The sequence below is a fragment of the Roseomonas mucosa ATCC BAA-692 genome, from assembly GCF_000622225.1.
In the GTDB taxonomy this organism is placed as follows: Bacteria; Pseudomonadota; Alphaproteobacteria; order Acetobacterales; family Acetobacteraceae; genus Roseomonas; species Roseomonas mucosa.
On sequence record NZ_JHWD01000019.1, the window covers coordinates 1 to 57,235 of the forward strand.

46 protein-coding genes and 1 tRNA gene (1 of these 47 cut by a window edge) are annotated in these 57,235 nt (G+C 70.9%); 28 read left to right on the plus strand and 19 right to left on the minus strand.

Features of this window, described 5'->3' with window-relative positions:
* Positions 1-288: 288 nt before the first annotated feature.
* Both BT98_RS0115895 and BT98_RS0115900 read right to left on the minus strand, forming a co-directional pair.
* Positions 289-1,104: a siderophore-interacting protein gene (locus tag BT98_RS0115895; RefSeq protein WP_026033388.1), complete on the minus strand. Its 816-nt coding sequence runs from the start codon at positions 1,102-1,104 to the stop codon at positions 289-291.
* 23 nt (positions 1,105-1,127) lie between these two features.
* Positions 1,128-1,745, minus strand: coding sequence for a PadR family transcriptional regulator (locus BT98_RS0115900; protein ID WP_019462159.1), 618 nt, complete (start codon positions 1,743-1,745; stop codon positions 1,128-1,130).
* 226 nt (positions 1,746-1,971) lie between these two features.
* Here BT98_RS0115900 and lepA point away from each other — a divergent pair, with 226 nt between their 5' ends.
* The 3 genes from lepA (at position 1,972) to BT98_RS0115915 (ending at position 5,559) form a co-directional block, all read left to right on the plus strand.
* Positions 1,972-3,777, plus strand: a complete 1,806-nt coding sequence (gene lepA / locus BT98_RS0115905; protein WP_019462158.1) for a translation elongation factor 4 — start codon at positions 1,972-1,974, stop codon at positions 3,775-3,777.
* Between the two features lie 245 nt (positions 3,778-4,022).
* The gene (locus BT98_RS0115910) at positions 4,023-4,994 is read left to right on the plus strand and encodes a tripartite tricarboxylate transporter substrate-binding protein (protein WP_019462157.1); all 972 of its coding nucleotides are present in this window, start codon (positions 4,023-4,025) and stop codon (positions 4,992-4,994) included.
* 205 nt (positions 4,995-5,199) lie between these two features.
* Positions 5,200-5,559 (plus strand): response regulator, encoded by a 360-nt coding sequence (locus BT98_RS0115915; RefSeq protein ID WP_019462156.1) that lies wholly within the window; start codon positions 5,200-5,202, stop codon positions 5,557-5,559.
* Positions 5,560-5,934: 375 nt separating this feature from the next.
* On the opposite strand, the gene hemH is transcribed toward BT98_RS0115915, so the two are convergent.
* The 3 genes from hemH to BT98_RS0115930 all read right to left on the minus strand — a co-directional run bounded on the left by hemH (position 5,935) and on the right by BT98_RS0115930 (position 9,765).
* The gene (gene hemH / locus BT98_RS0115920; protein WP_019462155.1) at positions 5,935-7,026 is read right to left on the minus strand and encodes a ferrochelatase; all 1,092 of its coding nucleotides are present in this window, start codon (positions 7,024-7,026) and stop codon (positions 5,935-5,937) included.
* Positions 7,023-8,081, minus strand: a complete 1,059-nt coding sequence (hemC, locus tag BT98_RS0115925; protein WP_027297279.1) for a hydroxymethylbilane synthase — start codon at positions 8,079-8,081, stop codon at positions 7,023-7,025. The genes hemH and hemC overlap by 4 nt, the downstream gene beginning before the upstream one ends.
* Positions 8,082-8,241: 160 nt before the next feature.
* Positions 8,242-9,765 (minus strand): catalase, encoded by a 1,524-nt coding sequence (locus tag BT98_RS0115930; protein ID WP_019462153.1) that lies wholly within the window; start codon positions 9,763-9,765, stop codon positions 8,242-8,244.
* A 123-nt stretch (positions 9,766-9,888) separates the two neighbouring features.
* On the opposite strand from BT98_RS0115930, the gene BT98_RS0115935 reads away from it, so the two are divergent.
* Positions 9,889-10,836, plus strand: coding sequence for a LysR substrate-binding domain-containing protein (locus tag BT98_RS0115935; protein ID WP_019462152.1), 948 nt, complete (start codon positions 9,889-9,891; stop codon positions 10,834-10,836).
* A 393-nt stretch (positions 10,837-11,229) separates the two neighbouring features.
* Here the strand turns inward: BT98_RS0115935 and BT98_RS0115940 are convergent, their stop codons facing one another.
* Positions 11,230-12,222, minus strand: coding sequence for a Bug family tripartite tricarboxylate transporter substrate binding protein (locus BT98_RS0115940; protein WP_019462208.1), 993 nt, complete (start codon positions 12,220-12,222; stop codon positions 11,230-11,232).
* A 494-nt stretch (positions 12,223-12,716) separates the two neighbouring features.
* Between BT98_RS0115940 and BT98_RS24680 the strand changes: the two genes are divergently transcribed.
* Positions 12,717-14,342, plus strand: coding sequence for a GGDEF domain-containing protein (locus BT98_RS24680; RefSeq protein WP_019462207.1), 1,626 nt, complete (start codon positions 12,717-12,719; stop codon positions 14,340-14,342).
* On the opposite strand, the gene kdgD is transcribed toward BT98_RS24680, so the two are convergent.
* Both kdgD and BT98_RS0115955 read right to left on the minus strand, forming a co-directional pair.
* Positions 14,275-15,198, minus strand: a complete 924-nt coding sequence (gene kdgD / locus BT98_RS0115950; protein ID WP_019462206.1) for a 5-dehydro-4-deoxyglucarate dehydratase — start codon at positions 15,196-15,198, stop codon at positions 14,275-14,277. The genes BT98_RS24680 and kdgD overlap by 68 nt on opposite strands.
* 87 nt (positions 15,199-15,285) lie before the next feature.
* On the minus strand, positions 15,286-16,128 hold the full coding sequence (locus BT98_RS0115955) for a FadR/GntR family transcriptional regulator (RefSeq protein ID WP_115359203.1): 843 nt from the start codon (positions 16,126-16,128) through the stop codon (positions 15,286-15,288).
* A gap of 266 nt (positions 16,129-16,394) precedes the next feature.
* On the opposite strand from BT98_RS0115955, the gene BT98_RS0115960 reads away from it, so the two are divergent.
* From BT98_RS0115960 to fbaA, 3 genes are all read left to right on the plus strand, one after another.
* Positions 16,395-16,748, plus strand: a complete 354-nt coding sequence (locus BT98_RS0115960; protein ID WP_139341666.1) for a hypothetical protein — start codon at positions 16,395-16,397, stop codon at positions 16,746-16,748.
* A 32-nt stretch (positions 16,749-16,780) separates the two neighbouring features.
* A complete protein-coding gene (locus BT98_RS0115965) occupies positions 16,781-17,434 on the plus strand; it encodes a hypothetical protein (protein WP_026033396.1) in 654 nt (217 codons plus the stop codon).
* 266 nt (positions 17,435-17,700) lie between these two features.
* Positions 17,701-18,798, plus strand: a complete 1,098-nt coding sequence (fbaA, locus tag BT98_RS0115970) for a class II fructose-bisphosphate aldolase (RefSeq protein WP_019462203.1) — start codon at positions 17,701-17,703, stop codon at positions 18,796-18,798.
* Between the two features lie 272 nt (positions 18,799-19,070).
* On the opposite strand, the gene BT98_RS0115975 is transcribed toward fbaA, so the two are convergent.
* Positions 19,071-20,327 (minus strand): extracellular catalytic domain type 1 short-chain-length polyhydroxyalkanoate depolymerase, encoded by a 1,257-nt coding sequence (locus tag BT98_RS0115975; protein ID WP_026033395.1) that lies wholly within the window; start codon positions 20,325-20,327, stop codon positions 19,071-19,073.
* A 93-nt stretch (positions 20,328-20,420) separates the two neighbouring features.
* Positions 20,421-20,843, minus strand: coding sequence for a hypothetical protein (locus BT98_RS0115980; protein WP_019462201.1), 423 nt, complete (start codon positions 20,841-20,843; stop codon positions 20,421-20,423).
* A gap of 108 nt (positions 20,844-20,951) precedes the next feature.
* Between BT98_RS0115980 and BT98_RS0115985 the strand changes: the two genes are divergently transcribed.
* The 3 genes from BT98_RS0115985 (at position 20,952) to BT98_RS0115995 (ending at position 26,055) form a co-directional block, all read left to right on the plus strand.
* Entirely contained in the window at positions 20,952-22,796 is a 1,845-nt protein-coding gene (locus BT98_RS0115985; RefSeq protein WP_239371176.1) for a S9 family peptidase, read from the plus strand.
* 114 nt (positions 22,797-22,910) lie between these two features.
* Positions 22,911-24,485, plus strand: coding sequence for an ABC transporter substrate-binding protein (locus BT98_RS0115990; RefSeq protein ID WP_019462199.1), 1,575 nt, complete (start codon positions 22,911-22,913; stop codon positions 24,483-24,485).
* A 1-nt stretch (position 24,486) separates the two neighbouring features.
* The gene (locus BT98_RS0115995) at positions 24,487-26,055 is read left to right on the plus strand and encodes a GMC family oxidoreductase (protein WP_019462198.1); all 1,569 of its coding nucleotides are present in this window, start codon (positions 24,487-24,489) and stop codon (positions 26,053-26,055) included.
* 43 nt (positions 26,056-26,098) lie between these two features.
* Here BT98_RS0115995 and BT98_RS24685 read toward each other — a convergent pair whose 3' ends face one another.
* Entirely contained in the window at positions 26,099-26,776 is a 678-nt protein-coding gene (locus tag BT98_RS24685) for a Crp/Fnr family transcriptional regulator (protein WP_019462197.1), read from the minus strand.
* Between the two features lie 272 nt (positions 26,777-27,048).
* Here BT98_RS24685 and BT98_RS0116005 point away from each other — a divergent pair, with 272 nt between their 5' ends.
* Positions 27,049-27,396, plus strand: a complete 348-nt coding sequence (locus BT98_RS0116005) for a hypothetical protein (RefSeq protein WP_019462196.1) — start codon at positions 27,049-27,051, stop codon at positions 27,394-27,396.
* 118 nt (positions 27,397-27,514) lie between these two features.
* On the opposite strand, the gene BT98_RS0116010 is transcribed toward BT98_RS0116005, so the two are convergent.
* Together BT98_RS0116010 and BT98_RS0116015 are read right to left on the minus strand one after the other, a co-directional pair.
* Positions 27,515-28,813 carry an MFS transporter gene (locus BT98_RS0116010; protein WP_026033394.1) on the minus strand — a complete coding sequence of 433 codons (1,299 nt, stop codon included), beginning with the start codon at positions 28,811-28,813 and terminating at the stop codon, positions 27,515-27,517.
* A 253-nt stretch (positions 28,814-29,066) separates the two neighbouring features.
* The gene (locus tag BT98_RS0116015) at positions 29,067-29,516 is read right to left on the minus strand and encodes a DUF805 domain-containing protein (protein WP_019462194.1); all 450 of its coding nucleotides are present in this window, start codon (positions 29,514-29,516) and stop codon (positions 29,067-29,069) included.
* Between the two features lie 232 nt (positions 29,517-29,748).
* On the opposite strand from BT98_RS0116015, the gene BT98_RS0116020 reads away from it, so the two are divergent.
* Genes BT98_RS0116020 through BT98_RS0116035 form a run of 4 tightly spaced genes read left to right on the plus strand, consistent with a single transcriptional unit; the run spans position 29,749 to position 34,302 of the window.
* Positions 29,749-32,025, plus strand: a complete 2,277-nt coding sequence (locus tag BT98_RS0116020) for a TonB-dependent siderophore receptor (RefSeq protein ID WP_237719392.1) — start codon at positions 29,749-29,751, stop codon at positions 32,023-32,025.
* 11 nt (positions 32,026-32,036) lie between these two features.
* Entirely contained in the window at positions 32,037-32,372 is a 336-nt protein-coding gene (locus tag BT98_RS0116025; protein WP_019462192.1) for a DUF3649 domain-containing protein, read from the plus strand.
* Complete coding sequence (locus BT98_RS0116030; protein WP_027297280.1) at positions 32,369-33,949, plus strand: PepSY-associated TM helix domain-containing protein; 1,581 nt, start codon at positions 32,369-32,371, stop codon at positions 33,947-33,949. Before BT98_RS0116025 ends, BT98_RS0116030 begins: the two co-directional genes overlap by 4 nt.
* On the plus strand, positions 33,946-34,302 hold the full coding sequence (locus tag BT98_RS0116035; RefSeq protein WP_019462190.1) for a DUF3325 domain-containing protein: 357 nt from the start codon (positions 33,946-33,948) through the stop codon (positions 34,300-34,302). The genes BT98_RS0116030 and BT98_RS0116035 overlap by 4 nt, the downstream gene beginning before the upstream one ends.
* A gap of 40 nt (positions 34,303-34,342) precedes the next feature.
* Here BT98_RS0116035 and BT98_RS24690 read toward each other — a convergent pair whose 3' ends face one another.
* Both BT98_RS24690 and BT98_RS24695 read right to left on the minus strand, forming a co-directional pair.
* Positions 34,343-35,269 (minus strand): NYN domain-containing protein, encoded by a 927-nt coding sequence (locus tag BT98_RS24690; protein ID WP_019462189.1) that lies wholly within the window; start codon positions 35,267-35,269, stop codon positions 34,343-34,345.
* Between the two features lie 113 nt (positions 35,270-35,382).
* Positions 35,383-36,465, minus strand: coding sequence for a YihY/virulence factor BrkB family protein (locus BT98_RS24695; protein WP_019462188.1), 1,083 nt, complete (start codon positions 36,463-36,465; stop codon positions 35,383-35,385).
* Between the two features lie 307 nt (positions 36,466-36,772).
* On the opposite strand from BT98_RS24695, the gene BT98_RS0116050 reads away from it, so the two are divergent.
* Positions 36,773-37,783: an SAM-dependent methyltransferase gene (locus BT98_RS0116050; protein WP_099782180.1), complete on the plus strand. Its 1,011-nt coding sequence runs from the start codon at positions 36,773-36,775 to the stop codon at positions 37,781-37,783.
* 97 nt (positions 37,784-37,880) lie between these two features.
* Here BT98_RS0116050 and BT98_RS0116055 read toward each other — a convergent pair.
* Positions 37,881-37,963 (minus strand) — tRNA-Leu (locus tag BT98_RS0116055).
* Between the two features lie 295 nt (positions 37,964-38,258).
* Here BT98_RS0116055 and BT98_RS0116060 point away from each other — a divergent pair.
* The 11 genes from BT98_RS0116060 (at position 38,259) to BT98_RS0116110 (ending at position 53,273) form a co-directional block, all read left to right on the plus strand.
* The gene (locus BT98_RS0116060) at positions 38,259-38,885 is read left to right on the plus strand and encodes a chemotaxis protein CheW (RefSeq protein WP_115359202.1); all 627 of its coding nucleotides are present in this window, start codon (positions 38,259-38,261) and stop codon (positions 38,883-38,885) included.
* On the plus strand, positions 38,882-40,447 hold the full coding sequence (locus tag BT98_RS0116065; RefSeq protein WP_244881539.1) for a CheR family methyltransferase: 1,566 nt from the start codon (positions 38,882-38,884) through the stop codon (positions 40,445-40,447). Before BT98_RS0116060 ends, BT98_RS0116065 begins: the two co-directional genes overlap by 4 nt.
* Positions 40,448-40,457: 10 nt before the next feature.
* The gene (locus tag BT98_RS26220; RefSeq protein ID WP_019462184.1) at positions 40,458-41,195 is read left to right on the plus strand and encodes a chemotaxis protein CheW; all 738 of its coding nucleotides are present in this window, start codon (positions 40,458-40,460) and stop codon (positions 41,193-41,195) included.
* A 6-nt stretch (positions 41,196-41,201) separates the two neighbouring features.
* Entirely contained in the window at positions 41,202-42,869 is a 1,668-nt protein-coding gene (locus tag BT98_RS0116075) for a methyl-accepting chemotaxis protein (RefSeq protein ID WP_019462183.1), read from the plus strand.
* A 34-nt stretch (positions 42,870-42,903) separates the two neighbouring features.
* The gene (locus tag BT98_RS0116080; RefSeq protein ID WP_019462182.1) at positions 42,904-45,312 is read left to right on the plus strand and encodes a hybrid sensor histidine kinase/response regulator; all 2,409 of its coding nucleotides are present in this window, start codon (positions 42,904-42,906) and stop codon (positions 45,310-45,312) included.
* Positions 45,309-46,442 (plus strand): chemotaxis-specific protein-glutamate methyltransferase CheB, encoded by a 1,134-nt coding sequence (gene cheB, locus BT98_RS0116085; RefSeq protein ID WP_369699836.1) that lies wholly within the window; start codon positions 45,309-45,311, stop codon positions 46,440-46,442. Before BT98_RS0116080 ends, cheB begins: the two co-directional genes overlap by 4 nt.
* Positions 46,439-48,175, plus strand: a complete 1,737-nt coding sequence (locus tag BT98_RS0116090; RefSeq protein WP_019462180.1) for a response regulator — start codon at positions 46,439-46,441, stop codon at positions 48,173-48,175. The genes cheB and BT98_RS0116090 overlap by 4 nt, the downstream gene beginning before the upstream one ends.
* Complete coding sequence (locus tag BT98_RS0116095) at positions 48,172-50,097, plus strand: response regulator (RefSeq protein WP_019462179.1); 1,926 nt, start codon at positions 48,172-48,174, stop codon at positions 50,095-50,097. Before BT98_RS0116090 ends, BT98_RS0116095 begins: the two co-directional genes overlap by 4 nt.
* A 59-nt stretch (positions 50,098-50,156) precedes the next feature.
* Entirely contained in the window at positions 50,157-50,885 is a 729-nt protein-coding gene (locus tag BT98_RS24705; protein ID WP_019462178.1) for a GntR family transcriptional regulator, read from the plus strand.
* Positions 50,882-51,862: a 2-hydroxyacid dehydrogenase gene (locus tag BT98_RS0116105; protein WP_019462177.1), complete on the plus strand. Its 981-nt coding sequence runs from the start codon at positions 50,882-50,884 to the stop codon at positions 51,860-51,862. Before BT98_RS24705 ends, BT98_RS0116105 begins: the two co-directional genes overlap by 4 nt.
* 193 nt (positions 51,863-52,055) lie before the next feature.
* Positions 52,056-53,273, plus strand: coding sequence for an ABC transporter substrate-binding protein (locus BT98_RS0116110; protein ID WP_019462176.1), 1,218 nt, complete (start codon positions 52,056-52,058; stop codon positions 53,271-53,273).
* Positions 53,274-53,396: 123 nt separating this feature from the next.
* Here the strand turns inward: BT98_RS0116110 and BT98_RS0116115 are convergent, their stop codons facing one another.
* The 3 genes from BT98_RS0116115 to prpB all read right to left on the minus strand — a co-directional run.
* The gene (locus BT98_RS0116115) at positions 53,397-55,481 is read right to left on the minus strand and encodes a DUF4214 domain-containing protein (RefSeq protein WP_019462175.1); all 2,085 of its coding nucleotides are present in this window, start codon (positions 55,479-55,481) and stop codon (positions 53,397-53,399) included.
* 378 nt (positions 55,482-55,859) lie between these two features.
* Positions 55,860-56,825, minus strand: coding sequence for an SH3 domain-containing protein (locus tag BT98_RS28605; RefSeq protein WP_026033389.1), 966 nt, complete (start codon positions 56,823-56,825; stop codon positions 55,860-55,862).
* Positions 56,826-57,076: 251 nt separating this feature from the next.
* Positions 57,077-57,235, minus strand: partial view of a methylisocitrate lyase gene (gene prpB, locus BT98_RS0116125; RefSeq protein ID WP_019462174.1) — the end only. The gene runs 765 nt beyond the window's last position; the window shows 159 of its 924 coding nt (coding positions 766-924); its start codon lies beyond the right edge, outside the window — the gene reads right to left on this strand; it ends in the stop codon at positions 57,077-57,079.

The following is a 57,235-nucleotide window of genomic DNA, read 5'->3' on the forward strand; positions in this document are numbered from 1 at the left end:
CCCCGGGCTTTCGTTGGCGCTGGTGGTAGCCGTGAGCCTGATGCCGATCCCCGGGAACAGGTGGATCGGCGGGGCTCCCGAAGAAGAAAACGCCTTGTCCGCACGGGCGGCACCGGCAGTCGCCGGAGAGCATCACTCTCCGGCGCGATCCGGCCACAGCAGGTGCCAACTCCTGGCAGGTCCAGGAGCCACCGGCTCCTGGCGGATGGGGGGCCGGGGGGAAGGCAGAGCCTTCACCCGGGACAGGGCAAGGCCGGAGGTGAAGCGCCACAACCGGCGCTCCCGGCATCAGTCGTTATGCGTCTCGTGTGCCCCGGCGGCGCCGAGCTTCCAGTATCCGGCAGCCTTGATACGCTCCTTGGGCAGGCCGTGCCGCTCCACCAGGATCTGGCGCAGGCGCTTGGCGACCAGGGATTCGCAGGCGACCCAGGCATAGCCTTCGCCACCCGGCAGGGTCAGGGCGCGCAGCGCCTCCTCCAGCCCGCCGCCCTGGCCCGGCGGCACGCGGCCGCGATGGACCCAGCGCAGGTCGAGCTTCGCCTGGCTCCGCCAGACCTGCTCTTCCGCTGGCCCGGCCACCTCGGCGATGACCAGGGCATGGCTGCCTTCGGGCAGTTCCTCCAGGCGGCGGCCGATCGCGGGCAGGGCCGTCTCGTCGCCGACCAGCAGGTGCCAGTCGAAGTCCATGGGGATCACGAAGGAACCGCGCGGGCCGCCGAGGCCGATGCGGTCGCCGGGCCTGGCGCGGCTGGCCCAGTCCGTCGCCGGCCCGTTCTCGTGCAGGGCGAAGTCGATCTCCAGAATCCCCGCCGCCTCGTCGTAGCGGCGCGGGGTGTAGTCGCGCGCGGACGGGCGCGGCTGGCCCTCGGGGAAGACGACGCCGTTCGGCCCCGCCACCGGCAACGCCAACGGGGCGCCGGGCTCGGGGAAGAAGAGCTTCACATGGTCGTCGAAGGAGAGGCTGGTGAAGCCGGCGAGATCCGGCCCCGCCAGGGTGATCCGGCGCATGGCCGGCGTGATGTCCTCCACCTGCGTTACGTCGAGCTGGCGGAAGCGGAGTTCGTGGCGGACCCGGCGCGCCACCCGCGCCGGGGCCTTCTCCATGCCCGTATCCATGGCTGTGGTCCTTATTCCCGCTCGATCCGCGTCGCGGTGGCGTCGATGGCCTCCACGATGCGGCGGAGCTGTTCCTCGGAGAGGTTGCCGCGACCGAGACGCAGCCGCAAGGCGAGCTTCAGGTTATGCATGGCCCGGAGGATCTGCAACTTGCCGGCTGCCGGAGCTTCGCCGCCGGCCGCCTCCATGCGGGCGAAGAGCGCATCCGCTTCCGCCTTCTGTCCGGCCAGGACGCGCTCGCCCTCCGGAGTGACGGCGTAGAGCTTCTTGGCGCCCTCGGTGGCGGAAACGGCGATCTGGCCGAGTTCCTCCAGCAGGGTCAGGGTCGGGTAGATCGTGCCGGGGCTGGGACGGTAGGCGCCGCCGAGCCGGGTCTCGATCTCCTCCATCAGCTCGTAGCCGTGGCGCGGGCGCTCCGCGATCAGGCGCAGCAGGACGAGGCGGAGGTCGCCGCTCTCGAAGAAGCGGCCGCCGCGCCCGCCCCGGCCATGATGGCCGTGCCGGCCGAAGGGGCCACGGCCGCCACGCTCTCCGTCCCCGAAGTCGCGGTGGAAGCGGCGGGCCTCGCAGCGGCCATCCTGGCCGGGCCAGCGGGGATCGGAGCGGCGGTGGGAGAAGAAATGTCGCATCAGGTTATCCTCGATAGGGTTTCGATATATCGGAAATAGGCGAAGCCCATATCCGCCGCAAGATCCGATATATCGGAAATATTCACTTCGACAGGATATGCCCGCGCCAGGGGCTGCCGGCCCGCTCCGCGCTTGGTGCCGGGCGCCGGGTGGCTTATCTGAGGGGCGACAACACGCCCGCGCGGCCGAAAACCCGCCTCACGCCCGCATTCCGGCCGGACCCTTCATGACCGACACCCCCCTCTCCCGCATCCGCAACTTCTCGATCATCGCCCATATCGACCATGGCAAGAGCACGCTCGCCGACCGGCTGATCCAGAAGACCGGCGCCCTGTCAGACCGCGAGATGACCAACCAGGTCCTCGACAACATGGAGCTGGAGCGCGAGCGCGGGATCACCATCAAGGCGCAGACCGTCCGGCTGGACTACCGCGCCGCGGATGGCGAGCTGTACCAGCTGAACCTCATGGACACGCCGGGCCATGTGGACTTCGCCTACGAGGTTTCCCGCTCCCTGGCCGCCTGCGAGGGCTCGCTTCTGGTGGTCGACGCCTCCCAGGGCGTCGAGGCGCAGACGCTCGCCAACGTCTACCAGGCCATCGAGGCGGGGCACGAGATCGTCCCCATCCTGAACAAGGTGGACCTGCCGGCCGCCGAGCCGGAGCGGGTGAAGCAGCAGATCGAGGACGTGGTCGGCATCCCCGCCGACGACGCGGTGATGATCTCCGCCAAGACCGGGCTGAACATCGAGGGCGTGCTGGAGGCCGTCGTCACCCGCCTGCCGCCGCCGCAGGGCAACCCGGACGCGCCGACCAAGGCGCTGCTGGTGGACAGCTGGTACGACGCCTATCTCGGCGTGATCATCCTGGTGCGGGTGAAGGACGGCCACCTGCGGCGCGGCCAGAAGATCCGCATGATGGCCAACGGCACCACGCACATCATCGACCAGGTGGGCGTGTTCCGGCCGAAGATGCAGACCGTCGAGAGCCTCGGGCCGGGCGAGATGGGCTACTTCACCGCCGCCATCAAGACGGTGGCCGACACCAATGTCGGTGACACGGTGACCGACGACCGCAACCCGGCGCCGGAGCCGCTGGCGGGCTTCAAGCCCTCCATCCCCGTGGTCTGGTGCGGCCTCTACCCGGTCGATGCGGACGATTTCGAGAAGCTGCGCGAATCGCTGTCCAAGCTGCGGCTGAACGACGCCTCCTTCCACTACGAGGCAGAGACCTCCGCCGCGCTGGGCTTCGGCTTCCGCTGCGGCTTCCTCGGCCTGCTGCACCTGGAGATCATACAGGAGCGCCTGAGCCGCGAGTTCGACCTCGACCTGATCGCGACCGCGCCCAGCGTGGTCTACAAGATCAACAAGACGAACGGCGAGAGGATCGAGCTGCACAACCCGGCCGACATGCCGGACGGCTCGGTGATCGACACCATCGAGGAGCCCTGGATCAAGGCGACGATCTTCGTCCCGGACGAGTACCTCGGCTCCGTGCTGGCGCTCTGTTCCGAGCGGCGCGGACAGCAGATCGACCTCACCTATGTCGGCACCCGGGCGATGGCGGTCTACAAGCTGCCGCTGAACGAGGTGGTCTTCGACTTCTACGACCGGCTGAAGTCGATCTCCCGCGGCTATGCCTCCTTCGACTACACGATGGACGGCTACGAGGAGAGCGACCTCGTGAAGATCTCCATCCTGGTGAACGCCGAGCCGGTGGATGCGCTGAGCTTCATGGCCCATCGCTCCCAGGCGGAGAAGCGCGGGCGACAGATCTGCGAGCGGCTGAAGGACCTGATCCCCAAGCAGCTCTTCAAGATCGCCATCCAGGCCGCCATCGGCAGCCGCGTCATCGCGCGCGAGACCATCGGCGCGCTGAGCAAGGACGTCACCGCCAAGTGCTACGGCGGCGACATCAGCCGCAAGCGCAAGCTGCTGGAGAAGCAGAAGGAGGGCAAGAAGCGCATGCGGCAGTTCGGCAAGGTCGAGATCCCGCAGAGCGCCTTTATCGCCGCCCTCAAGATGGACGCCTGACAGGCGCGCTTCCCCCGAAGGGAAGCGCCCTGCCCTTTCCCGGCCCGCCCCTTGCCGGCGGGCCGGCCCTCTCGCCCCGTGCCCCTGGCGCCACGCCCGGACTGGGCCACAGCAGCCTGGCGATGCACTTTATTACGAAATAGCAATAAAACCGCCTCTTTCCGCAAGTCGAATCGGCTTCTTCGTCGTTGACCTTTGCAGCGGCGCATCCTTCGATGACGAAATTATAATCCGGAGGAAACGACATGATTCGGCGCTGTGCCCTCGTCCTGGCGGCCGCCTTCCTGGCCCTGCCGGCCGCCGCGCAGGATTCCTACCCCAGCCGCACGATCACCATGACCGTGCCCTTCGCCGCCGGCGGCCCGACCGACACGGTGGCCCGGCTGGTCGCCGAGGCCATGGGGCGCGACCTGAAGCAGACGGTGGTGATCGAGAATGTCGGCGGGGCCGGCGGCACGCTGGGCGCCGCCCGGGTCGCCCTGGCCAGGCCGGACGGCTACGCCATCCTCATGCACCATATCGGCATGGGAACGACGCCGACCCTGTACCGCCGCCTGTCCTATGACCCGGTGAACGGGTTCGAGACGGTGGGCCTCGTCACCGAGGTGCCGATGACCGTCATCGCCCGCAAGAACATCGGCGCGAACACCCTGGCCGAGCTGACGGCGCTGATGAAGCGCGAAGGCACCAAGATCAACCTCGCCAATGCCGGGATCGGGGCGGCCAGCCATCTCTGCGGCCTGCTCTGGCAGAACGCCATCGCCACCCAGGTGACCACCGTGCCCTATCGCGGCACCGCCCCGGCCATGACGGACCTGGTGGGCGGCACTGTGGACGTGATGTGCGACCAGACCACCAACACCACCGAGCAGATCAAGGCCGGTTCCGTGCGCGCCTTCGCCGTGACGACAAAGGATCGCCTGGCCGCCCTGCCCGACCTGCCGACGGTGCACGAAGCCGGGCTGCCGGGCATGGAGGTCTCCATCTGGCACGGGATCTACACGCCGCGCGGCACGCCGGCGGCGATCAACGAGCGCCTCTCCAGCGCCCTGCGCACCGCGCTGAAGGACCCGCACGTGGTCGCGCGCTTCGCGGAGCTCGGCACCGCCCCGGTGGCCGATGCGATGGCCATGCCGAAGGCGCACCGGGACTACTGGATGGCCGATATCGCCAAATGGCGGCCGGTGATCCAGGAGGCCGGGCAATACGCCGACTGAAGCCACCCCCCGCCGCGGTGGGCACCCCCGGGGACAACGGGGGGGCCATCCCCTCTCGCCTGGTGGCAGGGCCCAGAAGGACAGCCCTCTGGACATCCTCTTCGCGGCGCGATGCCGCAAAGGAGATGTCCGGACGGTGCATCGCAATCGGGCCGGGTCCAGTCTATAAGGCTGGCACGACATCGGAATTGAGCGGGCATCTGGCATGAGCACACTGGAGGGACGTCGGGTCCTGGTCGTGGAAGACGAGACACTGGTGGCGATGCTGGTGGAGGATACGCTTCTCGATGCCGGCGCACAGGTCCTGGGCCCCGTGGCGACCGTGGCGGCCGCCCTGCAACTGATCCAGACCGAGAGGCCGGACGTCGCCGTGCTCGACCTGAATCTGGCGGGCGAGACCTCCGAGCCGATCGCCGATGCGTTGACCGGCATGAACGTGCCCTTCGTGGTCGCCTCCGGCTACGGACAGGCCGGCGTGCCGACCCGGCATGCCAACGTCCCGGTGCTGGCCAAGCCCTATGCGCCCGAGGAACTGACCCAGGCCCTCGCCCGCCTGCTGCCCTGATCCGTCTCGCCGGGCGCGATGGGTTCCGCCGCGTCCCCTGGGGGCAAGGCTCCACCTCGCCCCCAAACCCCCGCGCCGCCAGGACCCTGCGGGCCCTGGACCCGATGAGCTGGCACTCCCCGGCACCGGCAGCCGCCGGAAAGCCCTGCTCTCCGGCGGCTGCCGGTGCCGCCAGCGCGGACACGGTGTCTTTCCTCTTTTCGGGGGTCCCGCCGATCCACCTGTGCCCCAGGGATCAGGCGGAAGGCTGGCCTCGCCACCCGCACCCGCTCAAGGCGGAGTCTGGGGGAATACCATTCCCCAGCAGCGGGGGTTCCGGGGCAGGCGGAGCCTCCCCGGGGCCAACCGAAAGCGCAACGCCAGAACCCTGGCCGCTCACCCGCCAGGCGCGGACGGTTCCGGCAGCCAGCCGGCCAGTTCCTCACGCAGCAGCGCTTCCAACAACGCCACCGCACCGGGAGAATCGTTCAGGCAGGGGATCACCGTGTAGTCCTCGCCCCCGGCCTCCATGAAGACATGCCGTGATTCCCGGCCGATCTCGTCCAGCGTCTCGACACAGTCGGACAGGAAGCCCGGCGTGATCATCGCGACACGCCGGATGCCGCGCCCGGGCAGCCCGGACAGGACATCGTCGGTATAGGGCTCCAGCCAGGGCTCCCGGCCGAAGCGCGACTGGAAGACAAGGGGGAATTCCGCCTCGGACAGGCCGAGCGCCCGGCGCAGCGCCCGCATGGTCCGCTCGCATTCGGCCAGGTAGGGATCGCCCTTCTCGACATAGGAACGCGGCAGGCCGTGGAAGGAGGCGAGCAGCATCTGCGGCGGCCGCTCCAGCCCGGCCAGCGCCTGGCGCACCGAATCGGCCAGGGCGCGGATATAGGCGGGGTGGTCCGGAAAGGAGGGCGCGATCCGCAGCGCCGGCTGGCGCCGCATCCGCATCAGCGCGCGGAACGCATCGTCCGCCACCGTCGCCGTGGTGGTGGCGCTGTATTGCGGATAGAGCGGCAGGACCAGCACGCGGTCGCAGCCCTCCGCCATCAGCGCCCGCATCCGCTCGTCCACGCCCGGGCGGCCATAGCGCATGGCCCAGTCCACCACGACCTCTCCCGTGCCGTCCGCCGAGGCCAGCCGCGCGCGCAGCCTCTCCGCCTGGGCGCGGGTGAAGGTCCGCAGGGGCGATTCATTCTCCGCCGCGCGCCAGATGCGGCGGTAGTTCGCGCCGGAGCGGCGCGGGCGCGTGGCCAGGATCACGCCCTGCAGCAGCGGCTGCCAGAGCAGCGGATTCACCTCGATCACCCGCCGGTCGCTGAGGAACTGCGACAGGTAGCGGCGCATCGGCCAATAGCCCGTGCCGTCCGGCGTGCCGAGATTGACCAGCAGCACGCCGATCCGCCCCTTCGCCGGCTCCGGACCGCCGCTCACCGGCGCATCCCCGGCGGAGGCCAGGGAGAGCGGGGCCACATGCGTCATGGCAGGATATCCGCCGGACTCCCGGCCCGCAGCCACGCGCCCAGCTCCTGGCCCAGCCGCGCCGCGTCGCCGGGCGCGCCCTCCAGGCCGCGCTTCAGCAGGAAGGAGCCGTCCTCCCGCGCCAGAAGGCCGGTCAGCCGCAGCCGCCCGCCGGGCAGCATCCGCGCATGGGCACCGACCGGCGTGCGGCAGGAGCCGCCGAGCGACGCCAGCAGCGCCCGCTCCGCCGTGGCGGCGATGCGGGTGGGGCGATGGTCGATCATCGCGAAGAGGCGCCGCGTCTCCACATCTTCCTCCCGGGCCGTGACGGCGATGATGCCCTGTCCGGCCGCCGGCACCAACTCCTCCTCCGGGTCCAGCGCCATCACGGCCGCATGTTCCAGGCCCAGGCGGCGCAGCCCGGCCATGGCCAGCAGCGTGGCCGCGAAATCGCCGCCCTCCAGCACCCGCAGCCGCGTGCCGACATTGCCGCGCAGCAGGCCGAAGCGCAGGTCCGGCCGCAGGTGGCGCAGCTGCGCCTCGCGCCGCACCGAGGCGGTGCCGATCCGCGCGCCCTGCGGCAGTTCCGGCAGCGCGCCGCGGCGGAAGACCGGCGGCACGGCAGGCCCCAGGACCAGGGCGTCGCGCACATCCTCGCGCGGCAGAACGCCCGCGATGACGAGGCCGGGCGGCAGCTCCGTTTCCAGGTCCTTCAGGCTGTGCACGGCGAAATCGACCCGGCCGTCCAGCAGCGCCTCGTGGATCTCCTTGGTGAAGAGCCCCTTGCCGCCGATATCGGCGAGGCGGCGGCCCTGGACCCGGTCCCCGGTGGTGCCGACCACGCGCGCCCGCACGGGGCGCCCGCCGGTCATGCCCTCGCCGCCCAGCAGCGCCAGCACCTCCCGCGTCTGCGCCAGCGCGAGCGGGGAGCCGCGCGTGCCCGCCCACAGCGCCGGCAGCCGGGACTCCTTGGCAAGGCCGGGGGATGGCGGGACCGGCGCCGCCGGCAAGGAGGCGGCCCGGTCCGGGGCGGCGGGGGCAGGGTCAAGGGCAGGGGCGAGCAGGGCGGCGGACATCCGGGGGGTTCCGTTCGCAGGCATTCGGTTCGGGAAAAGAGCGGACCTCCGGCTGGAAAGAGGGGTTCGCCGGAGGTCCGCAGCGGCGCGGCATGGGTCTGCCCGCCGCCGGAGTGCGCCATGGCCCGGGGCAGGCCATGGCGGTCCTTTCAGGCCAGGATCACTCGGCCGCCTGCTGCCCGCCCACATCGGCGGCGGTGGTGGGCGCCGAGGCCGGGCTGGTGTGCACCCAGTCCAGCGCGCGCTCCACGCCGGCGGCATAGGCCGGGTCCGCCTTGCGGAAATGCCCGAGCTGGCGGGCGACGATCTCCCGCGGCACGCCCTGCATCGCGCCGGCGATGTTGCGGAACAGCCGCTCCTGCTGCTCGGCGCCCAGCAGGCGGAACAGGTTGCCCGGCTGGGTGTAGTCGTCGTTGCCGTCGCGATGGTTGTAGTAGTCGGCATTCCCGTTGATGCGCAGGGGCGGCTCCTTGGCCGAGGGCTGCTCCACCGGGCCGTTGAAGGAATTCGGCTCGTAGTAGTGGTCCGTGCCGCGCGGCGCGTCGAAGCGCATCGGCCCGTCGGCGTGATAGGTGTTCACCTGGCTGCGCGGCCGGTTCACCGGCAGGGCCTCGTAATGCGTGCCGACGCGGTAGCGGTGCGCGTCGGCATAGGCGAAGATCCGGCCCTGCAGCACCTTGTCCGGGGAAAAGCCGATGCCCGGCACGATGTTCGACGGCGAGAAGGAGCTCTGCTCGATCTCCGCGAAGTAATGCTCGGGGTTCCGGTTCAGCTCCAGCACGCCCACATCGATCAGCGGGTACTCGCCATGCGGCCAGACCTTGGTCAGGTCGAAGGGGTTGTAGGAGGTCCTCTCCGCATCCGCCTCCGGCATGATCTGCACGCAGACGCGCCAGCGCGGGAAGTCGCCCTGCTCGATCGCGTCATAGAGGTCGCGCTGCGCGCTCTCGCGGTCCTCCGCGATGACGGTGTTGGCTTCCTCGTTCGTCCAGGTCCGGATGCCCTGCATGGACTTGAAGTGGAATTTCACCCAGTACCGCTCGCCGGCATCGTTCCAGAAGGAATAGGTGTGCGAGCCGTAGCCGTTCATGAAGCGGTAGCCCTGCGGCAGGCCGCGATCCGAGAACAGGATCGTCACCTGGTGCAGGCTTTCCGGCGACAGCGACCAGAAGTCCCACATCGCCGTCGCCGAGCGCATGTTGGTGCGCGGATGGCGCTTCTGCGTGCGGATGAAGTCCGGGAACTTCATCGGGTCGCGGATGAAGAAGACAGGCGTGTTGTTGCCGACGAGGTCCCAGTTGCCCTCCTCGGTGTAGAACTTCAGCGCGAAGCCGCGCACGTCGCGCTCGGCATCCGCCGCGCCGCGCTCGCCCGCCACGGTGGAGAAGCGCAGCAGCACCTCGGTCTTCTTGCCCAGCTGGGAGAAGACCTTCGCCCTGGTATAGCGGCTGATGTCGTGCGTGACGGTCAGCGTGCCATAGGCGCCCGAGCCCTTGGCATGCACCACCCGCTCCGGGATGCGCTCCCGGTTCTGGTGCGCCAGCTTCTCGATGAGCTGGTAGTTCTCCAGCAGGATCGGGCCGCGCGGGCCGGCGGTCAGGCTGTTCTGGTTGTCGGGCACCGGGGCGCCGGCCGTGCTGGTCAGCACCGGGCGCGCCGCGCCACTCCGTGTTTCCTGGGTCATGAAGTCCTCCTTCCCAAACCTCGGAAGCTCTGCGGGCGACTATGCCTCCCCGCCTTCCATCGGCGAAATTGAACGTTCCTATCCTTGTGATAGGTAACGCCTAACGATGGATGGGATGGAGCCATGCCCCCGAACACCCTGGCCGGCCTCTCGCTCCGCGACCTCGAATACGCCGTCACGGTCGCGGAGCTGCGCCACTTCGGCCGCGCCGCCGAACGCTGCGGCGTCAGCCAGCCCGCCCTGAGCGAGCAGATCCGCAAGCTGGAAGGCCTGCTGGGCGTGACGCTCTTCGAACGTTCCAGCCGCCGCATCGAGCCGACCGCCCAGGCCACGAACCTGCTGCGCCAAGCGGAGGTGGTGATCCGCGAGGCGCGCGGGCTGCTGGAAATGGCCAAGGGGGAGGCCGAGCCCCTGACCGGCCCGCTGCGCCTGGGCGTGATCGCCACACTCGGCCCCTACTACGTCCCCTGGCTGCTGCCGGACATGCGGGCGCGCTATCCCGGCCTGAGTCTGCGCCTCCAGGAAGGACGGACCGGCGAGCTGCTGGAGGCGCTGCAACGCGGCACGCTCGACCTGGCGCTGGTCGCCCTGCCTTCCGGCGCGGCGGGCCTCACGGAAGCGCCGCTCTTCTTCGAACCCTTCCAGCTTGCCTGTCCGCAGGGACACCCGCTGCTGGAGCAGGAGCGGATCGGCATCCAGGATCTGGACGGCCAGGGGCTGCTGCTGCTGGAAGAAGGGCACTGCCTGCGGGAACAGGCGCTCTCCCTCTGCCATGTCCCCGCCGGGATGCGTGAGGCGCGCTTCGCCAGCTCGCTGGAAATGCTGCGCCACATGATCGCCGCGGGCGAGGGCTACTCCCTCTTGCCCCTGCTGGCGCGGCGCGAAGGCACCGCCCTGGACGGGCTCATCGGCTACCGCCCCATGCGGGAACCCCGGGTCGGCCGCACCATCGGACTGGTCTGGCGCGGCACCGACCCGCGCGGGCCGGTCTTCGCGGAACTCGCGGACGTGCTGCGGGACACCGCCCCGCCCGGGACCGATCCGGATGAAAGCAAGGCCCCGCCAGCCTGATCCGGACAGCGATTGCCGGTCGCGCATCACTTCTGCCGTTGCGCCGTCCCGGGGGACAAGGCTCCGCCTTTTCCCCCCGTCCCCCTTATCCGCCAGGAACCTGAGGTTCCTGGACCTCCCGTTCGTTGCCTCTTCGCTGCGGGCCGGATCGCGCCGGAGAGCATCGCTCTCCGGCAGGCTGCCAGTGCCACCAGCGCGGACAGGGTGCCTTTCTTCTTTCCGGGAGCCCCGCGTTGCCACTTGCTCCCCGGGATCAGGCCGCAGGCTGGCGGCCACCACGGGAACCCACGAAAGCCCGGGGTCCGGGGACCGGCTTCGGTCCCCGGCGGAGAGGGGGTCCGGCGGGAGAGGCAGCGCCTTTCCCCCGGCGGCCGGAACAGGCGAGTCCGGCGCTCAGTCCGGCGTGATGTTGCCGCGGCGGACGACCTCCTTCCAGCGGTCGATCTCTCCCTTCTGGAAGGCGGCGAACTCGGCGGGGGTGCTGCCCACGACCTCGAAGCCGATCTCGTCCATGCGGCGGCGGGTGTCGGGGTGGCGCAGGGCCGCCAGGATGGCTGCGTGGATGCGGTTGGCGAGGTCCGGCGCCATGCCGGCGGGGCCGCCGATCGCCTGCCAGGAATAGACGGTGAAGCCCTGCAGTCCGCTCTCGATGGCGGTCGGCACCTCGGGAAGAAGGGCGGAACGCGCCTCACTGGTGATCAGGATGGGCTTCACGCGGCCGTCGCGGATCTGCGGCAGGATGGAGCCGAGATTCTGGAAGGAGAGCTGGACGTTGCCGGCGATCAGGTCGGTGGTGGCTGGGGCACCGCCGGCATAGGGGATGTGCGAGATCTCCGTGCCGGTGGCCTGCTTGAACATCTCCATGGTCAGGTGGTCGGAGGAGCCGACGCCGGAGGTGGAGTAGGAGGTGGCGCCCTTGCGCGCCTTCAGCCATTCGACGAGCCCGGCGAGGTCGCCGGCCTTCACCTGCGCGGGGTTCACCACCAGGACATTGGGCGTGCGCACGGTCTGGCTGAGGCCGGTGAAGTCGCGCACCGGGTCGTAGCCGAGACTGGGGCGCAGCGCGGCGTTGATCGCCCAGGTGCTGATCGGCGCGTGCATCAGCGTGTGGCCATCCGGCGCGGAGCGGATGACGAAGCGGGCACCGATCTCGCCGGTGGCGCCAGGGCGGTTCTCCACCACCACGGGCTTGCCGATCCCCTGCTGCATCTGCACCCCGATGGCACGCGCCACGATGTCGGAGGACGAGCCGGGGGCGAAGGGGGAGACGATGGTGACGGTGCGCTCAGGCCAGGCCATCTCCGCCCGCGCGGCACGGGGCAGGAGCGCGGGCATGCCCAGAAAAGGCGTGAGAAGCGAGGCGCGGAGGAGGCCACGGCGTTGCATGTTCTTTTGTTTCCTTCCCAAATTGAGGTGTCACCCTGTTGCGGGTGGCGCCAAAGCTGGAAGCGACGTCACGGGTTCGCCTTCCAGCGGCTGGAGTGCGCGCGCGGCCCTTTCCTTCGCCGTACGGACGGGGCTGCTCTTGCCCCTTCCGCCGCGCCGAACGGTCCTCGCGCAGGGTGCATCCGATGGTCATGGCGATCCGCTCCGACGCGACGGATAGGTAGCCGCATGAGGCTTCACGAAACAGCCCATCCGCGCCCTTCCGCCCGCGGCGCGCATGACAGCGCCAGATCATCACGTACTCTTCCCTGGCCGCATCCAGATTCGCAGTTCCAGGGTGCCAAGGAAATCATCGACGTTGATCGAACCGCCAGAATATCGAGAATGCCGGGTAAGTTGTCCTGAACCCCGGTTTTGCCCGCGAGGATAGTGTGCGCAGCGTGTTACAACGGCAAGGGCTATTCGGGCCACAGATGCCATCTGTCGCGCGGCGTGTGACACTGGTCGTCGCGGGCGTCTGGCTGGTGCTGGTGACTGGCCTGAGCTGGTGGATGTCGCGGTATATCATGACGGAGCGGCTCAGCGACTTGGCTGCCAGCGCCGAATACGACACCAGAACAACCGCGCGCATCGTCGACCGGCTGTTCACCGAGATGAGCAGCGTGGCCAATATGGTGGCGCATCAGAGCAGGGTGATCCAGCTTGCCACCCGCTATCGGGTCGATCCGCCAGACCTGGCCAGCTTAACACGCCAGCAGCGCGCCGCATATTTCACACGCGACCCCTTGGTGCGCAGCGTCGGCGATTTCATGAACAGTCTGTCCAGCGACCTGCGCTACGCCCGGATCTATATGAATAACCTGTCGGATGACACGGTAACGGCCAGCAACTGGGCCGAGCCCGACAGCATCGTCGGGATGATCTATCGGGAACGAAGATACCTCGTCGATGCCCTGCAGCACGGCAAGGGGCAGATGTTCGGTATCGCCCGCCTGAACAGAACGCCGTCCTACTTCGTGTCCAGCCGTATCGAGGACGCCGACGACGTGACGCAGGGCTCCGTCACGGTGAAGTTCGACGCACCGGATATGGCGCTCTATCTGGCAGGGCAGCACATCGCCCTGATCGTGAATCGCCAGGGGCGCGTGACGACCTCCTCGTCCGCGCCGTTCATGCTGCGCAATGTGGCCGCGCTTCTGCCACCGGACATCCTGCAACCTCCGGACGGCGACGAAGATATCGGCAAGCCCATGGACATTCGCGCCATGACCGGCCCGGAGCAGGCCGGCCAGTGGCAGATCGACGGGCATCTTTATCTGCTGCGGCGCCAGCCCCTGTCCGACAGGACGTATCAACTGCTCACGCTGGTTTCGCTCGATTCCCTGGCCCCCATGCGCCGGCAACACTTCTGGGTGGCGGGGCTGGTCGCGGCGCTCGGCCTCGTCCTGATCCTGCTCTCCGGCCGTGTCGCGGGACAGATGGTGTTACGGCGGCAGGAGGAACGGTACGCGGCGAATTACGACGCCCTGACCGGCCTGCCGAACCGGCGCGCGATCCTGGCCGATCTGGGTCAGTGCTTTGCGCTGGCGAAGCGGACACGCCAGTCGATTCTTGTGGCGTTCATCGATCTGGATGAATTCAAGACGATCAACGACACCTACGGACACGAGATCGGCGACAAGTTCCTGGTCGAGGTTGCAAGACGCCTCTCGGCCGGTCTGCACCCCGGCGACGTGCCGGGACGGTGGGGCGGCGACGAATTTATCGTGATCAGGCTGGCCGCCCCGTCCAGGCCGGATGCTCCGGACGAAGCGGCCGCTGTGATGCGCAGACAGTTGGCGCCACTGCTGATCGGGACCTATGTCTTCGCCGGCTGCAGCTTCGACTATCCAGGCGCGAGCTTCGGCGTCGCGACTGTCGATCCCTCGGCCAGCTCGCTGCAAGCCGCACTCCAGGAGGCCGATCGGCTGATGTATGCGGACAAGCAGGCACGGCGGGCGCTGCGCCTGCGCGTGACGCCGCGCCCCTCCGTGAGATCGGAGCCAGTAGACCTTATTGCGGGCCGAGCTTCTCGACCAGAGAGCGCAGGCTCTGCTTCTCCTCCGCTGTCAGGTCGCTGAGCGGCGAGCGCACCGGGCCGGCGCCGCGGCCGATGATCTCGGCACCCGCCTTGACGATGCTGACCGCATAGCCCGGCTGACGGTTGCGGATGGCGAGGTAGGGGAAGAAGAAGTCCTTCAGCAGCCGGTTCACCGTCGCCATGTCGCCGGTGGTGACGGCCGCGTAGAAGTCCTGCGCCGTGCGCGGGATGAAGTTGAACACCGCCGAGGAGTAGGTCGGCACGCCCATGGCGAGATAGGCGGCGGCATAGACCTCCGCCGTCGGCAGCCCGCCGAGATAGGTCAGCCGGTCGCCCAGCGCGCTGTACACGGCGGTCATCGCCTCGATGTCGCCGACGCCGTCCTTGAAGCCGATCAGGTTCGGGCATTCCTCGGCCACGGCGGCCAGCGTCTCGGGTTTCAGCCGGCAGTTGGCACGGTTGTACACGATGACGCCGAGCGAGGTGGCCTTGCAGACCGCCGCGATATGGGCACGCAGCCCGGCCTGGGAGGTCTCGGTCAGGTAGGGCGGCATCAGCAGGATGCCGGCGGCGCCGAGTCGCTCGGCCTCCTTCGCGTATTCGATGGCGGTGCGGGTGCCGTAGCCGGCGCCGGCCACGATGGGGACCTGGCCCGCCGCCCCTTCCACCGCCGCCTTCACCACCCGGGAGAACTCGCCCGGGGTGAGGGAGAAGTACTCGCCCGTGCCACCGGCTGCGAAGAGCGTGGCGGTGCCGTAGGGCGAGAGCCATTCCAGGCGGCGGCGATAGCCGTCCACATCCAGGTCACCGGAGGGAGTGAAATCCGTCACCGGAAAGGACAGGAGCCCGGTGGGCAGCTTCGCCTTCAGGGCCTCCGGGGTGAAATGCTCCGTCATGCCGCTCTCCATCGCCTGGATACAAACATATATTGGTATGACGTATTACGAATCACTCAGCCGGAACGCAAGCGGGAAGACGCGGGGTCAGCCGGCGGCGAAGGCGGAAACCGCCTCGCGCAGCCGCTCCCGGCTGTTCAGCAGGTGCAGGCGCATCGCGGCGCGCGCGCCCTCCGCGTCGCCGTGCAGGATGGCGGTGGCGATCTGCACATGCTCGATGCGCAGGATGCGGAGATAGGCCGCCCGGGCCTCGGCATCGCGGAACAGTTCCAGACGGGAGCGCGGAACGAGCTGCGCGGGCAGGCCGGCGAGCAGCGCCTCGAAATAGGCATTGCCGCAGCAGCCGGCGATCTGGAGGTGGAAGGTCCGGTCCATGGCGACGGAGCCGTCGGCATCGGCGGGGTCGGTGCCGAAGCGCTCCGCGGCCTGCAGCAGCGCCGCGGCCTGGGCCTCGCCCCGGCGCTGGGCGGCCAGCCAGGCGGCCTCGGATTCCAGCGCGACCCGCACCTCGATCAGGCGGAGCATCTCCTCCGCCGTGTCGATCTGCGAGGCTTCCAGCCGGTAGTGCGGCGCCTGGGGCGGGGCGAGCACGAACATGCCGCGCCCCTGTTCCACCGAAAGGCGCCCGGCGGCGCGGAGGCTGGAGATGGCCTCCCGGACCACGGTGCGGCTGACGCCATAGCGGGTGATCAGCTCCTTCTCGGTCGGCAGCTTGTCGCCGGGGCGCAGCTCGCCAGCCTCGATCCGGGCGGAAAGATCGTCGCAGACCTGGACGGCGAGGCTGGCGCGGCGGGGTTGCGCCACGGAGCGGGGCAGGAACGCGCCGCCAGGGCGGGCGGGACCTTCCCCGGGAGAACCGATGTCCTGGGAAGCGATGTCCTGGGGAGCAGTGCCCTGGGGATCGGGTCGGGAGACTGCGGATCGGGCCATGGTCGGTCTCCGTCCTCGCGCGGGCCAGGGGAATGGAATGACCAACGATGCATAGATCGTCCGTCATATGACTTCCAGATGACATTGCGCCGGGTTGTGCCCAGTCGGGCTGGGGCGAGCCGGGCGTGCCAGCACTGTGTTCCGCGTGCAGTTGCGAAGACGTTCACAGCTTTGTGTGCACGCAATCAGAAGTTGACACTTCGTTCACAGATTAATAAAAATTGAGACGTTGGCATTTAAATGAAATGCCATGGGGAGAAAGATCGATGCGTGCCATTCTCAAAGCCTCTCTTATGGCGAGCGCCATCACCCTGGGCGCGACCATGCCGGGCATCGCCATGGCCCAGAACTTTTCCGGGAGCAGCCAGTTCAGCAGCGCCGGCGTGACCGGTGGTAGCTATGCCAAGGGGATCGGCGACACCAGCGCCGCCTCCCAGAGCGCAGGCAAGGTCTACTCCTTCAACAGCGGCGGCACTTCCAGCGTGGAAGGCCTCTCGGCCACCTGGGGCGGCGCCACGGGCCCGGGCTCGTCCTTCGCCAGCGGCGTGGACTTCAGCGGCAGCGCCTGGCAGGGCGCGTTCAGCGGCCAGGGCTTCGCGCCCGCCGGGTCCGCTCAGTGAGCCGCGCGGCGAAGCAGCCGGCTGAGCGGGGCGTGCCGGTGGCACGCCTCCTCGGCGCGGGCATGCTGGCGGCGGGGCTGGCCTTCGCCGCCCTTCCCGCCTCGGCCCAGACCCAGTCCAGCAGCACCTCGGCGGGCGCGGTGGCCAATGCCATCGTGGTCAGCGGCTCGGGCTCCAGCAGCGGCTCCAACACCGTCACCTACAAGGGCGGCGTCGAGAACGTGCCGAGCGTCTATGGCGCGCTGTCCGTGGCGCCCTGCACCACCGCGGCGCAGATCGGCGGCGCCTTCCTGGGCGGCGGCTTCACCGCCTCGCTGGGCAGCGAAAGCGAGGGCTGTTCCCGCCGCGCCAACGCGGCCGCCTTCCATGCGATGGGGCGGAACGACGTGGCCATGGCGTTGCTGGCGCAGGACCCGAACGTCGCCAGGGCGCTGCGGGACGTGGAACAGGCCAAGCTGGCGGCGGCCCAGGCGCAGCAGGCCCAGCAGGCGCGCGTCGCCCCCGTGATGGTGGCGCCGGCCGAGCCTGAGAACGTCATGGTCCGGCCCGTTGGCCAGCCCCGGCTGCAGCAGGTCCGCGCCCAGGTGCCGGCCGCCACGGTCCCGCGCCCCGACTGGTGCCTCCGCGCCGCGCCGACCACCCAGGCCGGGCGCGACTACGTGCGGCAGGTCTGCGGCCAGGGCTGAGCGCGATCCGCCCGCCCGCGGAGCCCGTTCCGGCTCTTCCCGCCGCACCGCCTCCCGCCCCCCCGGCCGCTTCCGGGGGACCTGCCGGGGGGCTCTTCTCCCGGGCGCCCCCTCCCGGCCGGCGGAAACGGCCCGCTTCCGTTTCCGCCCCTTCAACCTCTCCACAAGAGAGGGCTTTCGCGGATATTCCTGGCCCGGTCCCGGTCGGCTTGGGCGGCGCAGCATGCTACACTGGCCGGCAGAACCGTCCGCCGAAGGGATACCCCATGAGTGACGCAGCGACCCTGAACCCGGCCACCCGCCTGAAGCCGGGTGTCGTCTCCGGCAAGGACTATGCGACGCTGGTCGCGGCCTGCAAGGCCGGCGGCTATGCCCTGCCCGCCGTGAACGTGGTCGGCAGCGACAGCATCAACGCGGTGATGGAAGCCGCCGCGAAGAACAAGTCCGACGTCATCATCCAGCTTTCCAACGGCGGCGCCCGCTTCATGGCCGGCGAAGGCTGCCCCGACGCCGCCAAGGCGCGCGTCCTGGGCGCCGTTTCCGCCGCGCAGCACGTGCACCTGCTGGCCGAGCAGTACGGCATCTGCGTGGTGCTGCACACCGACCATGCCGACCGCAAGCTGGTGCCCTGGGTCGATGCGCTGATTGACCACAGCGAGGCGCATTTCGCCAAGGCGGGCAAGCCGCTCTTCTCCTCGCACATGCTCGACCTCTCGGAAGAGGCGCTGGAGCCGAATGTCGAGGAATGCGTGCGCGTGCTGAAGCGCATGGCGCCGATGGGCATGAGCCTGGAGATCGAGCTGGGCGTGACCGGCGGCGAGGAGGACGGCATCGGCCACGAGCTGGAGGAGTCCGCCGACAACGCGCATCTCTACACCCAGCCCGAGGACGTGCTCTACGCCTATGAGAAGCTGAGCCCGCTCGGCCACTTCACCGTGGCGGCCTCCTTCGGCAACGTCCACGGCGTCTATGCGCCGGGCAACGTGAAGCTGCGGCCGGAGATCCTGAAGTCCTCGCAGGCGCTGGTGTCCGAGCGGCATGGCGGCGGAGCCAAGCCGCTGAACCTCGTCTTCCACGGCGGCTCCGGCTCCGAGAAGGAGAAGATCCACGAGGCGGTGAGCTATGGCGTGTTCAAGATGAACATCGACACGGACACGCAGTTCGCCTTCGCCAAGCCGGTGGGCGACTATGTGAAGGCGAACCCGAAGGCCTTCGAGTTCCAGGTCGATCCGGAGACCGGCAAGCCCTACAAGAAGCTCTACGACCCGCGGAAGTGGCTGCGCGCAGCCGAGCTCGGCATCGTCGCCCGTCTGGATGAGGCCTTCGCCGACCTCGGCTCCAAGGGCAAGAGCATCGCCGGCTGACCGTACCGCCCCGATAAGGTGAGGATGGCGCCGTCCCGGTCCGGGGCGGCGCCATCCTCGTTTCAGACGGGTTGCCCAGGCCTTGGCGCCGGGCCCGTTTCCAACCCCGGGCGCAGGAAACACACCGTCTCCGCGCTGGCGGCCCCGGCGTGCTCCAGCATCAGCGCGCACCGGCGAACCGGGTCCAGGAGCCGCAGGGTCCTGGCGGGCAGAGGGGCTCGGGGGACTGAGGCACTGCCTCAGCCGAAGCCTTGCCCCCCGATCCACCCGTGTCAGCCCTTCGGATGCTCCAGAAAGAAGCGCAGCATCTCGCGCGAGGCGTCGGGGCCTTTCGGATCGGTGTAGGAGCCGTCGGGCGAGCCGCCGGACCAGGCATGGCCGCCGCCATGGACCAGCCATTGCTCCAGCGGGTGCCGGCCGCTGCCATCGGCATAGAGCGTGCGGCGCCAGGCATGGCCGTTGGGCACCCGGCCTTCCTCCACCCGCATGCGCCAGTCCACCGGCAGGCTGCGCTGCAGCTGCTCGATGATCTGGTCGCCGTTGCGCGGGTTCACCGTGCTGTCGCCATCGGCGTGGAAGACGATGGTGGGCACGAGGCGCGCGCCCGCCCCGGCCGGGGGCGCCGGCAGGCCGGCCGCGCCCTGGCGCATGGCGGAAAGGGCCGAGGGCAGGTCGCGCGCGGCACCGCAGCCCAGGCCGGAATGCACCCCGGCCGCGGCGAAGAGATCCGGGTAGCGGGTGGCCAGGATCGCCGCCGCCGCACCGCCGGCCGAAAGCCCCGCGACATAGACGCGGCTCGGGTCGGCGCCGTCCTCGCGCAGGATCTCGCGCGCCATGCCGGCGATCAGGCCGGGTTCGCCAGCGTCGCGCTGCTGGTCGCCGGGGCGGAACCAGTTCCAGCAGCGCTGCATGTTGGCGCTGCCGGACTGGGCCGGATAGGCGACCAGGAAGCCCTTCTCCTCGGCGAGCTGGTTCATGCGCGTGCCGGCGGCGAAGTCCTCCGCCGACTGGGTGCATCCATGCAGCATCACCAGCAGGGGCATGGGCCCCGTGCCACGCCTGGCGGGGATGTAGAGGCGGTAGGCGAGGCGACCACCCTCGCCCTCGAAGCTGCGGGCGAGGAACTGCGCGCCCTCCGGGGCCGGGGGCTGCGGGGCCTCGGGGGCGGACCAGCCGCCCTGGAGCATGCCGGGCAGGCGGCCGGGGAGCTCCGTCAGGCCGCGCAGCGCCCCGGGCAGGCCGGAAAGGATCTGCTTCGCCATGGCCCCGGCCTCGGCCAGGCCGGCGGCTCCGCCGGGCTTGCCGGCTGCTCCATCCGAGGATGACCCAAGGGTGGACGGCCGGGAGGGAGCCGGGCCGGGGCGTGGTCCGGGGGATGCCCCGCCGGAACCTGGCTGGCCCGGGTCCGGCTGGCCAGGGGTTGCCTCGCCCGTCAGGTGCCGGCGCAGCAGCGCCGTCGCCTCGCTGAGCCGTCCGTCACGCGTGAGGCGCGCGGCCTCGGCAATTTCGCGCGGTAGGATGCTGGTCATCTCGGCTGTCTTCTCCTGGCCAGGGCAGGACGCGGCCGGGGCCGCCGCCTGTCCGGGAAGGGGGTGGTTGGGAAAGCTTCGTGGAGCGGGCGTTCAGCCCATCCGGTCGGCCAGGGCCGCCTTCACGGCCGCGCTCGCCTGGAAGGCACCGAGCACGGTGACAGAGTCGATGGTGGCGCGGGCCAGGTCCGGGGACACATCCGCGGCGATGCTGGCCAGTCCGACGACGTGGAGGCGTAGGGTCTGCCCCGAGTCGCGGAGGCGTTCCAGCTCGGCCCGGCCGAGGTGGCGCGTGCCGAGGTCGAATTGCTGCCGCGCCACCGATTGCCGTGTCGCCTCGGCATGGCGCTCCAGCTGGTTGCGGATGGCGGTGCGGATGAAGTCCGTCCGGTTGGAATAGAAGCCATCCCGGACCAGCAGGTCGATGTGGCCAAGATCGACGGGGCCTAGATTGATCGTGATCTTCTCGGTTTCGCCACCGCTACGCGGCCTCAGGCTGTGAAGCTCGGCTGACATCCAAGTACCATCCTATCACCATCCGACGGGATGGTATCTGGCGATGCGACATGGATCTTCAAGGGGCACGATGTTGCAGCGCAGCAAGAAGCATCAGGTTGCCGAGGCATGACGGCGTTGCAGCCGGGGGGCGCTTCCCAGGGCGGCGCCCCGGTGCTGCAAATGGCGGCCATGACCGACCTGACCCGGCGGATCGACCGCCTCCTCGCCGCCCCTGCCGCCACCGCCCCGTCCTTCGCGGCGGATGGGCGGCTGTACTTCCTCAACGACGCCGGTGGATCGGCACAGGTCTGGGAGATTCCGGCCGGCGGCGGCGAGGCGCGGCCGCGCAGCGCGCATCGCGATCCGGTGGCTTTCGTGGCGGGCAGCCCGGCGGATGGGGGCGTGGTCTTCGGGCGCGACACGGCAGGGGATGAACGGGTGCAGCTCTATGCCCTGCCGCCGGAGGGGGAGGCGCGGGCGCTGACGGCGAATCCGAAGGCCATCCATGACTGGGGCGCCTTCTCGCCGGATGGGACACGGATCGCCTGCACCACCAACAGCCGCGACCCGGCGCATACGGACCCGGTGGTGATCGACCTCGCCAGTGGCGAGGCGTGGCGGGTCCATGAGGTCGAGGGGCCGCACGAGCTGCGCGGCTGGACGCCGGACGGGCAGGCGCTGGTGCTGGCCGTGGCGCCGCGGACCTTCGAGGACAGTTTGCTGCGCGTGCCGCTCGACGGCGGCACGGTGGAGGCGCTGGCGCCGCACGAGGGCGACTGGCGGCATCTCTTCCCGCGCTGGAAGCGGGATGGCAGCGGCTTCTGGCTGGTGACCGACCGGGGGCGGGACTTCCTGGGCGCGGCCTTCATGGCGCCGGGCGGGGAACCGCGCTTCCTGTACGCGCCCGAGGCGGATCTGGAGGCGATGGAGGTCTCGCCCGACCAGTCCACCCTGGCGGTGGTGGTGAACGAGGGCGGCTGGTCGCGGCTGCGCCTGGTGGATGCTGCCACCGGGGCCGTGCTGGAGGAGCCGGCGCATCCGCGCGGGGTGATCACGAAGATCAGCTGGCGCAAGGACGGGCGGGCCGTGGGTTTCGACCTCGCCCGGCCGACCGCGCCGGGGACGATCTGGCTGGCGGAGCGTGGCAGCGCGGCGCGGATGATCTTCGCCGCCAGCCCGGCGCCGGAGGGGATGCGGGACTGGGAGACGGTGTCCTTCCCGACCTTCGACGGGCGCGAGGTGCCGGCCTATCTCGCGCTGCCGGCCGGAACGCCGCCCGCGGGCGGATGGCCGGTGCTGCTCTGGGTCCATGGCGGGCCGGCGGGGCAGGCGCGGCCGAACTGGCGGCCGGACCTGCAGACGGTGCTCTCGCTCGGCATCGCCGTGGTGGTGCCGAACGTGCGCGGCAGCACCGGCTATGGCCGCGCCTATGCGGCGCTGGATGACCGCGAGCTGCGGCTGGACAGCGTGCGCGACCTGGCGGCGGCGCATGGCTGGATCGGCGGGCAGCCGGGGCTGGACGGGTCGCGCATCGCCATCATGGGCCAGAGCTACGGCGGCTGGATGGTGCTGGCGGCGGTGACGGAATACCCGGAACTCTGGGCGGCGGGGGTGGACTATTACGGCATCGCGAACTGGAAGACCTTCTTCGAGCGCACCGGGCCCTGGCGCGTCGGGCACCGCGCGGCGGAATACGGCGACCCGGTAAAGGACGCGGCACTGCTGGAACGGCTCTCGCCGCTGCACCGCGCCGACCGCATCGCCTGCCCGATGCTGGTGGCGCAGGGCCTGACCGATCCGCGCGTGCCGCCCTATGAGAGCGAGCAGATCGTGGCGGCGCTGAAGGCACGGGACGTGCCGGTGGAATACGTGGTCTTCCCCGACGAAGGCCACGGCTTCCTCAAGCGCGACAACAAGCGGCGGATCTATGGCGCCGTGGCGCACTTCCTGCGCGAGCATCTGCGGGCCTGAGCGGCACGGTTTCCGGAGGAAAGGCGCGCCCTTTCCTCCGGCCTCGCCCTACCCTGGCATTGCGCTTGCTGGCAGCCTGCCCCGTTCGGACGGGTCCGAAGGGAGAGCAGAGCGATGAGTTGGTGGCGAAGAAGCCTTCTGGCGGCGGCGGCGGTTCTCGTCTCGGCCCTGGCGGTGCCCGCGGGGCCGGTGCGGGCGAAGACGATCAACGCCGTGCTGGAGGCGGAGATCGTCACGCTCGATCCGCATTTCATCGGTGCCTACATCACGCGCACCTTCGGCTACATGGTGTTCGACACGCTCTTCGCGCCGGACGGCAAGGGCAACATCCAGCCGCAGATGGTGCAGTCCTGGACCATCTCCGACGACAGGCTGACCTGGGACTTCACGCTGCGCGACGGGCTGAGGTTCCATGACGGCGCGCCGGTCACGGGCGAGGACGTGGTCGCCTCGCTGAAGCGCTGGGGCACGCGCAGCGCGCTGGGCGGGCGGCTGCTGAAGGTGGCGGCCTCGCTGGAGGCGACGGGCGCGAAGAGCTTCCGGCTGGTGCTGAAGGAGCCCTACGGCCTCGTGCTCGACACGCTGGGCACGACATCGAGCCCGACGCCCTTCATCATGCCGGCCCGCATCGCGGCGAACACGCCGGGCAGCACGCAGGTGACGGAGATCGTGGGCTCCGGCCCCTTCGTCTACAGCAAGGCGGACCACCGGCCGGGCGACCGGATGCTGCTGCGGAAGAATCCGGACTACATCCCGCGTCCCGAGCCGGCGGACTTCCTGGCCGGCGGGCATGTGGTGAAGGTCGATGCGCTGGACATCCGCGTGGTGCCGGATGGCGCCACGGCGGCAGCGGCGTTGCAGCAGGGCGAGATCGACTACATGCAGTACGCGCCCTTCGACCTGCTGCCGGTGATGGAGAAGGACCGGCAGCTCAAGGTGCTGGACTTCAGCGGGCCGCACATGTTCACCGGGCACTACCGCATCAACACCGCCGCCAGGCCCTTCGACGACCCGGCGATCCGCCGCGTGCTGCTGCGGCTGGTGGACCAGAAGGAGGTGATCGCGGGGCTGGGCCTCGACAGCCGCTACGGCCAGAGCTGCGACGCCTTCTTCATCTGCGGCTCGACCAACGAGACGCATGCCGGCACGGCGCTGCTGCAGGACCCGTCGATCGAGGCCGCCGCCCGCGCGCTGAAGGAAACGAAGTACGACGGCACGCCGGTCGTGGTGATGATCGCCAGCGACCTGGAGGCGCCGCGCGTGGCCTCGCAGATCCTGGCCGACCGGCTGGCGCGGGCTGGGTTCAAGGTGGACGCGCAGATGACGGACTGGGCGACGCTGCTGGCCCGCCGCACGCAGCGCACGGGCTGGAGCGTCTATGGCGTGCATGCTCTGGGGCTCGACCTGTCCTCGCCGCTGACCAATTCGGTGATCAACTTCAACTGCACGGATTCCGCCACGGCGGGCTTCATGTGCGACCAGCGTCTGGTGCCGCTCTTCGACGAGTTCGCCCGCGCGCCGACGCGCGAGGCGCAGCGCGAGGTGGCGGGGAAGATCCAGACCATCGTCTACGAGCAGGGGCTCGGCATCCCCTTCGGGCAGTTCGCGCAGCCGGCGGCCTATCGTGCCAATCTGAGCGGCGTGATCCCCTCCGCCATCCCGCTCTTCTGGAACATCGGGAAGAACTGACATGTACGACGTGATCGTGGTGGGCGCCGGCTCGGCCGGTGCCCCGGTGGCCGCCCGGCTGTCCGAGGATTCGCACCGCAGGGTGCTGCTGCTGGAGGCGGGGCGCGACTGGCGCTCCGCCGAAGCGCCGCACGAGCTGCGCAGCGCCAACATCATCCCCTTCATGCACGACCCCGCCTATCAGGCGAAGTGGCAGTGGCCGGGGCTGATGACCCGCCGCACCAGGGCGCAGGAACCCAGGTTCTACTGGCGCGGCAAGGCGCTCGGCGGCTCCTCCACGGTGAATGCGCAGATCGCCATCCGCGGCGTGCCGCAGGCCTTCGACGGCTGGGCCGAGGCGGGCTGCGAGGGCTGGGCGGCGGAGGACGTGCTGCCGCTCTTCGACCGGATCGAGGACGATGCCGACACCGGCACGACGCCGGGTGTGCGGCGCGGCGGGCCGCTGCCGGTCTATCGCGCGCCCTTCGACCAATGGGGCGTGGTGGACCTGGCGCTGCGCGACGCCGGGCTGGCCGAGGGCTATCCCTGGAAGGCCGACCTGAACGCGCCGACGGGCGAGGGCATCTCCTGCAATCCGATCAACAGCCGCGATGGCCGGCGCGTCACCACCAATGACGGCTATCTGGAGCCGGCGCGCGGGCGGGCGAACCTGGAGATCCGCGGCGAGGCCCTGGTGGACAAGGTGCTCTTCGAGGGAAGCCGCGCCGTGGGCGTGCGGGTGCGCTTCGGCGGCGGGGCCTGGGAGGAGATCCGGGCAAAGGAGATCGTGCTCTGCGCCGGCGCGATCCACAGCCCCGCCATCCTGATGCGCTCCGGCATCGGGCCGGCGTCGAGGCTGCGGGCGCTGGGCATCCCCGTGCTGTTCGACCAGCCGGCCACCGGGCAGAACCTGATGGACCACCCGATCCTGCGCGCCACGCTGAAGCTGAAGCCGGAGCACCGCGCCACCGGCCTGGATGCGCGCCACACGAACTGCTGCCTGACCTACAGCAGCAACCTGGGCGGCGGCGGCGAGCGCGACATGATCATGATCGCCTACAACCACCGTGGCGCGATCACGCCGGAGCCGGGGCCGGAAGGCGCCATCGGCGCGGCCCTCTACGACGCCTATTCGCGCGGCTCGCTGGAACTGGTCTCGGCCGATCCGGAAGCCAATCCGTTGGTGGAGGAGAACATGCTGGACCACCCGGACGACCGGCTGCGCCTGCGCGACGCGGTGCGGCGCCTGGCGCGCATCACCCGGCAGCCCGCCGTGGCAAATCTCTGCGACGGCATCACCTTCGGCGAGAGCCCGTTGACGATGGAACAGGCCGCCGCCCTGCCCGATGGCGAGCTGGACGCGCTGATGCTGCGGGAGGCGGGCGACATCCAGCACGCCGCCGGCACCTGCAGGATGGTGGCCTATGAAGACCCGCGCGGCGTGGTGAACCCGGACCTGACCGTGAAGGGCGTGGGCGGGCTGCGCGTCGCCGATGCCTCGATCATGCCGACCGACTGCCGCGCCAACCTGCACTTCACCTGCGTCATGATCGGCGAGAACCTCGCCCGGCGCATGCGGGCGGAGGGCTGATCCGGGCGGTGTTCGGTGCTGCGGCCCTTCTGCGCGATCCGCGTCAGGCCCCCTCGGCGATCCCGCGCAGCCGGGCCGGGTCGCGCAGGCGCAGCCCGGCCCGCGAGGGCTCGACCAGCCCCTGCTGGCGGAACTCGGTGAGCAGGTGGTTCACCCTCGGCCGGGTGGCGGCGGACAGGGAGGCGATCTGCGCCTGGGGCAGCCTGACGAGACCCGTGGGCTCCACGGCGGCGAGGCGCAGGAGGACCGCGGCCAGCCGCTGACGCAGGCTATGCAGCCCGATCGCCTCCACCTGGTCGCTCGAATGCCGCAGGCGGGCGGCCAGGGTACGCAGCAGGGCCCCGGCGAAGGCCACGTCCGTCGCGATCAGCGGCGCCACGTCGTCATGCCGCATCAGCAGCGCCGAGACTGGCGTGAAGGTCGTCGCATCGGCGCTGCGCGGGCCGCCATCCACCATGGCCAGTTCGCCGATCGGCTCGCCCCGGCCGACCAGCGCCAGGGAAAGCTCGCGGCCATCGGCGGTGGACAGGTGCACCCGCACCAGCCCGTCCAGCACGATCAGCAGGCCCTCCCCCGCATCGCCACGGCGGAAGAGCGTCCGGCCGGACGGATAGTGGACGGGCCGCGCGATCCCGGTCAGCCGCTCCTTCGCGGGGGCCGGAACCAGGGCCAGAAAGGCCACGCCATCGAGAAGACGGCGCGTATCCGGATGGAATGCCATGACGCGTCCATGCCCGCTTCTGACTGGAGAAGGCCCCGGATCGGCCCCCGCCCGGGAATGGGCCCGGCGGAACGGCTGGCCGGTGCGAAGCCGTGCGGCCGGGAAGGCGCGTCCCTGTCCCGGTCGCGGGAGTTCAGGGACGGGGATGCTAGCGCGGCCGGGAGGCGGGCTTCAACGTTTCGATTTTGCACTGTTCCTTGCGGGACAGCGGGGGCCGGCGCGGGGGAGCAAGGATGGGGACCTCGCAACAACATTCATGGGAGCCCACGTCCATGCGCACCACCCTCTTCGCCGCCGGCCTGGCCCTGTCGCTGCCCTTCTGGACCATGGCCACACGGGCCGAGAGCCCGGATTTCTCCAACGATGCCTCAAGCCGGACCTTCGGCTCCGCCCGCTACGAGCGGACATCGCGCACCGATCTCGGCTCCTCGCCGACGGATTTCAGCAATACGGGGTCCAGCAGCGTCGATGCACGGTACGGCGAGGTCGCCGAGCAGATGAACACGACGGCGAACATGCCGGGCGCATCGCCCACCGACTTCAGCGAGGCCGGCTCCAGTGCCGGACGGAGCCCCGGAGCCCCGTTCCGTTCGCCGCTTCGCGACTTCGCGGAACGGTAGCCGCCGCTGCCGGACCGGGCGGTCCGCGAGGGCCGCCCCCATGGCGCCGGAGGGGCCGGGGAACACTCCCCGGCCCGGTTCTCCCGTTCCGCCGCCGCCGGGCGGGCCGGCTCCGGCGCTACTCCGCCGGGGCGGTGGCGGCGCGTTCCAGGGCGCGGTTGTGTCCCAGGACGAGGATCAGCACGATCGACATGACCGGCAGGGCGGCCAGGAAGAGCAAGCCATAGTAGTCCGCGCCGGTGCGGTCCCTGATGATGCCGAAGATCTGGGGGCCGAAATAGCCGCCGAGATTGCCGACCGAGTTGATCCAGGCGATGCCGGCCGCGGCGGCGGTGCCGCTGAGCACGGCGGTCGGCAGCGTCCAGAAGATCGGCAGGGCGGAGAAGATGCCGAAGCTGGCCAGCGCCAGGGCCAGGATCTTCAGCGTCAGGTCCGGCGTGCTGGCGGCCAGGATGAGGCCCACGGTGACGCAGAACGCGGCGAAGATCGTGCTCCACTTCCGGTCGCCGGTGCGGTCGGAGAAATAGCCCCAGAGCACCATGCTGATGGCGCCCACCGCATAGGGGAAGGCGTTGAGGAAGCCGAGCTGGACGTTGGAGATCTCGCCCACCGCCTTGAGGATCTGCGGCTGGAAGAAGCCCAGCGCGTAGAGCGGCGAGACCAGGCCGAGATAGATCAGCCCATAGCCCAGCACGCGCGGGTTCAGCAGGGTCTGCCACCATTCCATGCGGTGGACGGCCTCCCGCGTCTGCTGCTCGGCGCGGAGCTGGCGGTCCAGCCATTCCTTCTCGTCCGGCTCCAGCCACTTCGCCTCGGCGGGACGGTCGGTCAGGTACCAGAGCACGCCGCCGGTCAGCAGCAGGGCGGGGATGGCCTCGATGATGAACATCCACTGCCAGCCATGCAGCCCCCAGATCCCGTCCATGTTCAGCAGGTAGCCCGAGATGGGCGAGCCGATGGCCGAGGAGAAGGGAATGGCGAACATGAACCAGCCGATGATCCGCCCGCGATAGGCGGAGGGGAACCAGAGCGTCAGGTAGAAGATCACGCCGGGGAAGAAGCCGGCCTCGGCGGCGCCGAGCAGGACGCGGACGATGTTGAAGCTGGTCTCGCCGGTCACGAAGGCCTGGGCGCCGGAAAGCAGGCCCCAGGTGAACATGATGCGGGCGATCCAGAGCCGCGCGCCGAAGCGGTTGAGCGCGAGGTTGCTCGGCACCTCGAAGACGAAATAGGCCAGGAAGAAGATGCCCGCCGCCGTGCCGAAGGCGGTGGCGGAGAGGCCCAGTTCGGCCCGCATCGCGGGGCCGGCGAAGCCGACGTTCACGCGGTCCAGATAGGAGATGAAGTAGCAGACGATCAGGAAGGGGATCAGCCGCCAGGCCACCTTCCGCATCGTCCGTTGCTCGACGGATGCCATGTGTTTCCTCCAATGCCCCCCGTTCTGCGATGCCCTCCCGGCGATGCGGGAAAGGCGCTCTCGGGGAGACGCTTGAAAAGGACGCTATCAGCCGTCGCGGGGGACGGAAAGCGGCAAGCGGCGGGCGGGATAGCCTCATCCCGGAACGGCCACTCCACCAGGGCGGCAGGCGGAACACCGGCCTCCATTCCATCAATGCCGCCCGGCCGGGCGCCGCCACGGAAAGCAGGATTGGCGGCGCGCCGAAGACGCCCTATCCGCGCACCGCCCGGGCAGGAACCTCCAAGGGGTCGGGGCCATAGCGGTTCGGGCCCCGGATGCCGTCGCGGCAGCACAGGCTGATGAACAGCCACAGCCAGCCGATGAGAGGCAACAGCAGCAGGAGGTTCCACCAGCCGCTGCGCCCCCGGTCGTGCCACCTCTTCGTCATGCCCGCGAGGCCGGGCAGCCAGGAGAGCCATAGCCACACGCCGGTGATCGGCCCACCGGGGTAGAAGACGTAGCTCTGCTCGAAGCGCCAGGCCTCCGCGGCCTGCACCGCGGGGATAGGCGAGGGCACCGGCTGCCAGGTTGGCGCGCCGAAGATCGCCGCGTCCAGCCCGACGAAGAGCCAGTACAGGACGAAGAGCGGCAGGATATAGGCCATCCAGTAGCGACCGAGCGATACCCGCCCCCGGAAGCTGACCCAGCGCAGCAGCAGCACGATTCTCTCCGATCGGATGCCTCGTCCACCAACTTCTGGGCAGGGTCAACCTCCAGTTGCCCGGCGGCGTGCTCCTGAGCGTCCCGCCTCGTCCCGGCAATCCGGCCGGACAGCCCGGGATGGCCCCCCCTTCCTTGCACGGCAAACCAATTCGCATCCGGCAGTGGACTTAAATGACAAGCCTGTTATGTGATACTGATTATTAGTATCATACACTCTGGGGGAAGTTTCAGTGCCGCGCCGCCTCGTCACGCCCTGCTGCCGACGCAGCAGCGTCTCTCCGCTCGTCCTGCTCGCCGCCGTCGCCATCCCCACGAACCTTGCCAGGGCACAAGACGCCGGAAGCACCACCGTCACGCTGCCGGAAGTCAGTGTGCAGGGCCGGACGGAGACCGGCTCCAGCCCGGTGCGCGGATTCGTGGCCGGGGTCAGCGCCTCCGGCACCAAGACCGACACGCCGATCATCGAGACGCCGCAGTCGATCTCCGTGATCACCGCCGACGAGATCCGGGCGCGCGATGCGCTGAACCTGAACCAGGCGCTGCGCTACACGACGGGGGTGGTGCCGGAGACGCGCGGCTCGGCGGCCGTGCGGCTCGACCAGATGACGATCCGCGGCTACTCCCCGGCGCAGTTCCTGGACGGCATGCGGCTCGCCGGCGGGCGTGACGCCAATCCCAGCCTCGACACCTACCGGCTGGAGCGGATCGACGTCCTGCGCGGCCCGGCCTCGGTCCTGTTCGGCACCACGCCGCCCGGCGGGCTGATCAACGCCGTCAGCAAGCGGCCCACCGAGGAGCGGATCAGGGAGGTGCTGCTGCAGGCGGGCACGCGCGACTATGTCCGCTTCGCGGGCGATGTCAGCGGCAAGCTGGACGAGCGGGGAGAGTGGCTCGGGCGCTTCATCGGCTCCTATGCCGAGGGCGATGGCGAGCTCGACGAGACACGGGTGCGGCGGTACTTTTTCACCCCCTCGCTGACCTGGCGCCCGGATGCCGATACGCGCATCACGCTGCTCGGACACTACCAGCGCGACCCGGAGGCCGGCTCCTATGGCGGCGTGCCGGCCTGGGGCTCGGCGCTGCCCAATCCGAACGGGCGGATCCGCATGCGCTACTACGACGGCGACCCGGATTTCGAGCGCCTGAACCGCGAGCACTACCAGATCGGCTATCTGGCGGAGCGTCGGATCAACGACGTCTTCACCGTGCGGCAGAACTTCCGCTACATGCACACGAAGGGGACGTACCGCAGCCTCTACGGCTCGGCGGTGACACCGGACATGCTGCAGACGGTCCGCTCGGTCTACGGCACGGACGCGGATTTCGACGTCTTCAACATCGACAACCAGGTCCAGGCGAATTTCGACACCGGGCCGGTGCAGCACACGGTCCTCGCCGGCTACGACTACACGCGCATCCTGCAGGACACCTATACCGGCTCCACCGCCTACAACACGGCGGCGGGCGCCAGGATCCGGCGGCAGAGCCTGTTCGACCCGATCTACCGCGGACAGAACACCGTCTGGCCGGGCTTCAGCACCTATTCCAGCCAGCGCACCAACCAGAGCGGCGTTTATCTCCAGGACCAGTTGAAGCTGGGCAAGCTGGTCGTCCTGCTCGGCGGTCGGCGCGACTGGTACGACGCCACCACCGAGAACCGGTCGGTGGCGACGGACCGGCTGACCAGCAACCCGCGCCAGACGAACGACGCCTATACCGGCCGCGCCGGGGCCGTGTACCTCTTCGACAACGGCCTCGCGCCCTATGTCAGCTACACGGAAGGCTTCGAGCCATCGAGCGGCACGGACCGTTTCCTGAAGCCCTTCGAGCCCATCACGTCGCGCCAGTACGAGGCCGGGCTGCGCTACGCACCGCCCGGCAGCGGGCTGCTGTTCAGCGCCGCGGTCTATGACCTGGTGCGGCAGAACGTGCTGACCACGGACCCGGTCAACCCGAACTACAGCGTGCAGGCGGGCGAGACACGCTCGCGCGGCGTCGAGCTGGAGGCCAAGGGCGAGCTGGGGAACGGGCTGAGCTTCACCGCCGCCTATGCCTATCTCGACATGGAATACACCAAGAGCAACACCACGACGCGGCGGGACTACGGGATCTATCCGGCGGTGGCGGGCTCGACCGGCCCCACGGTGAGCCTGGAGGGGAAGGTGCCGTATGCGCAGCCGAAGCACACCGCCTCGGCCTGGCTCGACTACACCGTGCCGGCGGAAAGCGGCTTCCTGTCCGGGCTCGGCCTGGGCGGCGGCGTGCGCTATCTCGGCCCGAGCTGGGGCGACGACGCCAACACCTTCAAGGTGAAGGGCGTGACGCTGTTCGACGCGGCCCTGCGCTACGACCTCGGCCAAGCGATGCAGGAGCTGAAGGGCATGCAGGCGGCGGTGAACATCGATAACCTCGCCGACACGCGCTATGTCTCGAGCTGCTCCGGCTATGCTTGGTGCTGGTACGGCTATGGCCGCACGGTCACCGGCTCCGTCCGGTATCGCTTCTGACCGTGGCGGCGATGCGGCGGGGCGGCACCCTTCCCTCCGTCCCCTGGCTGCGGCCCGTCAGGGAGATGGGGCCGGAGGGACGCCGCAGGCTGGATATCCTCCTGCGCGTCCTGGCGGCCCTGCCCGGCGGCTATGCCCTGTCCGCCCTCTTCGCCACCGCCGTCGCCACGCTGCCCATGGCGCGCATGGACGCGGTGCTGGCGGGGATGATGGGGAGCTTCGCGGTCCATGCCGGCGCGATCGTCTGGGTCTTCGCCGCGGGCTCGGCCCTGCGCGCCTGGATCGGCCTCGCCCTCGCGGCGGCGCCGCTTCTCGGCCTGCTCCTGCTTCAGGGGGGTGCATCGTGAAGGACGGGTTCCGCCAGTGCATGGCCTGGCTGCACACCTGGTCTGGCCTGCTGGTCGGCTGGGTCCTCTTCGCCGTCTTCCTGACCGGCACGGCCGCCTATCTGCGGCCCGAGATCTCCTACTGGATGCGGCCGGAAATCGTGCGCTCCACCACCGGCACCCAGGACGCGGCCGTCGCAGCCATGGCCTATCTGCAGGCCGAGGCCCCGCGCTCGCCCGCCTGGTTCATCACCCTGCCCGACGAGCGGGAAGGCGTGACCCGCGTCGCCTGGAGGGCGCCGGCGGCCTCCGGGCGCGGCTTCCGGAGCGCGCTGCTCGATCCCGCCACCGGCCGGCCGGCCGAGGTGCGGGACACCATGGGCGGCGACTTCTTCTACCGCTTCCATTTCGAGCTGCACTACATGAGCGTGCTGTGGGGGCGCTGGATCATCTGCGTCTGCACGCTGTTCATGCTGGTGGCCATCGTCAGCGGCGTCATCACCCACCGCCGCATCTTCGCCGACTTCTTCACCTTCCGCCCCGGCAAGGGCCAGCGTTCCTGGCTGGACGCGCACAATCTCGGCGCCGTGCTCGCGCTGCCCTACCACCTGATGATCACCTATACGGGGCTGGTCATCTTCATGCTGATGCTCATGCCCTGGGGCATCGACCGCTCCTATCCCGGGGGGCGCAACGCCTTCGGCGCCGACCTCTTCGGCAGCCCGCCCGCCGCCCGCCCGTCCGGGCAGGCGGCGCCTCTGGTTCCGCTGGCGCCGCTGCTGGAACAGGCCACGCAGCGCTGGCAGGGCGGGCAGGTGGGGCGCATCACGGTGACCAATGCCGGCGACGCCAGCGCCACGGTCCAGCTGGTCCGGCGCGATGCCGACCGCATCTCCACCGCCATGCAGAGCCTGCTCTTCGAGGGCGCGACCGGCAGGCTGATCTCCGCCCAGGACCAGGCGAGCGCCGTGATGGAAACGCGGGGCGTGATGTATGGCCTGCATCTCGGCCGTTTCGCCGGCCCCCTGCTGCGCGGCCTGTTCATCCTGTCCGGCCTCGCCGGCACGGCGATGGTGGCCACGGGCTGCCTGCTTTGGGCCGTCAAGCAGCGGCAGCAGGCTGCGAAGACGGGCGGGCCGGGCCTGGGCACGCGGCTGGTCGAGCACCTGAACCTCGCGGCCATCGGCGGCCTGCCCGTGGCCATGGGGGCCTTCCTCTGGGCCAACCGGCTGCTGCCGGCCGGAATGGACGGGCGCGCCGGGTGGGAGATCCATGTCTTCTTCATCGCCTGGGGCGCCTGCCTCCTGCACCCGCTGCTGCGGCGCGGACGGCGGGGCTGGGTGGACCAGTTCACCCTGGCAGCCCTGCTCTTCGCGGCCCTGCCAGCCGGGAACCTGCTGCTGGGGCAACGCCCCCTGCCGGAGACCCTGGCCCAGGGGGACTGGGTGCGCGCCTGGTTCGATCTCGGCCTGCTGGCCTTCGGCCTGGGCCTGGGCGCCATCGCCTGGAAGGTGGCTCGGCACCGCGCCGCGCCGCCAAGGCCGCGGACCGCCCAAGGCACCCCGCCGGCAACCCTCCCCGCGAAGGCCGGATCATGACCGGCCTGAGCTTGGCCCCGCTGAGCTTGGCCCCCCTGAGCTTCACCCTGGCCTATGCCGGCTTCACCGGGCTCTGCCTGGCGATGGAGCGCCACCACGAGCAGGTCTTCGGGGTACGGCGTATCCCCCGGCGGCGGCGCCTCGGCCTTGCCGCCGGCGGATGGCTGCTACTGGCGGGATCGCTCCTGCCGCTGCTGCCCACCCATGGGGCCGGGCCCGGCATCACGCTCTGGCTCGGCCTGCTGACCGCGGCAGCGCTGATGCTGGCCTTGCTGCTGTCCTACGCCCCGCGCCTGGTGATCGCCCCGGCCGTTGCCGCCCTGGCCGGATCGGCCCTGCTGCTCATGGCATGATGGCCCCGGCGGACCGTGCCGGGCGGGGCCGTGCCCGGTATCAGTCTCGGGAGACGGGCGGATGCCGGGCGGGATCGCGCAGCCAGCCTCCGCCGGCGCCGGGGATGAGTTCGAGGCGCGGGTCGCCCGCGGTGGCCAGCAGGCGGCCCAGGCTGCCGGCACCGCCATAGGCCGAGCTCCGCAGCATCGGCCCCAGCCGTGCCTGCAGGCGCTTGCCCAGGGCCGGCAGGTGCAGCGGCGCAGGGGCGTGGGCAAGCTCCTCCATCACCAGCGACAGGATGGCCTCGCGCGGGGCGGCGGGGTCGCCTCCCGGAATGTCCAGCCCACCCTGCTCCGGGACCGGCGGTGGCCCGCCGGCCGCGGGGGGTGTCGCCTGGGCGGGGGTGGCACGCCTCTCCTGGCTCCAGCCCAGGGCCTGCCCGACGAAGACGTCGCTGCCGACCACCTCGTCGGCCGCGGCGCGGTAGGCTTCGGCGGCGTTGCCGACCGCGACCACGACGGTGCGCCGGTCATGCGCGCGCAGACGGTGCAGCACCGGCGTGAAGTCGGCATCGCTCGACACCAGCACGAACTCGTCGAAGCGCGTGGCGTGGCCAAGCGCATCCAGAACGTCCATGACCAGCACGATGTCGGCGCTGGTCTTGCCGCCACGGGTCAGCGGCGGGCATTCGGTGATCTGGAACCCCGCGCGCACCAGCTTGTCGCGGAAGCTGCCGAAGAACACCCGCTCGCCATCGGGCAGAACCAGGGAGCCGACCGGATTGAGATAGCAGCGCCGCACAAGGATACGCCGCTGCACGGTGGGCGGCGTCATGCCGCGTCCCGGCTGCGGCGCGTGACGCTGCGCGATCCAGTCGAGCCAGCGTCCGGGCTCGGCCACGAAGATTTCCGCCGCCTCGGGTGCCTGCAGGCAGAGCGCGCTGAAGACGTTGTCGAAATCGATGAAGAGCGCGACCCGCTGTTCCATGGCGCCGCCCCTGGAAGAGAAGTGGGTCACAGGTGTTGCCGCCCGGATGGCCCTGTCATGCGTGATGCTCCAGCAATGGCTGGCGAGCGTATCACGAAATGACGGGGTGGCCCCTAGCCGCCCGCCGAGCGCCGGAACAGGCCCAGCCAGGGGCGGCGACCGTGGCGGATCTCGCGCCCGGCCGCCAGGGTGACGCCCAGCACACCCGCCACCCGCCACAAGGTGCCCTCCCGCGCCACCAGCGGGGCCGGCTGGACAATGCTGGAAGCCGGGGCCGGGGCCGCCACCTTCCGCTCCGCCGCCTTCGGGTCCGCCGCCTTCGGGTCCGCCGGTACCGGTGCCTGCTGCTGGCTGCCTTCCAGCCCGGCATAGGCACGGGTGAACTCGGCGCCCAGCAGGAAGATCTGAGAGGAGTAGTAGACCCAGAGCAGCACGATCATCACGGAACTGGCCGCGCCATAGGTCGTGGCCATGTTGCTGCTGCCCAGATACCAGCCGATCACCGACTTGCCGAGAGTGAAGAGCAGCGCGGTCACGAAGGCGCCGATCGCCACGTCGCGCCAGGGCAGGCTGCGGTCCGGCAGGATCTTGTACATGGCGCCGAAGAGCAGCGCGATGATGCCCAGCGAGATCACGAAGTTCACCAGCGACATCAGCAGCGTGATCTCGGGCGCCCCGCCCCGGAGCCAGGTGCTGACCATCGAGATGCCGGCGCTGACCGCCAGCGAGACCAGCAGGATGAAGCCGGTGGCGGCGACCAGCCCCATGCTGGCTGCCTTGGCGCGCAACAGCCGGCTGACGGTCTCGGTGGTGTCCTCGTCCGCGTCGGGCTCGACCTTCCAGATGGCGTTGAGCGCGCCCTGGAGCTCGCCGAACACGCCGCTGGCGGTCAGCAACAGGGTCACGAGCCCGACCACGGTGGCAATGGTACCGCTGGTGCCGTCGCTGGCGCCCCGGACCATGTCCTGGATGGTGGCGGCCCCCTGGTCCCCGATCAGGCCGCGCAGCTGGTCGTCCAGCGCGCCACGCACCGCTTCCTCGCCGAAGAAGAAGCCGGCGATGGCGGTGGCGATGACCATCAGCGGCGCCACGGAGAAGATGGTGTAGTACGCGATCGACGCGCCACGGCTGAGACAGGAATCGGCGATGTAGCCGTTCACCGTGTCCATGATCAGGGCCCAGATCCTGCGCAGCATGTCACCAAACCTCGTTCCGGTCGCGGTCCGGCCGACGGGACGGCTTGCCCGGACCGGGAGCAGAACGAGCGGAGCAAGGTTGCGGTTGCCGGGCGCCGCGGCACTTCCCGCGCGATGCCGTGCCCCGCCCCTCCGCATCGCAGCGGGGCTGTTCTCCACGGCCTCCTGCCGGTTTCCCGCCTCCCTTCGCCGCCCGACGCCTGCCGCATGGCGCCCGATCCGACATCCTTCCGTATACCCTTCTCTGGCGCCCGTCTCCGTTCAGGCGGGCTGACGGCGGCGGCCTGCCGGGGTAATGGCGGCCGTCATGACCTCCTCCCGCGCCCCGTCACGGCCCGTTCCAGCGGATGTCCCGGCCGATACCGCCCCGCTGCCCGTGATCCGGGCCGCCTATCGCGCGCATCCGGGCTTCGAGGCGGATCTGGAGGAAACGCTGCGCCGGGCCGGTGCCCGCCTGTCGGCCTGGCAGGGGGATCTGGCCCTCTCGCCCGACGCGCCGGTGGAATGCCCCTGGGCACTGGACATCTGGACGGCACCCCGGCTGCTGCCGGTTCCCTCGATCAAGGGCGCCGCCGGGGCGCTGCGCGGCATCCAGCGCAACTGGGCCCTGTGCTCCACGGGAAACCATCGCCGCGCCGCGCTGATCGAGGCGGCCCTGCCCCCGGTCAAGGCGAAGCCCGTAGCCTTCCCCGCCCCCGTCCCCACCGCGCCGCTCGGGGGATGGACGCTGCTGCGGCCGGACCTGATGCTGGCCAGCCCGGAGAAGACCAGCCCCTATCCCGCCGGCGCGCCGGTGCTGGTGGAGGATCACGAGGGGCCGCCCAGCCGCGCCTATCTGAAGCTCTGGGAGGCCTTTCTGGCGGCCCGCCACTGGCCCGGCCCGGGCGATGCCTGCCTCGACCTCGGCGCCTGCCCCGGAGGCTGGACCTGGGCGCTGGCGAAGCTGGGCGCGCAGGTGGTGGCGGTGGACAAGGCTCCGCTCGACCCGCGCGTGGCCGCCATGCCCGGCGTCTCGGTGCGGCAGGAAAGCGCCTTCGGCCTGGACCCGCGCACGCATCCGGAAGTGGACTGGCTGCTGAGCGACGTGATCTGCTACCCGGCCCGGCTGCTCGGGCTGGTGCGGCGCTGGATCGAGGCCGGCAAGGCGCGGCACATGCTCTGCACCATCAAGTTCCAGGGCGGCACGGACCACGACACGGCGTCCGAATTCGCCGCCATTCCGGGCGCCCGCCTGACCCATGGCGCCTACAACAAGCACGAGCTGATGTTCCACTGGAGCCGGTCCGGGATGGAGCGGCGGAGCCCTGCGGACGGGTGAGATGCCCCGCCCCGTTTGGCCCGCCCAGAGATGCGGGCGATGGGACGCTCATCCCGGAAGCGTGGTTCGCAGGCTTGGTCCGCGTCGCGCCGGGGGATGCGGGCGGCCGGATTCGAACCGGCAAACCACTGAAGGCTAACGATTTTAAGTCGTCTGTGTCTACCGTTCCACCACGCCCGCAAGACCCGGGAGCCTTTCCCGGAGCACCCTTGCACCCCTCGGGGCCGCCTGCCGGAGGGAGGGGATTTATCGGAAGCCGGAGTGCAGTCAACCACGCCCCGGCCTGGCATGCCCATGCCGCCTCCGCCCCGGGCACTTGTGCCCGCGTCCCGCGGGGAGATCCACACCTTGTGGCCCGCCCTTGGACACATGCTGGAAAGGCCGTTTCTCACGCCGGAATCTCGACCAGTGGTTAATTTTCCCGGCAGCGATACACTTTTCAGTAGCTTCTTGGAGGCATCCGCCCGGCTGTGGCATGCTGGCCCGATCCCTGGCCTGCGACGATCCGCCACCTGCCAGCCATGCTGCGGAGCCCTCTTCTCCCTTGGTCGCCTCCCTGTCCGATCCGAACCTGTCCCTTGCCCGGACCGAGCAGCTGGTGCTCTTCGCCGCCGGGGACCCGCAAGGGGGGGCGCGGCTGGCCCTGCGACGGGAGGCGGTGCGGGAGCTGCTGCCCCTGCCGCGCCTCTGGACCCCGCCCGGACTGCCGCGGCTCCTGGCCGGCTTCCTGAACCTGGGGGGAGAGGCGGTGGCGGTGCTGCGCCTGTCGCGCCTGCTGGAGCCGGAGGCGGCATTGCCGGCGGAGGATGATGCCGCGGTCGGCATCTACCGGCACCTGATCCTGCTCGGCGACGGGCAGGAGCGCCTCGCGCTGCTGGTGGACCGGGTGCTGGACGTGGTGCGGGTGCCACGGGAAAGCCTGCAGCCGCTGCCGGCGGAGCAGAGCCTGAATGGCTGCGCCGAGGCCGAGGTCTCACTGTCCGACGGCTTCGCCCGCCTCCTGGCGCCGGAGCGGCTGCTGATGGAACGCGAGCGCGCCACCCTGGCGGAACTGGAAGGGCAGGCCCGGCGCCGCCTGGAGGAATGGGCCGCGCGGTCATGAGCGCCCACCCCGGCCCGCCGTCGCTGCTGCCGGACGCGGCCTTCCTCGAACTCAAGGGCCGCATCATCCGGCGCACCGGGCACTTCTACTACCAGGACAAGGACGAGCTTCTCTGGGAACGCCTGCTGCGCCGGATGCGCGCCACGGCCTCTTCCTCCAGCGAGGCCTATCTCCGCCGCCTGGACGATCCCGCGCATGGCGAGGCCGAATGGTCGGCGCTGGAAGCCGAGATCACCATCGGCGAGACCTTCTTCTTCCGCTACGCGGAGCAGTTCGCCGCCCTGCGGGAACGCATCCTGCCCGAGCTGATCCGGCGCAACCGCGCGACGCGGCAGCTGCGGATCTGGAGCGCCGGCTGCGCCACCGGGGCGGAGCCCTATTCCATCGCGATCCTGCTGCACCGCCTGCTGGGCCGGGAGATCGGCGACTGGCGCTGCCGCATCCTGGGCACCGACATCAACGAATCCTTCCTGGACGCGGCCCGGGAGGCCCGCTTCAGCGCCTGGGCGCTGCGCAGCCTGCCGGCCGAGGAAAGGGCGCAGGACTTCCTGCCCGACCCGTCCGGACGAAGCTGGCGGCTGCGGCCGCCCTTCCGCTCCCTGGTGCGGTTCGAACGGCACAATCTCCTGTCCCTGCTGGACCCCGCCGCGCCGCTGGACCTGAGCGGCTTCGACCTCATCCTGTGCCGCAACGTGCTGATCTATTTCCACCCCGACACCGTGGCACGGCTGGTCCGCGCCATGGGGGAGAGGCTGGCGCCGGAAGGCTGGATGCTGCTGGGCCATGCCGAACCCAACCCGGCCTTCGCCGCCTTCCTGTCGGTGGAGCAACTGCCGGGCACCGTTGCCTACCGCCGCCGCCCCGCGGCACCCGCCCTCCCGCCCCAGGCGGCACCCGGAGCCGGTGGAGAGGAAGCACCGGCCTGGGCGGCCCCTGCGCCGCCTCCCGCCGCCCAGCCCTGGAGCCCGTCATCGGGCCAGGCCTGGAGAATGCCGTGGCAGAGTTCGGGGCCGGAAGCCCCCGCCGATCCGCCGCCCCTCTTCGTCCCCCCGGCCTGGGTCGGGGCCGGCCGGGCCACGCCGCCGGGGCTGCCGCCCCTACCCCTATCCCTGCCCCTGCCGGAACCCGGGCTGCTCATCCCGGCCGGGCCGGAGGTCGGGACGGAGACTCCGGCGCTGGAGCGGATTCGCCGCCTGGCCAACCGCGGCGAGTCGGCGGCGGCGCGCGCCGCCTGCGCGGAGGCCATCCGTGAGGACCCGATGCAGGCGGCGATGCACTTCTACGACGGCCTGCTGGCCCGCGCCCTGGGCCAGGCCGCGGAAGCGGAAGCGGCGCTGCGGCGCGCCCTCTATCTGGACAGGAACTTCCTGGCCGCGCACTACCAGCTCGGCCTGCTGCTGCTGGATCTCGGCCGGCGGCAGGAGGGGCGGCGCGCCATCGCGACCGCCGCCCGGATCGCCCGCACCCTGCCGGGGGAAACGCCTGTCGAGGAGGGGGACGGGATGACCGCTGCCAACCTGCATGCCCTGGCCCGGCTGCAACTCGGCCTGTCCCTGTCCTGATGCCGGCCCCATGACCAACGGAATCCCCGAACGGGGCGCCGCCCCGGCGATCGGCCCGGGGGGCTCCGCCCCGGTAATCGGCCCGGGGGGCTCCGCCCCGGTAATCGGCCCGGGGGGCTCCGCCCCCACGAAAACGCCCCTGGCGCTTCCGGCGGTAGGCGGGCTGAGCGAGGCACGCGCCGCGCGCCTGCTGGAGGAGCGCGCGGCCCGGCTGGCTGCGCGCCAGGGCCGGGCTGGGGAAACCGGCGCGGCCCTGGCGCCCGTGTTGCCCCCCATGCTGGCCTGCGCGCTCGGCCGGGAATGCTATGGCCTGCCGCTGGAGCGGCTGCTCGCCGTGCAGCCGGCCACGGTCCTGGCGGGCCTGCCCGTGATGCCGCCGCCGCTGCTGGGCCTCTTCGCCCGCGCCGGGCAGCCCTATGCGGTGCTGGACCTGGCGGCGATGCTCGGCCTGCCTCCCGCTCCGCCCCCTGCCGGCCAGGGGGCGGCCGACGCCCCGGCGGGCCACCTGCTGCTGCTGCGCGGCGGGCCGGGCCGGGTGGCCCTGCGCGTGGACCGCGCGCTGGGCGTGGTCACGCCACAGCCCCTGGCCGCGCCGTCCGGTGGGCCCGGTGACCAAGGCGGCGCCGTCGCCGGGCGCGGGCTGGTCCCGGCGGGGCCGCTCGGCCCCCGGGAAAGAGTGCTCGGCCTGCTCGATCCCGACCGCCTGCTGCAACCCTTCCTGTCCGCCACCTCCGCTGCGGGAGCCTGAATCCGCGTGTCGATCGCCAATCGTATCCTCTTCGGCTTCGTCGTCCTGATCCTGATGCTGGCCGGGCTTGGCTGGTACGGGCTGAGCCAGCTCAGCCTCGTGCGCGACACGACGGACACCATCGTCACCCGCGACCTCGCCATGATGCGCCAGCTCGATTCGGTGCGCACCGAAAGCCTGACCGTGCAGGAGGCGCGCAACACCGCGGTGGCGCGCTTCCTGCTGCGTCGGCTGGACCGGCCGGTGCCCGACGATGATTCCCAGCGGATCTGGAACGAGGCCCATGGCCGTTCGGAGGTCGCGATCCGCGATGCCCGCGACCGCGCCCGCCGCTTCACCGACAGCTCGGTCTCCGACGACCGCCGGCGCTCCTGGCAACGGCTGAACCAGTCCCTGGATCGCGGCGCCGGCATCCTGGGCCAGATGCGGGGCCTGACGGAAAAGCAGTTCGCGGCGATCCGCGCCAACGACCTGGAGGGCGTGACCGCGGCCTCGGCGCCGATCCTGGCGCTGTCGCACGATCTCGACACCGCTTTGCAACAGGCCGATGCGGAGCTGGACGAGGCCCTGGCGGCCGGGCAGTCCGTGGTGGCCAGGACCTATGAGGAAAGCCGCCTCTCCGTGCTGGCGGTGCTGGGCTTCGCCCTGCTGGTCGGGGTGATCCTGGCGGTGCTGGTGCGCCGGACCATCAGCGCGCCGCTCTCCGCCTTCATGGAATTCGTCACCCGCGTCGGCCGGGGCGACCTGTCGGGCGCCGCGGCCGCCACGGGCAAGGACGAGATCGGCCAGCTCGGCGCCACGCTGAACGGGATGGTGGAGGGCCTGCGGCAACTGACGCGGCAGAGCCGGGAGGTGACCGAGAACCTCAACGCCGCCGCCGCCGAGATCCGCGCCTCCACGCAGGAGCAGGCGGCAGGCGTCGAGGAGCAGCTCGCGGCGGTGCAGGAGACCGCGGCCACGGCCGACGAGATCACCCATACCGGCACGCAGATCGGCAAGCGGGCGCAGGAGGTGATCGCCTCCGCCCAGGCGGCGGCGCGCAACAGCAGCGCCGGGCTGCGTGCCGTGGACGACACGATGCTGGCCATGGACTCGATCCGCGAGCAGGCGGAGGCCGTGGCCACGAACATCGTGTCGCTGAGCGAGAAGACCCAGGCGATCGGCGAGATCATCGCCACGGTGAACGACATCTCGGAACGCTCGCACCTGCTGGCGCTGAACGCCGCCATCGAGGCGGCTGCGGCGGGCGAGCAGGGCCGCTCCTTCGCCGTGGTGGCCGCCGAGATGAAGACCCTGGCCGACCAGGCCAAGGAGGCGACCTCGCAGGTGCGCTCCATCCTGGGCGACATCCAGCGCGGCATCAGCGCCTCGGTGATGCTGACGGAGGAGGCGGTGAAGCGCGTCTCCGCCGGCAAGGCGCGCACCGACACCACCCATGCCACGATCCGCGAGATCACCGGCAGCATCCAGGAGAGCGTGCAGACCTTCCAGCAGATCGTCGCCAGCACCAACCAGCAGCAGCTCGGCATCGAGCAGGTGATGGGCGCGCTGGGCAACATCCGGCAGGCGAGCCAGCAGACGGCGGCCAGCACGCGGCAGCTCGACACGGCGGCCAGCAATCTCAGCCAGCTGGCGCAGCAGCTCGTCACGCTGGCCGACCGCTACCGGCTCTGAGCGCGGCACCGGCAAGCGAAGAGGCCGCGCGCGCATGTCCGACTTCCGCCAGGAACTGCTGGCCGCCTTCGCGGTGGAGCACCGGGAACACCTGGATGCCATCCGCGCCGCCCTGGCGGCGGCGGAGGCCGGGCGGCCGCTGGACCTGCGCGACATCTTCCGCCGCGCGCACAGCCTGAAGGGCGCCGCCCGGGCGGTGGACCTGCCCGCGGTGGAGGAGCTGGCGCACCGGCTGGAAACGCTCTTCTCCCGGCTGGGCGAGGGCCGGATGCCGCTGGATGCCCGGGCCCAGGCGGTGGCGCAGCAGGGGCTGGACGCGGTCGAGACCCAGGTGGCCGCGCACCTCGCCGCCGCGCCGGAGGAGGACGGGCCGCCCCCGCCGTCGGCGGCCCTGGCGGCGCTCGACGCGCTGCTGGGCGCCGCCGCGCCGGATGCCCCGGCGGAGGCGCATGGGGCGCCCCCGGCGGCGCCCCGGCCCGGCCCGGCGGAACGGCCCGGCGAGGAAGGCGGCGAGAAAGAGGCGGCACCCGCCGCCACGCCAGGAACCTCCACGTCAGGAACCTCCCCCCCGGCACCCGCCGAGCGGCATCCGGTGGCAGGCGGCGGCGAATACCTGCGGGTCGAAGCGGGACGCGTCGATGCCCTGTCCGGCCTGCTGCACGAGCTGTCGGGGGAGTTGCAGAACCAGGACCGGCAGGCGGAGGCGCTGCGCCGGCTGGAGCGCCGGCTGCGGGGGTTGCGCCGGACCTGGCAGGAGCTGCGCGGCGAGGCCGGAAAGGCCAACGGGGGCGGCGCGGAAGCGCGGCTGCGGGAATTCGACCTGGCGCTGTCCGGCCTGGGGCGGGATCTCGCCGCCCTGGTCCGCGACGGCCGCGACGCGGCCTGGAACGCGGATCAGCTGTCGCGCCGCCTGCGCCAGGGGGTGGAGCGGATCTCCCTGGTTCCGGCCGAGGCGGTGCTCGGCGGCCTGGGCTCCATGACGCGCGACCTCGCCCGCTCCGAGGGCCGGGAGATCGCCTTGCGGCTGGAAGGGATGGAGACCGAGGCCGACCGCCGCGTGCTGCAGGCGCTGAAGGACCCGGTCCTGCACCTGCTGCGCAACGCCGTGGGGCATGGCGGCGAGGCGCCGGAGCGGCGGCGCGCCCTGGGCAAGCCGGAACGCGGCGAGGTCGGGCTGCGCGTCGAACTGGGCGGCGGACGGCTGCGGCTGCGCGTCTTCGACGACGGCGCCGGGCCGGACCCGGAGCGCATCGAGGCCCAGGCGGTGCGCCAGGGCCTGCTGCCCGCCCGCAGCACCGAGGCCCCACCCCCGGCCGAGGACCGCCTCCTCGCCCTGGTCTTCGAGCCCGGCTTCTCCACCGCCGAGGCGGTGGGGCGGCTGTCGGGGCGCGGCATGGGCCTGTCGGTGGTGGCGGAGGCGGCGCGGGCGCTGCACGGCCATGCGCTGATGCGGCGGCGCCACCCCTGGGGGACGGAGGTGGTGATCGACCTGCCCTTTTCCGCCACGCGGCAGAACGTGCTGCTGCTGGAGGCCGGCGGCCATCCCCTGGCCCTGCCGACCCATGGGGTGGAGCGCCTGCTGCGCCTGCCCGAGGCGGCGCTGCAATGGGCGGAAGGCCATCTCGCCACCCGCATCGCATGGGGTGGACGGGACGTTATGCTTCCCGTGACAAACCTCGCCTCCCTTCTCGGTGTCTCCGGCGCCCGGCTGCCCACCGAGGCCGGCCAGCTGAGCGCGGTCCTGCTGCGGGCCGGGGAGCGGCGCTGCCTGCTCGCGGTGGAGGCGCTCTCCGACGTGCGGACGCTGCCGGTCTCGGCGGTGGATGCGGGCGCGGGGGGCGGCTGGGGGCTGGACCCCGCCCTGGTCTCCGGCCTGGTCCTGCCGGCGGGGAGCCTAGTGCCGCTGCTGCGCCCCGAGGGGCTGATGGACCGCTGGCTGCGCGGCATGGGCGGCACCGGCGAGGGCCACGGCGCCGGGGGAGATGCCGGAGGACAGGCCGCCGGGGGCCGGAGCGACAGGCTCGGCCTGGTGCCCCGTCCCGGCGCTCCGGCGGGCGAGGCGGAGGCCAGCGAGCGCGCCAGTATCCTGGTGGTGGACGATTCCATCACCACGCGGACCCTGGAGAAGAGCATCCTGGAGGCGCAGGGCTACCGCGTCCTGCTGGCCGTGGACGGGGTGGAGGCGCTGAACCTCCTGCGCGGCGGCGAGGCGGTGATCGACCTGGTGCTCGCGGATGTGGAGATGCCGCGGATGGACGGCTTCGGTCTCCTGCAGGCGATCAAGAACGACCCGCGCCTCGCCGGGCTGCCGGTGATCCTGATGACCTCCCGCGCCGACGAGGCGGACATCCGGCGCGGGCTGGAACTGGGCGCCGGGGCCTATCTCACCAAGCAGAAGTTCGACCAGCGCGAGCTCCTGGCCACGATCGGGCAACTGCTGTGAACGGCGCCACCCCCTCTCCCGGCTCCTCCCGGGGGCAGCTCCCCTCCGGACGGACGCTGCCCGTCCGGGTCATGGTCGTGGAGGACTCGCTGGTGGTGCGCCGTCTCCTCACGCACATCATCGCCAGCGACCCGCGCCTGCTGCTGGTGGGAGCGGTGGAATCGGCGGAGGAGGCGCTGCGTTCGCTGCCGCGCCTGCGGCCCGATGTCGTCTCGATGGACATCCGCCTGCCCGGCATGGACGGGCTGGAGGCGACGCGGCGGATCATGGAGGAGAACCCGACGCCGATCGTGGTGATCGCCGACGCGGTGGAGGATGCCTCGCTGCGCATCTCCATGAACGCGCTGCGCGCCGGGGCGCTGTCGGTGGTGGAGAAGCCGGTCGGCCTGTCCTCCCGCCACTACGAGGCGATCGCGGAGGAGATCTGCACCCAGCTCTTCATCATGAGCCAGGTGCCGGTGATCCGGCGCCGCGCCATCGGCCGGGCCGCCGAGCCGCCCTTCCCGGTCCTTCCGGAAGCCCCGCCCATGGCGCCTCCCGGCGCCGCGCCCGTGCGTCCCTCGGTGGTGGCCATGGCCGCCTCCACCGGCGGGCCGCCGGCCCTGGCGCGGGTGATCGGCGCCCTGCCCGCCGGCTTCCCGGCGCCGCTCCTGCTGGTGCAGCACATGGGGGCGCCCTTCATGGAGGGCTTCGCCGCCTGGCTGGACGGTCTCGTTCCCTTGAAGGTGGAAATTGGCCGCGATGGGGTGACGCCCCTGCCCGGCCATGTCTATGTGGCGCCCGGCGACCGGCACCTGCTGCTGTCGCGGGCCGGTCCGTTGCAGGTCAGCGCCGGTCCCCCGGTGGGCGGCCAGCGCCCCTCGGCCAACCTGCTGTTCCGGTCCGTGGCGGAGGCCGCCGGGACCAGGGGGCTGGGAATCCTGCTGACCGGCATGGGCGAGGATGGAGCGAGGGGGCTCACGGAGTTGCGGCGCCAGGGCGGCTTCACCATCACCGAGCACGAGAGCAGCGCCGTCGTCTATGGCATGCCGGCGGCGGCGGTGCGGTTGGGCGGCTCCTCGGCGAGCCTGCCGCTGCACCTGATCGCGCCGCGCCTGCTGCGCCTGGCCATGCCGGAGGCGCGTGCATGAACGGCGAAGCCAACGCCGGCGCCAGCATCCTGCTGGTCGAGGATTCCGACACCCAGGCCCTGCAGCTTCGCCGGATGCTGGAACAACAGGGCTTCGCCGTGACGCGCGCGGCCACGGCCGAGGCGGCGCTGGACGGGCTGAACGACGGGCTGCCCGATCTGGTGATCGCCGACTACCACCTGCCCGGCATCAACGGCGACGAGTTCTCGCGCCGCATCCGCATGAACCTGCGCACCCGGGCGATCCCGGTGCTGATGCTCACCAACGCGCGGGAGCAGGACCTGGAGCGGCAGGGGCTGGAAAGCGGCGCCGATGCCTATGTGTCGAAGGCCGCGGGACAGGAGGTGATCCTGCTGCGGCTGCGGGCGCTGCTGCGCCGCCGGCCGCGGGGCGCCGAGGAGGCGCCGCCACCCGCCGGCTCGCAGGCACAGCCCGCCTTCCGCCGCGCCGCCATCCTGCTGGTGGAGGACAGCGCCACCCGCAGGGCCTGGATGAGCCGCCTGCTGTCGCAGGACGGCTACGCCGTCCATGCCGTCGCCGGGCCGGAGGAGGCGCTGGCCGCCGTGCAGGCCGAAGGCGCCGCCTGGGACTGCGTCGTGATCGCCATGCTGAGCCCGGGCTTCGACGGCGTGGCGCTGTGCCGCCGCCTGAACGCCCTGCGCAGCGGGCCGGGCGAAGGGCCGTCCTTCCAGATCGTGGGCCTCGGCAACGACGAGAGCACGGGGCGGGAGATGCTGTCCCAGGTCTTCGAGGCCGGGGCGGACGACCTGGTCTCGGCCACCGCCAGCGCCGAGGCGATCCGGTTGCGCATCCGCACCGTGGTGCGCCGCCGGCTGATGCAGGAGGAGAACCGCCGCATCGATGCCGAGCTGCGCGGGCGGGAGCTGGCCCTGGCCCATGCGCGGGCCGAGGCCGCCGCCGCCGAGGCCCGGGCCGCGCTGGCCGAGGCGCTGTCACGCGCCAATGCGGAGCTGGAGGAAGCGAACCGCCAGCTCCGCGACACCCAGGCCAAGCTGGTGCAGGCCGCCAAGATGGCCTCGCTGGGCGAGCTGGTGGCAGGCATCGCGCACGAGATCAACAACCCCCTGGCCTTCATCCTGGCGCACCAGGGCACGGTCGAGCGCGTGCTGGAACGGCTCGGCCCGCATGTCGATGGGCAGGCGGAGGCCCAGGCGCTGGTGGAGAAGGGGCTGCAGCGCTCGCATTCCATGACGCTGGGCCTGAAGCGCATCCAGGACCTGGTGCTGAACCTGCGCAAGTTCTCGCGGCTGGAGGATAGCGGCTTCCAGACGCTCAACGTGCCGGAAACGATCGAGACGGTGGTGGCGCTGCTGACGCACAAGCTGTCCAACCGCATCGTGGTGCGGCGCCAGTTCGATGCGAGGCCGGAGCTGTTCTGCTCCCCCGCCCTGCTGAATCAGGTGGTGATGAATATCGTGGGCAACGCGGCGGATGCGATCGAGGACCAGGGGACCATCACCATCGCCACGCGCGAGTCGGACGGGCAGTACGTGATCGAGATCGCCGATACCGGCCCCGGCGTGGCGGAGGAGCTGCGCGAGAGGATCTTCGAGCCCTTCTTCACCACCAAGCCGATCGGCTCCGGCACCGGGCTCGGCCTCGCCATCGCCTACAACGTCGTGCGCGCGCATGACGGGCACATCGCCGTGGGGGCCTCGCCGGAAGGCGGCGCCCGCTTCACCATCAGCGTGCCGCTGCGGGCCACCACATGAGCAGCCCTCCGTCGCACGGCCTGGGCGGCCCGGCACGGCCGGATGCCCGCCGGGGCGCCCACCGGGGCACGATCCTGCTGGTGGATGACGAGGCGGAGATCGTCACCGCGCTGCAGGACCTGTTCGAGGACGAGTACGACGTCCTCGCCACCACCTCGCCCACCGATGCGCTGCGGCTGCTGCAGCACGACCCGAACGTTTCGGTGATCCTGTCCGACCAGCGCATGCCGGGCATGACCGGCGACCAGATGCTGGCCCGGGCGCGCGACATCACCCATGCCGAGGCGCTGCTGCTGACCGGCTACGCCGATCTCGACGCGGTGGTCTCGGCGCTCAACAAGGGGCGCATCGCCGGCTATTCGCCCAAGCCCTGGGACCCGGTGGCGCTGCGCGGGCTGGTGGGCAGCGCGCATGACCGCTGGGCCCTGGCGCGCGCGCTGGAGACCGAGCGCAGCCTGTTGCACGGGCTGCTGGACAATTCCCCCGGCCGCCTCTCCTTCAAGGACGCGCAGGGCCGCTTCGTGCGGCTGAACGTGGCCAAGGCGGAATCGATGGGCCGCAGCGTGGCGGAAAGCCTGGGCCGGCGCGAGCAGGACTTCCTGCCCCCCGAGGCCGCCGAGGCGCTGACGCGGATCGAGGCGGAGGCGCTGCACCGGCGCGGTTCCGCCGAGGTCGTGGAGGAGGAGCGCCAGGAGGGCGAGACGCGCTGGTTCTCGGTGAGCCGCGTGCCGGTGATCCGCCAGGACGCGCCCGCCTTCCTCGTGACCATGGAGCACGAGATCACCGAGCGCCGGAACCTGGAGGCCCGGCTGCGCCAGGCGGACAAGATGCAGGCGCTGGGCACCATGGCGGGCGGGGTGGCGCACGACTTCAACAACCTGCTGACGGCGATCCTGGGCAACCTGCAGCTCGCGCTGCGCGCCGCGCCCGAGGGGTCCCGCCAGCAGCGGCAGCTCCGCAACGCCATCGCCGCCGCCGAGCGCGGCTCCGGGCTGACGCAGCGGCTGCTCTCCTTCAGCCGGCAGCGCGACCTCGACCTGCGGCCGGTGGATGCGAACGAGCTGGTACAGGGGATGGAGGACCTGCTCGGCCGCACCCTGGGCGGGCTGATCCGCATCGAGCACGACCTCGCCCCGGATCTCGCCCCGGTCCTGGTGGACCCGGGGCAGCTGGAGCTGGCGCTTCTCAACCTGTGCATCAACGCCCGCGACGCCATGCCGGAAGGCGGGGTCCTGACCCTGGGCACGCGCCGCGCCAGGGTCGAGCCCGGCAGCGTGCCGGAGCTGAAGCCCGGCGACTATGCCGCGCTCTCGGTGCGCGACACGGGCGCCGGCATGGCGCCGGAGGTGCTGGGCCATGCCTTCGAGCCCTTCTTCACCACCAAGGAGGTGGGCAAGGGCACGGGGCTGGGCCTGTCCATGGTCTATGGCCTCATGCGCCAGTCCGGCGGCGGCATCCGCCTGCAAAGCGGACCGGGGCAGGGCACGCTGGTGGAGCTGTTCCTGCCGCTTTCCGACCGCCTGGGTCCGGAGCAGGGCCATGCCGGCACCACGCCGCTGCCACGGACGCGGCCGCTGCGGATCCTGGTGGTGGATGACGACCCCGCCGTGCGCGAGGTGACGGCGACCTTCCTGGAGGAGCTCGGCCACGAGATCCTGGAGGCCGGGGACGGCCCCACCGCCCTCCGCACGCTGGAGGACGAGGAGATCGACCTGATGGTGGCGGATCTGGCGATGCCCCTGATGTCGGGGGCCGAGCTCGCCGCCACGGTGAAGGCCTCCCACCCCCGGATGCCGGTGCTGCTGGTGACCGGCTATGCCGAACTGGACAAGCTGCCCAAGGAATACCCGCTTCTGCACAAGCCCTTCCGGCAGGCGGATCTGGCGCGGTGCATCCAGGAGCTGATGGAAGGCCAGGGCTGAGCAGGGCGAGTGACACGGCAGGCTGGTGACAGAAACTGCCCGACTGATATTGTAGATTCATGCCGCCCGCCGCCCCGATCCCCCTGGAGATCGAAACCACGCCCAGCCTCGCGGAGCGCGCCTATGTGCGGCTGCGGGATGCCATCGTGGAGGGAAGCCTCGCCGCCGGCAGCAAGCTGTCCGAGCGCCGCCTGGCCGCCGCACTGGGCATCTCCGCCCAGCCGGTGCGCGAGGCGCTGCGGCGCCTGGAAGGCGAAGGGCTGGTGGAGACCCGCCCCAAGAGCGGCACCTTCGTGTCCGCCCTGGACAGCGACAGGCTGGCGGAAATGGGCCGCATCCGCGCGGCGCTGGAAGGTGCCGCGGCGTCGCTGGCGGCCCGCCGGGTGGGTCCGGCCGACCTGCGGGTGCTGGAGCAGCGGCTCGGCGCCATCCGCGCCGCGACGGATCAGGGCGACCGCGCCGCGCTGGCCGGGGCCAACGACGCCTTCCATACCGCCCTGCACCGGATCACCGGCAACGCCTTCCTGATCCGCAGCCTGCAGGCCCTGCGCGCCTATTTCCACGTCGGCAGCCGGCGCGTCCTGGCCGGAGAGGCGGAGATCCGCCTCGCCCTGGAGGAGCACCTGGCCATCCTGGATGCCATCGCCGCCGGCGAGGCGGAACAGGCCGAGCGTCTGATGCGCGCCCATGCGCTGCGCTCCCTGGCCGTGGCCTTCCCGGAAGCGGACCGTTGCCTCCCTGCCCCGCGCCCGGCCTCCCCTGACGAAAAGGACTCGCACGAATCATGACCGAGGATCAGTCAGCCCAGGGCAGGCCGCGTGTCCTGGTCGCCCGCCGGGTGCCGCCGAACGTCGCCGCCCGCGCCCGCGAGATGTTCGATGCCATCGTCACCGAGGCGGACATGGATGCCGACACGGCGCTGCGCGTGATCCGCGAGGAGCGCATCGCCGGCCTCTTCTCCGGCCCCAAGGTGAAGTTCACCGCCGCCCATGCCGCGGCCATGCCGGACGGGCTGAAGGTGATCGCCAATCCCGGCGCCGGCTACGACCACATGGATGTGGAGGCCGCCAGGACGCGCGGCATCGTCGTGACCAACGCGCCGGACGTGGTGACGGACTGCACCGCCGACCTCGCGCTGATGCTGATCCTGAACGCCAGCCGCCGTGCGCGCGAATACGACCAGGTGATGCGCGAGGGCTGGCGCAGGCCCTATGGCATGCCGGACCTCCTGGGACTGCGGCCGAGCGGCAGGACACTCGGCATTGTCGGCATGGGGCGCATCGGCCAGGCCGTGGCGCAGCGCGCGCGCGGCTTCGGCATGAGGATCCTCTACAACAACCGCCGCCGCCTGCCGCCGGAGCTGGAGCAGGGCGCCGAATATGTCGCGGACCTGCATGACCTGCTGCGGCGCTCGGAGATCCTGTCCCTGCACCTCCCCGCCAGCGCCGAAACGGGCACGCTGATGACGCGGGAACGCTTCGCCCTGCTGCCGCGCGGCGCCGTCTTCGTGAACACCGCGCGCGGCTCCCTGGTGGACGAGGACGCGCTGATCGAGGCGCTGGAATCCGGCCAGCTCTTCGCCGCGGGCCTCGACGTCTTCCGCAAGGAACCGGATTTCGACACGCGCCTCGCCGCCTTGCCGAACGTCTTCCTGACGCCGCATGTGGCCAGCGCCACGGTGGACACGCGCGACGCCATGGGTTTCCGCACGCTGGACAACATCGCCGGCGTGCTCTCCGGCCGGGGCGCGATCGATCCGGTCTGAGCAGGGTGCCGGCCCGTTCTGCCCGGAGGGAGGAGCGGGCGTCAGGCGTTGCGCCCGGCGGCCGGCTCCGCCCTCGCCTCGGAGGAGGTTTTCGATCACCCTGGGCACCGGGATGCCGGAGGCTTCCGGCAGAAGACGGACGGCCCGGACGATCGGCCGGGTGGGCCGGTCCATCATGATCGGGAGTGGTAGGATGCAGTTCACGAGGCGCCTGTTGCTGGGCGCGAGCGCCACGGCCTTCACCCTGGCGCGGCCGGGCCTGGTCCGGGCCCAGGGCACGACGCCCATCCGGATCGGCGAGATCAACAGCTACACCACCCAGCCCGCCTTCACCTTGCCCTACCGCGACGCCATGCATCTCGCGGTGGAGGAGATCAACGGCAAGGGCGGCGTGCTCGGACGGCCGCTGGAGCTGATCACGCGCGACGATGCGGGCAAGCCGCAGGATGCCGTGCGGCTCGCGGGCGAGCTGCTGAACGAGGCGAAGGCGGATGTGCTGGCCGGGGCCTACCTGTCCAATGTCGGGCTGGCGCTGGGCGAGTACGCCGCGCAGAACCGTCGCCTCTACGTGGCGGGCGAGCCGCTGACCGATGCGATGGTCTGGGAGAAGGGCAACCGCTTCACCTTCCGCCTGCGCCCCTCCACCTATATGCAGGCCTCCATCCTGGCGGAGGAGGCGGCGAAGCTCCCGGCGAAGCGCTGGGTGACGGTGGCGCCGAACTACGAATACGGCCAGTCGGCGGTGAAGTGGTTCCGACAGATCCTCTCGGCCAGGCGGCCGGACGTGCAGTTCGTGGGCGAGCAGTGGCCCGCGCTGGGCGGCATCGATGCCGGCGCCACGGTGCAGGCGCTGGAGGGGATGAAGCCCGAAGGCCTCTTCAACGTGCTGTTCGGGCCGGACCTGACGAATTTCGTGCGCCAGGGCAACACGCGCGGGCTGTTCGAGGGGCGCGGCGTCGCCTCCATGCTGACAGGCGAGCCCGAATACCTCGACCCGCTGGGCGACGAGGCGCCGGAGGGCTGGATCGTCACCGGCTATCCCGGCGAGGCGGTCGACACCCCGGCGCACAGGGCCTTCGCCGAGGCGTACCGGGCGAAGTACAAGGCCAAGCCGATGTGCGGCTCGCTGGTCGGCTTCTCGCTGATCCACTCCATCGCCGCCGGCATCGCCCGGGCCGGGGCGCTCGATCCCGACAAGCTGGTGGCGGGCTTCCGCGGCGTGGAATTCGCCACGCCCGCTGGCCAGGTGGGCTATCGCGCCATCGACCACCAGAGCACGCTGGGCGTCTTCGTCGGACGGACGGCGTTGAAGGGCAATGCCGGCGTCATGGCCGACTGGCGCTATGTCGACGGGCGCGAGCTGCTGCCAAGCGACGAGGTGGTGCGGAAGCTGCGACCCGCGGAAAGCTGATCCGGCCGCCACCGGAGCAGGGCCTCATCGTTGCATGAGTGGCGGCCTTGCCTTCCGCCACCGTCCCGCGGTGACCGTGCCTCGCGCACCGGGCGTTGCACCGTCCCGAGGGACAAGGCGGTGTCAGACAAAGGCGATGCCGCTGTGGACACCGTCGCTGCCGGTGTTCGCCTTGGTCAGCATCTGGTGCTCCACACTCTCGGACATCGCCAGCAGCACGCCGCCCCGCGACAGGGAATGGGTTTCCAGCAGGCTCAGGAAATGGGCGTAGCCGCCCGCATCCGGTTCGCGGTGCAGGGCGGTGTGGTAGAGGCCGCTGACGAAGGCCTCGTCGCTCTGCTGCCCGTGCACAGCGTTCCACTCTGGCGTGGTCAGCCACAGGTCCGGCAGTTGCGCGAAGGTGAATTTCTGCCCCTTCACCGCCGCCACCCAGTTCTCGAGACCTCCCCGGTCCGGCAGGCGCCCGAAGGCCGCGTCGTAGAGGCGGGCGATGGGCACCGCCGTCTGGTCGGGAATCCAGATCCCCGCCTCGATCTGGCCGGCGGTATTGGCGCGGTTCTCCCGCCCCTCGGAGATCGAGATCAGGGCCTGCTCCAGCCCCTCTGACGAGAAGGCGGACAGCGAGGCGATTCTGGCGGATGCCGTTCCGTAGACGTTGCTCTCGATCCGCGCCAGGCTGCCGGCCGCGCCGGTCGCGCCCCCCGCCTGGAACTCGGCGCTGGCCAGGAAGTTGTGCGCCAGGGTCTCCAGACTGCCGCCCGCCGCCAGGAAGGCGATGTGGTGCTGCAACCCGCCCGGGTCCGGCGCCCGGTTCAGGGCCGCCTTGTAGAGCCGGACGACCTGCGCTGCCGCGTCATCCACGTCGAAGACCAGCCTTCCGTCCGTCAGCGCGACGACATCCAGCGCCGCCGCATGATAGGCGGTGCTGCCGTGCAGGATGGTCACGCCGCCGCTGGCGTCACTCACCTGGACCTCCCGCAGCCCGGTCGCGTGCAGGGCGGCGACGTTCCGGCCCGCCGCATCCTGGGTGACGGACAGGGCCTGCAAGGCTCCGGTGGCGACGGCCACGCCGGTGGCGGGGGTCCAGACCGGCAGGCCCTGGTCGTCATAGACCGCGTTGCCCTGGCCCGGGCCGCTGCCATCGGCGAGCCGGCCATAGCCCCATCCATAGTGGAGCGTCCCGCCCGTCAGCGGCAGGTCCGACGCGAAATCCAGCCGCAGCGTGTCGCCGTCCACGACGGTGGCGTGCGTGGCCGCGATGGAGGTGCCGTCCGCCAGCCGGACCGCCCAGCCCAGCCCGGAGGCCGCCGCGCCGCCGAGGGCGGCGAAGGCATGGGCGCCGTCATGCTGCACATCGACGGTCAGGCTGCTGGCGCCGATCCGGCGCGCCCAGATGACCTCCGGCCCCTCGTTGTCGATGTTGCCCAGCGCCCGCGCGACCGGCGAGCCCGCCAGGGCATATTCCGACCAGCCCTCCGCGATGCTGAGCGCGGCGCGCTGGATCACCAGCGCGGCATCGCCGGCCGACATGTGCCCGCCACCGTATTCCGCGGTGGCCGCATTGGCGTCGAGGTTGTCGAAACTCATGTCCAGGTCGAGGGCCCGGGCTGCGATCGTGGCGTTGAAGCCCGCATCGGCGGCCAGCTTCTCCATCACCGCGCGGATCGCCTGGAGACCGTCGGGGGCGTAGCTGCGATAGGGGATCGCGCTGACGAAGTCATAGGGCATGTCCAGCGCCGAGTTGCCGAAGGCCGCACGCAGCAGCGCGGCATCGTAGCGGACCGCGCTTTCCCACATCGCCGCGGCACTGGCCGTGGTGAGGCTGCCGTTCTGGATGTCGTGCTGCAGGGTCAGGCTGTCGGTCTCGTTGTGCAGCCAGAGCACGGTGGTGGGATTGTCCCGCAGGTCGGCGGAAAGGCCCTGGACGTAGTTCAGCAGCCGCTGCTCCACCGTGCCGGTCGTCCAGCCCTGCCGCCAGTCGCCGTTCACCGCCTTCAGCCAGTCGCCGAGGAAGCCGGTGGCGCCCTGGATGGTGGTGGCCGAGTTGTCCGAGGCGCTGAGCGGCCCGGCCAGGATATGGACCTGGTTCTGCACGCCATCGAAGCCGAGAAGTGCCTCGACCGCCTGCTTCAGCTTGGCCGAACCACCGAAGTTGAGCGCCAGGAGCTCAGCATTGGACTGGCCCCTTACCAGAATATTGAGATCCAACGTCTTGCCCCCGCAAGAATTTCATTGGAACCCCCTTAAAAACCCCGCGTGTAGTTTCCATTAATATCCCAATCCCAGGGCTTTTTCCTTAACCTCCCGTTCATTTATTGCATGCTGTTCATGCGATATTCAGTTCCACTACCTATAAGCGAACAAATAAAGGACCGGAAAGCTGGGCCGGTCGCTCCGGATTCAGGAAGCGGCAGGATCTGGCCCAATCATGGGCCATGGCTCCTGGCCGGAACGCGGCCATCTCGCGGGGCGGGGGGGGGACAGGAAGCGCTCCCTCGCCCGGACTTCCGTGTTCTCCGGATCGCCTGCCCGGGTCCCGCTTCCAGGGACGTCGGCTGTCCAGGGCTGGAACCCGGAAGCCCGGCGCTAACGCGGCCTGTCCGTCAGGCTTCCATGAACCCATCCCCAGGGCTGATCCGAACCCACCTGATACCAGCCGCCCGGAGATTCCCCGAAGACGGACAGGGCGGTGCCACGCGGAAGGACGCGCAGGACTTGCGACTGGTTCCGCGGCTGGGTCCGCAGATTGCCGCCCTGCCTCATGGCGATCCTCGCCCTGGCTGGCGCCGCCGGTGCGCGAGGGGCGCTGGCCGGAGCCGGCTCCACCCTGTCCGGAGGCTCGGCCCTGGGCCCGTCCGGAATGCCGGCCGGCGCCAACGCGGCCGGTTCGGTGGCCAGGGAGCGGGCCTCAGGACGGGGCCCTGCTGCCTCCGGCTCCACGGCCGGGACCGGCAGAGGCGGATTGGAGGACCGCCACGGCTCCGCTGGGACGGTCACGGGGTCGCGGGCGGCGAGAGGCCCCGGCGGGACCGGCTGCTCCGGCAGGGGGAGTGCCGGGGGAAGCCGGGCAGGCGCCGGGGACAGCGCGGCCCGGATCGCCTCCACGCCATCCGGGCGGAGCAGCATTCCCCCACCGGCCACCAGGCAAGCGACCGCCAGCAGCCCGGCCATCCGGCCCATGCCATGGCGGGAACCGGATGGGCGCGCCGTCGCAGGGGCGGGGTCCGGCGGCACAGGGCGGTCGGCCATCTGCTCCGCCCATCGTTCCCGCGCAGCCTGGGAGGTCGAGAGAAGCCGCTGGACGGCCATCAGCGAGGCACGCAGCTTCGCCGGATCGGGATGGTCGGCCCGGAGCTGCGTCCGGATGTCGAGCAGCAGGAACTCGACATTGGCGCGTGCGGGATAGGGGATGAGATGCAACCTGCCGGCGATGTCATCGACCGTCGCCAGGACCTTGAGGGCCTCGAACCTCCGCTTCGCCGTCTGCCCAGCCTGTGCGCCAGGCTCCGCCGTGTCCGATCCCCGCCGCGTTCGCGCATCCTGCTGGAACATAGTCACCCCTCGATCTTCCCAGAGTAGTAAGAGGGCCTGCGCATCAACTCAGGATGGCCCTTCGCAAGAAAATGGAGCGAGACTCCCCCTCGCCATCCTGATCTTCGATTTCAGGTGATCTAAAAACAGACTCTGGTCCCGAGCGCAAACTTCATCCCGGTTCTACGGGAATTCTTCGATCCTCCATTCGGATGCTTCCATCCTGGCGGCGGGAGCCCGGACGTTGCCGCCCGGGCGGGACCGTTCCGTGATCAGCCCTTCTGCGGCATGCCCTGCGGCACCACGGTCCTCACGATGGAGGCGTCCAGCGCCTCGTAATCGCCATAGCCGATGGTGGCGTAGAGCTCCGCCCGCGTCTGCATGCGCTCGATCATCTTCTGCGTGCCGCCGTCGCGGCGGATGGCGGCGTA

What these genes read in the sequence shown, in the direction of transcription:
- BT98_RS0116065 (WP_244881539.1), top strand. Translation starts at nt 38,882, where the DNA reads ATGAGCGCCCACCCCGGCCCGCCGTCGCTGCTGCCGGACGCGGCCTTC.
- BT98_RS0115940 (WP_019462208.1), bottom strand. Translation starts at nt 12,222, where the DNA reads ATGCAACGCCGTGGCCTCCTCCGCGCCTCGCTTCTCACGCCTTTTCTG.
- BT98_RS0115960 (WP_139341666.1), top strand. Translation starts at nt 16,395, where the DNA reads ATGCGTGCCATTCTCAAAGCCTCTCTTATGGCGAGCGCCATCACCCTG.
- BT98_RS24705 (WP_019462178.1), top strand. Translation starts at nt 50,157, where the DNA reads ATGCCGCCCGCCGCCCCGATCCCCCTGGAGATCGAAACCACGCCCAGC.
- BT98_RS0115910 (WP_019462157.1), top strand. Translation starts at nt 4,023, where the DNA reads ATGATTCGGCGCTGTGCCCTCGTCCTGGCGGCCGCCTTCCTGGCCCTG.
- kdgD (WP_019462206.1), bottom strand. Translation starts at nt 15,198, where the DNA reads ATGACGGAGCATTTCACCCCGGAGGCCCTGAAGGCGAAGCTGCCCACC.
- hemC (WP_027297279.1), bottom strand. Translation starts at nt 8,081, where the DNA reads ATGTCCGCCGCCCTGCTCGCCCCTGCCCTTGACCCTGCCCCCGCCGCC.
- BT98_RS0116110 (WP_019462176.1), top strand. Translation starts at nt 52,056, where the DNA reads ATGCAGTTCACGAGGCGCCTGTTGCTGGGCGCGAGCGCCACGGCCTTC.
- BT98_RS0115980 (WP_019462201.1), bottom strand. Translation starts at nt 20,843, where the DNA reads ATGTCAGCCGAGCTTCACAGCCTGAGGCCGCGTAGCGGTGGCGAAACC.
- hemH (WP_019462155.1), bottom strand. Translation starts at nt 7,026, where the DNA reads ATGACGCATGTGGCCCCGCTCTCCCTGGCCTCCGCCGGGGATGCGCCG.
- BT98_RS0116035 (WP_019462190.1), top strand. Translation starts at nt 33,946, where the DNA reads ATGACCGGCCTGAGCTTGGCCCCGCTGAGCTTGGCCCCCCTGAGCTTC.
- lepA (WP_019462158.1), top strand. Translation starts at nt 1,972, where the DNA reads ATGACCGACACCCCCCTCTCCCGCATCCGCAACTTCTCGATCATCGCC.
- BT98_RS24695 (WP_019462188.1), bottom strand. Translation starts at nt 36,465, where the DNA reads ATGCTGCGCAGGATCTGGGCCCTGATCATGGACACGGTGAACGGCTAC.
- BT98_RS0116010 (WP_026033394.1), bottom strand. Translation starts at nt 28,813, where the DNA reads ATGGCATCCGTCGAGCAACGGACGATGCGGAAGGTGGCCTGGCGGCTG.
- BT98_RS26220 (WP_019462184.1), top strand. Translation starts at nt 40,458, where the DNA reads ATGACCAACGGAATCCCCGAACGGGGCGCCGCCCCGGCGATCGGCCCG.
- BT98_RS0116095 (WP_019462179.1), top strand. Translation starts at nt 48,172, where the DNA reads ATGAGCAGCCCTCCGTCGCACGGCCTGGGCGGCCCGGCACGGCCGGAT.
- BT98_RS0115990 (WP_019462199.1), top strand. Translation starts at nt 22,911, where the DNA reads ATGAGTTGGTGGCGAAGAAGCCTTCTGGCGGCGGCGGCGGTTCTCGTC.
- BT98_RS0116050 (WP_099782180.1), top strand. Translation starts at nt 36,773, where the DNA reads ATGACCTCCTCCCGCGCCCCGTCACGGCCCGTTCCAGCGGATGTCCCG.
- BT98_RS0116090 (WP_019462180.1), top strand. Translation starts at nt 46,439, where the DNA reads ATGAACGGCGAAGCCAACGCCGGCGCCAGCATCCTGCTGGTCGAGGAT.
- BT98_RS24685 (WP_019462197.1), bottom strand. Translation starts at nt 26,776, where the DNA reads ATGGCATTCCATCCGGATACGCGCCGTCTTCTCGATGGCGTGGCCTTT.
- BT98_RS0116005 (WP_019462196.1), top strand. Translation starts at nt 27,049, where the DNA reads ATGCGCACCACCCTCTTCGCCGCCGGCCTGGCCCTGTCGCTGCCCTTC.
- BT98_RS0115900 (WP_019462159.1), bottom strand. Translation starts at nt 1,745, where the DNA reads ATGCGACATTTCTTCTCCCACCGCCGCTCCGATCCCCGCTGGCCCGGC.
- BT98_RS0116105 (WP_019462177.1), top strand. Translation starts at nt 50,882, where the DNA reads ATGACCGAGGATCAGTCAGCCCAGGGCAGGCCGCGTGTCCTGGTCGCC.
- BT98_RS0116025 (WP_019462192.1), top strand. Translation starts at nt 32,037, where the DNA reads ATGCGGCGGGGCGGCACCCTTCCCTCCGTCCCCTGGCTGCGGCCCGTC.
- BT98_RS0115975 (WP_026033395.1), bottom strand. Translation starts at nt 20,327, where the DNA reads ATGACCAGCATCCTACCGCGCGAAATTGCCGAGGCCGCGCGCCTCACG.
- BT98_RS24690 (WP_019462189.1), bottom strand. Translation starts at nt 35,269, where the DNA reads ATGGAACAGCGGGTCGCGCTCTTCATCGATTTCGACAACGTCTTCAGC.
- BT98_RS0115915 (WP_019462156.1), top strand. Translation starts at nt 5,200, where the DNA reads ATGAGCACACTGGAGGGACGTCGGGTCCTGGTCGTGGAAGACGAGACA.
- BT98_RS0115930 (WP_019462153.1), bottom strand. Translation starts at nt 9,765, where the DNA reads ATGACCCAGGAAACACGGAGTGGCGCGGCGCGCCCGGTGCTGACCAGC.
- BT98_RS0116080 (WP_019462182.1), top strand. Translation starts at nt 42,904, where the DNA reads ATGTCCGACTTCCGCCAGGAACTGCTGGCCGCCTTCGCGGTGGAGCAC.
- BT98_RS0116060 (WP_115359202.1), top strand. Translation starts at nt 38,259, where the DNA reads ATGCTGGCCCGATCCCTGGCCTGCGACGATCCGCCACCTGCCAGCCAT.
- BT98_RS0115985 (WP_239371176.1), top strand. Translation starts at nt 20,952, where the DNA reads ATGACGGCGTTGCAGCCGGGGGGCGCTTCCCAGGGCGGCGCCCCGGTG.
- fbaA (WP_019462203.1), top strand. Translation starts at nt 17,701, where the DNA reads ATGAGTGACGCAGCGACCCTGAACCCGGCCACCCGCCTGAAGCCGGGT.
- BT98_RS0115935 (WP_019462152.1), top strand. Translation starts at nt 9,889, where the DNA reads ATGCCCCCGAACACCCTGGCCGGCCTCTCGCTCCGCGACCTCGAATAC.
- BT98_RS0115895 (WP_026033388.1), bottom strand. Translation starts at nt 1,104, where the DNA reads ATGGAGAAGGCCCCGGCGCGGGTGGCGCGCCGGGTCCGCCACGAACTC.
- BT98_RS0115955 (WP_115359203.1), bottom strand. Translation starts at nt 16,128, where the DNA reads ATGGCCCGATCCGCAGTCTCCCGACCCGATCCCCAGGGCACTGCTCCC.
- BT98_RS28605 (WP_026033389.1), bottom strand. Translation starts at nt 56,825, where the DNA reads ATGTTCCAGCAGGATGCGCGAACGCGGCGGGGATCGGACACGGCGGAG.
- BT98_RS0115995 (WP_019462198.1), top strand. Translation starts at nt 24,487, where the DNA reads ATGTACGACGTGATCGTGGTGGGCGCCGGCTCGGCCGGTGCCCCGGTG.